44 protein-coding genes and 3 pseudogenes (2 of these 47 cut by a window edge) are annotated in these 57,671 nt (G+C 57.9%); 34 read left to right on the forward strand and 13 right to left on the reverse strand.

The features are described from left to right. Together QLG03_RS04310 and QLG03_RS04315 are read left to right on the forward strand one after the other, a co-directional pair. Positions 1 to 753, forward strand: partial view of a YcjX family protein gene (locus QLG03_RS04310; RefSeq protein ID WP_032452561.1) — the 3' portion only. It extends 645 nt beyond the left edge of the window; the window shows 753 of its 1,398 coding nt (coding positions 646–1,398); its start codon lies beyond the left edge, outside the window; it ends in the stop codon at positions 751 to 753. After that, positions 750 to 1,811 (forward strand): YcjF family protein, encoded by a 1,062-nt coding sequence (locus QLG03_RS04315; RefSeq protein WP_023289359.1) that lies wholly within the window; start codon positions 750 to 752, stop codon positions 1,809 to 1,811. The genes QLG03_RS04310 and QLG03_RS04315 overlap by 4 nt, the downstream gene beginning before the upstream one ends. A gap of 99 nt (positions 1,812 to 1,910) precedes the next feature. On the opposite strand, the gene QLG03_RS04320 is transcribed toward QLG03_RS04315, so the two are convergent. Beyond that, entirely contained in the window at positions 1,911 to 2,780 is an 870-nt protein-coding gene (locus QLG03_RS04320; RefSeq protein ID WP_223825673.1) for a LysR substrate-binding domain-containing protein, read from the reverse strand. 143 nt (positions 2,781 to 2,923) lie between these two features. Here QLG03_RS04320 and QLG03_RS04325 point away from each other — a divergent pair, with 143 nt between their 5' ends. The 3 genes from QLG03_RS04325 to QLG03_RS04335 all read left to right on the forward strand — a co-directional run bounded on the left by QLG03_RS04325 (position 2,924) and on the right by QLG03_RS04335 (position 7,105). Continuing rightward, positions 2,924 to 4,237 (forward strand): 6-phospho-beta-glucosidase, encoded by a 1,314-nt coding sequence (locus tag QLG03_RS04325; protein ID WP_186977519.1) that lies wholly within the window; start codon positions 2,924 to 2,926, stop codon positions 4,235 to 4,237. Positions 4,238 to 4,409: 172 nt separating this feature from the next. Continuing rightward, on the forward strand, positions 4,410 to 5,951 hold the full coding sequence (gene tyrR, locus QLG03_RS04330; protein WP_023289362.1) for a transcriptional regulator TyrR: 1,542 nt from the start codon (positions 4,410 to 4,412) through the stop codon (positions 5,949 to 5,951). Between the two features lie 101 nt (positions 5,952 to 6,052). Then, positions 6,053 to 7,105, forward strand: coding sequence for an AbrB family transcriptional regulator (locus QLG03_RS04335; RefSeq protein ID WP_023289363.1), 1,053 nt, complete (start codon positions 6,053 to 6,055; stop codon positions 7,103 to 7,105). Positions 7,106 to 7,175: 70 nt separating this feature from the next. Here the strand turns inward: QLG03_RS04335 and tpx are convergent, their stop codons facing one another. Continuing rightward, positions 7,176 to 7,682: a thiol peroxidase gene (gene tpx, locus QLG03_RS04340; RefSeq protein ID WP_008805229.1), complete on the reverse strand. Its 507-nt coding sequence runs from the start codon at positions 7,680 to 7,682 to the stop codon at positions 7,176 to 7,178. A gap of 102 nt (positions 7,683 to 7,784) precedes the next feature. Between tpx and ycjG the strand changes: the two genes are divergently transcribed. Next, positions 7,785 to 8,750: an L-Ala-D/L-Glu epimerase gene (gene ycjG / locus QLG03_RS04345; RefSeq protein WP_048297345.1), complete on the forward strand. Its 966-nt coding sequence runs from the start codon at positions 7,785 to 7,787 to the stop codon at positions 8,748 to 8,750. Here ycjG and mpaA read toward each other — a convergent pair. After that, positions 8,747 to 9,454: a murein tripeptide amidase MpaA gene (gene mpaA, locus QLG03_RS04350; protein ID WP_032452569.1), complete on the reverse strand. Its 708-nt coding sequence runs from the start codon at positions 9,452 to 9,454 to the stop codon at positions 8,747 to 8,749. The genes ycjG and mpaA overlap by 4 nt on opposite strands. Before the next feature lie 72 nt (positions 9,455 to 9,526). Between mpaA and QLG03_RS04355 the strand changes: the two are divergent. The 5 genes and pseudogenes from QLG03_RS04355 (at position 9,527) to QLG03_RS04375 (ending at position 14,675) form a co-directional block, all read left to right on the forward strand. Next, positions 9,527 to 9,645: pseudogene (locus QLG03_RS04355) on the forward strand (hypothetical protein). Continuing rightward, on the forward strand, positions 9,642 to 11,258 hold the full coding sequence (locus QLG03_RS04360; protein WP_023289366.1) for a peptide ABC transporter substrate-binding protein: 1,617 nt from the start codon (positions 9,642 to 9,644) through the stop codon (positions 11,256 to 11,258). Before QLG03_RS04355 ends, QLG03_RS04360 begins: the two are co-directional and overlap by 4 nt. 415 nt (positions 11,259 to 11,673) lie before the next feature. Further along, entirely contained in the window at positions 11,674 to 12,684 is a 1,011-nt protein-coding gene (locus tag QLG03_RS04365; RefSeq protein ID WP_227665980.1) for a hypothetical protein, read from the forward strand. An 87-nt stretch (positions 12,685 to 12,771) separates the two neighbouring features. Further along, positions 12,772 to 13,728, forward strand: a pseudogene (locus QLG03_RS04370) (MFS transporter); the annotation flags it as partial. Between the two features lie 77 nt (positions 13,729 to 13,805). Then, a complete protein-coding gene (locus QLG03_RS04375) occupies positions 13,806 to 14,675 on the forward strand; it encodes an aldo/keto reductase (protein ID WP_023289371.1) in 870 nt (289 codons plus the stop codon). A 24-nt stretch (positions 14,676 to 14,699) separates the two neighbouring features. Here the strand turns inward: QLG03_RS04375 and QLG03_RS04380 are convergent, their stop codons facing one another. The 7 genes from QLG03_RS04380 to QLG03_RS04410 are packed head-to-tail and all read right to left on the reverse strand — an operon-like array spanning position 14,700 to position 26,080. Beyond that, positions 14,700 to 16,898 carry a glycoside hydrolase family 2 TIM barrel-domain containing protein gene (locus QLG03_RS04380; protein ID WP_044522487.1) on the reverse strand — a complete coding sequence of 733 codons (2,199 nt, stop codon included), beginning with the start codon at positions 16,896 to 16,898 and terminating at the stop codon, positions 14,700 to 14,702. Beyond that, positions 16,888 to 19,578, reverse strand: a complete 2,691-nt coding sequence (locus QLG03_RS04385) for a response regulator (RefSeq protein ID WP_255987353.1) — start codon at positions 19,576 to 19,578, stop codon at positions 16,888 to 16,890. The genes QLG03_RS04380 and QLG03_RS04385 overlap by 11 nt, the downstream gene beginning before the upstream one ends. A 2-nt stretch (positions 19,579 to 19,580) precedes the next feature. Next, a complete protein-coding gene (locus QLG03_RS04390) occupies positions 19,581 to 20,015 on the reverse strand; it encodes a hypothetical protein (RefSeq protein ID WP_023289374.1) in 435 nt (144 codons plus the stop codon). Next, complete coding sequence (locus QLG03_RS04395) at positions 20,012 to 21,406, reverse strand: DUF3131 domain-containing protein (protein ID WP_255987356.1); 1,395 nt, start codon at positions 21,404 to 21,406, stop codon at positions 20,012 to 20,014. Before QLG03_RS04395 ends, QLG03_RS04390 begins: the two co-directional genes overlap by 4 nt. After that, positions 21,391 to 22,938 carry a DUF3131 domain-containing protein gene (locus QLG03_RS04400; protein WP_233672870.1) on the reverse strand — a complete coding sequence of 516 codons (1,548 nt, stop codon included), beginning with the start codon at positions 22,936 to 22,938 and terminating at the stop codon, positions 21,391 to 21,393. Before QLG03_RS04400 ends, QLG03_RS04395 begins: the two co-directional genes overlap by 16 nt. Continuing rightward, positions 22,935 to 24,266, reverse strand: a complete 1,332-nt coding sequence (locus QLG03_RS04405; protein ID WP_255987359.1) for a DUF3131 domain-containing protein — start codon at positions 24,264 to 24,266, stop codon at positions 22,935 to 22,937. The genes QLG03_RS04400 and QLG03_RS04405 overlap by 4 nt, the downstream gene beginning before the upstream one ends. Continuing rightward, complete coding sequence (locus QLG03_RS04410) at positions 24,263 to 26,080, reverse strand: glycosyltransferase (RefSeq protein WP_282473601.1); 1,818 nt, start codon at positions 26,078 to 26,080, stop codon at positions 24,263 to 24,265. The genes QLG03_RS04405 and QLG03_RS04410 overlap by 4 nt, the downstream gene beginning before the upstream one ends. A gap of 276 nt (positions 26,081 to 26,356) precedes the next feature. Between QLG03_RS04410 and opgC the strand changes: the two genes are divergently transcribed. From opgC to QLG03_RS04435, 5 genes are read left to right on the forward strand one after another with little or no spacing between them, the layout of a single operon-like run. Further along, positions 26,357 to 27,574: an OpgC domain-containing protein gene (gene opgC, locus QLG03_RS04415; RefSeq protein WP_023289379.1), complete on the forward strand. Its 1,218-nt coding sequence runs from the start codon at positions 26,357 to 26,359 to the stop codon at positions 27,572 to 27,574. A gap of 10 nt (positions 27,575 to 27,584) precedes the next feature. Next, positions 27,585 to 28,484: a hypothetical protein gene (locus QLG03_RS04420; protein WP_023289380.1), complete on the forward strand. Its 900-nt coding sequence runs from the start codon at positions 27,585 to 27,587 to the stop codon at positions 28,482 to 28,484. A gap of 8 nt (positions 28,485 to 28,492) precedes the next feature. Continuing rightward, positions 28,493 to 29,707, forward strand: a complete 1,215-nt coding sequence (locus QLG03_RS04425; RefSeq protein WP_023289381.1) for a SpoIIE family protein phosphatase — start codon at positions 28,493 to 28,495, stop codon at positions 29,705 to 29,707. Continuing rightward, on the forward strand, positions 29,697 to 30,035 hold the full coding sequence (locus QLG03_RS04430; protein WP_023289382.1) for an STAS domain-containing protein: 339 nt from the start codon (positions 29,697 to 29,699) through the stop codon (positions 30,033 to 30,035). The genes QLG03_RS04425 and QLG03_RS04430 overlap by 11 nt, the downstream gene beginning before the upstream one ends. A gap of 19 nt (positions 30,036 to 30,054) precedes the next feature. Continuing rightward, the gene (locus tag QLG03_RS04435; protein WP_117136826.1) at positions 30,055 to 30,522 is read left to right on the forward strand and encodes an ATP-binding protein; all 468 of its coding nucleotides are present in this window, start codon (positions 30,055 to 30,057) and stop codon (positions 30,520 to 30,522) included. 45 nt (positions 30,523 to 30,567) lie between these two features. Here QLG03_RS04435 and QLG03_RS04440 read toward each other — a convergent pair whose 3' ends face one another. Both QLG03_RS04440 and QLG03_RS04445 read right to left on the reverse strand, forming a co-directional pair. Next, positions 30,568 to 30,756 (reverse strand): hypothetical protein, encoded by a 189-nt coding sequence (locus QLG03_RS04440; RefSeq protein ID WP_023289384.1) that lies wholly within the window; start codon positions 30,754 to 30,756, stop codon positions 30,568 to 30,570. 302 nt (positions 30,757 to 31,058) lie between these two features. Then, on the reverse strand, positions 31,059 to 31,973 hold the full coding sequence (locus QLG03_RS04445; protein WP_032452581.1) for a LysR family transcriptional regulator: 915 nt from the start codon (positions 31,971 to 31,973) through the stop codon (positions 31,059 to 31,061). 108 nt (positions 31,974 to 32,081) lie between these two features. Between QLG03_RS04445 and QLG03_RS04450 the strand changes: the two genes are divergently transcribed. Further along, positions 32,082 to 32,843, forward strand: a complete 762-nt coding sequence (locus QLG03_RS04450; protein WP_023289386.1) for an SDR family oxidoreductase — start codon at positions 32,082 to 32,084, stop codon at positions 32,841 to 32,843. 142 nt (positions 32,844 to 32,985) lie between these two features. Here QLG03_RS04450 and QLG03_RS04455 read toward each other — a convergent pair whose 3' ends face one another. Then, a complete protein-coding gene (locus QLG03_RS04455; RefSeq protein ID WP_023289387.1) occupies positions 32,986 to 33,552 on the reverse strand; it encodes a DJ-1/PfpI family protein in 567 nt (188 codons plus the stop codon). Between the two features lie 600 nt (positions 33,553 to 34,152). Here QLG03_RS04455 and tssB point away from each other — a divergent pair. The 17 genes and pseudogenes from tssB to tssF form a co-directional block, all read left to right on the forward strand. Further along, the gene (gene tssB / locus QLG03_RS04460; RefSeq protein WP_117128287.1) at positions 34,153 to 34,644 is read left to right on the forward strand and encodes a type VI secretion system contractile sheath small subunit; all 492 of its coding nucleotides are present in this window, start codon (positions 34,153 to 34,155) and stop codon (positions 34,642 to 34,644) included. A gap of 42 nt (positions 34,645 to 34,686) precedes the next feature. Beyond that, on the forward strand, positions 34,687 to 36,231 hold the full coding sequence (gene tssC / locus QLG03_RS04465) for a type VI secretion system contractile sheath large subunit (RefSeq protein ID WP_072420331.1): 1,545 nt from the start codon (positions 34,687 to 34,689) through the stop codon (positions 36,229 to 36,231). Between the two features lie 9 nt (positions 36,232 to 36,240). Continuing rightward, positions 36,241 to 37,584 carry a type VI secretion system baseplate subunit TssK gene (gene tssK, locus QLG03_RS04470; protein ID WP_072420330.1) on the forward strand — a complete coding sequence of 448 codons (1,344 nt, stop codon included), beginning with the start codon at positions 36,241 to 36,243 and terminating at the stop codon, positions 37,582 to 37,584. Then, positions 37,581 to 38,270, forward strand: coding sequence for a type VI secretion system protein TssL, short form (gene tssL / locus QLG03_RS04475; protein WP_255987367.1), 690 nt, complete (start codon positions 37,581 to 37,583; stop codon positions 38,268 to 38,270). Before tssK ends, tssL begins: the two co-directional genes overlap by 4 nt. After that, on the forward strand, positions 38,267 to 39,973 hold the full coding sequence (locus tag QLG03_RS04480; protein ID WP_255987369.1) for an OmpA family protein: 1,707 nt from the start codon (positions 38,267 to 38,269) through the stop codon (positions 39,971 to 39,973). The genes tssL and QLG03_RS04480 overlap by 4 nt, the downstream gene beginning before the upstream one ends. Before the next feature lie 4 nt (positions 39,974 to 39,977). Then, a complete protein-coding gene (gene hcp, locus QLG03_RS04485) occupies positions 39,978 to 40,469 on the forward strand; it encodes a type VI secretion system effector Hcp (protein WP_023289393.1) in 492 nt (163 codons plus the stop codon). 265 nt (positions 40,470 to 40,734) lie between these two features. Beyond that, positions 40,735 to 43,389, forward strand: a complete 2,655-nt coding sequence (gene tssH, locus QLG03_RS04490) for a type VI secretion system ATPase TssH (protein WP_255987371.1) — start codon at positions 40,735 to 40,737, stop codon at positions 43,387 to 43,389. 1 nt (position 43,390) lies between these two features. After that, complete coding sequence (gene vgrG, locus QLG03_RS04495) at positions 43,391 to 45,901, forward strand: type VI secretion system Vgr family protein (protein ID WP_255987984.1); 2,511 nt, start codon at positions 43,391 to 43,393, stop codon at positions 45,899 to 45,901. After that, positions 45,894 to 47,108, forward strand: coding sequence for a hypothetical protein (locus QLG03_RS04500; RefSeq protein WP_065812982.1), 1,215 nt, complete (start codon positions 45,894 to 45,896; stop codon positions 47,106 to 47,108). The genes vgrG (QLG03_RS04495) and QLG03_RS04500 overlap by 8 nt, the downstream gene beginning before the upstream one ends. Then, on the forward strand, positions 47,109 to 47,495 hold the full coding sequence (locus QLG03_RS04505; protein WP_131096282.1) for a hypothetical protein: 387 nt from the start codon (positions 47,109 to 47,111) through the stop codon (positions 47,493 to 47,495). Between the two features lie 64 nt (positions 47,496 to 47,559). Beyond that, a pseudogene (vgrG, locus tag QLG03_RS04510) lies at positions 47,560 to 48,155 on the forward strand (type VI secretion system tip protein VgrG); the annotation flags it as partial. A 20-nt stretch (positions 48,156 to 48,175) separates the two neighbouring features. Further along, complete coding sequence (locus tag QLG03_RS04515) at positions 48,176 to 49,384, forward strand: hypothetical protein (RefSeq protein ID WP_065812979.1); 1,209 nt, start codon at positions 48,176 to 48,178, stop codon at positions 49,382 to 49,384. Further along, a complete protein-coding gene (locus tag QLG03_RS04520) occupies positions 49,381 to 52,839 on the forward strand; it encodes an ImcF-related family protein (RefSeq protein ID WP_255987377.1) in 3,459 nt (1,152 codons plus the stop codon). The genes QLG03_RS04515 and QLG03_RS04520 overlap by 4 nt, the downstream gene beginning before the upstream one ends. Beyond that, on the forward strand, positions 52,836 to 54,434 hold the full coding sequence (tssA, locus tag QLG03_RS04525; RefSeq protein ID WP_180263350.1) for a type VI secretion system protein TssA: 1,599 nt from the start codon (positions 52,836 to 52,838) through the stop codon (positions 54,432 to 54,434). The genes QLG03_RS04520 and tssA overlap by 4 nt, the downstream gene beginning before the upstream one ends. Positions 54,435 to 54,464: 30 nt before the next feature. Continuing rightward, positions 54,465 to 55,520 carry a polymorphic toxin type 44 domain-containing protein gene (locus QLG03_RS04530; protein ID WP_180263351.1) on the forward strand — a complete coding sequence of 352 codons (1,056 nt, stop codon included), beginning with the start codon at positions 54,465 to 54,467 and terminating at the stop codon, positions 55,518 to 55,520. Further along, positions 55,517 to 55,987 (forward strand): hypothetical protein, encoded by a 471-nt coding sequence (locus QLG03_RS04535; RefSeq protein ID WP_077269270.1) that lies wholly within the window; start codon positions 55,517 to 55,519, stop codon positions 55,985 to 55,987. Before QLG03_RS04530 ends, QLG03_RS04535 begins: the two co-directional genes overlap by 4 nt. Positions 55,988 to 56,063: 76 nt before the next feature. Continuing rightward, positions 56,064 to 57,671 carry the 5' portion of a type VI secretion system baseplate subunit TssF gene (gene tssF, locus QLG03_RS04540; RefSeq protein ID WP_255987382.1) on the forward strand. It continues 147 nt past the right edge of the window, so 1,608 of the gene's 1,755 nt are visible here — the first part of the coding sequence; the start codon lies at positions 56,064 to 56,066; its stop codon lies off the right edge, out of view.

A 57,671-nucleotide genomic window follows, 5' to 3' on the forward strand; every position in this document is an offset into this window, starting at 1 on the left:
TTTGTCCTGCCCGGCGAAATGGCCGGCGCGCCGGCGCTACAGTTTTTCCCATGGCCTGACGTCGATGCCGTCGGCGAAGCCAAGCTGGCGCAGGCCGATAAACACAGCAACGCCGGCATGCTGCGCGAACGCTACAAGTACTACTGCGAAAAGGTGGTGAAGGGGTTCTACAAAGAGCACTTCCTGCGCTTCGACCGGCAGATTGTGCTGGTGGACTGCCTGCAGCCGCTCAACAGCGGGCCGCAGGCGTTTAACGATATGCGCCTGGCGCTGACCCAGCTGATGCAAAGCTTCCATTACGGGCAGCGCACCCTGTTCCGCCGGCTGTTTTCGCCGGTCATCGACAAGCTGCTGTTCGCCGCCACCAAAGCCGACCACGTCACGGTGGATCAGCACAGCAATATGGTGTCGCTCCTGCAGCAGCTGATCCAGGACGCGTGGCAGAATGCCGCCTTCGAGGGGATCAGTATGGATTGCCTGGGGCTGGCGTCCATTCAGGCGACCCAGAGCGGGCTGATTGAGCTGAACGGCGAGAAAATCCCCGCCCTGCGCGGCAATCGGCTGAGCGACGGCCAGCCGTTGACTATCTATCCCGGCGAGGTGCCGGCGCGCCTGCCGGGGCAGGCCTTCTGGCAGCAGCAGGGATTTCAGTTTGAAAACTTTCGTCCGCAGGTCATGGATGTCGATCGGCCCTTGCCGCACATTCGCCTCGACGCGGCGCTGGAATTTTTGATTGGAGATAAACTGCGATGAGCGAACCGTTAAAACCGCGGATTGATTTTGATGGCCCGCTGCAGGCGGAAAAAACGCCGCCGCTGAAAAGCGCCCGCGCCTTCGACCGACGGGAAGCCGACAACTTCGCGCCGGCGCTTCTGGTGACCGGCGAAGAGGAAGAGGGGGCGGCAGAGGCGGTGGTGGAATCGGTGCTGCGGCCGAAACGCAGTCTGTGGCGGCGGATGGTCAGCGCTGGCCTGGCGATCTTCGGCGTCAGCGTCGTGGCGCAAGGGGTACAGTGGACCGCCAACGCCTGGCAGACGCAGGACTGGATTGCGCTGGGCGGCTGCGCTGCCGGGGCGCTGATCGTCGGCGCCGGCGTCGGATCGGTGGCCACCGAGTGGCGCCGCCTGTGGCGACTGCGCCAGCGCGCCCACGAACGCGATGAAGCCCGCGATATGCTGCACAGTCACGCGGTCGGCAAAGCGAAATCCTTTTGTGAGAAGCTGGCGCAGCAGGCGGGTCTGGATCAGTCGCATCCGGCGCTGCAGCGCTGGTATGCCGCCATCCACGAAACGCAAAGCGACCGGGAAGTGGTCAGCCTCTATGCCCAGCTGGTGCAGCCGGTGCTCGATGCCCAGGCGCGGCGGGAAATCAGCCGTTCGGCGGCGGAGTCGACGCTGATGATCGCCGTCAGTCCGCTGGCGCTGGTGGATATGGCGTTTATCGCCTGGCGCAATCTGCGGCTGATCAACCGAATTGCCACCCTGTACGGCATTGAGCTGGGGTATTACAGCCGCCTGCGTCTGTTTCGCCTGGTGCTGCTGAATATCGCTTTCGCCGGCGCCAGCGAACTGGTGCGCGAGGTGGGCATGGACTGGATGTCGCAGGATCTGGCGGCCCGGCTGTCGGCGCGCGCCGCGCAGGGCATCGGCGCCGGTCTGCTTACCGCCCGCCTTGGTATCAAGGCGATGGAGCTGTGCCGCCCGCTGCCGTGGATCGCCGATGATAAACCGCGGCTCGGCGATTTTCGTCGCGAGCTGATTGGCCAGCTGAAAGAGACCCTGCAGAAAAGCAAAACCAGTCCGGAGAAGTAACCTCCGCTCAGAGACATCGCCGGGCGGCGGTTTGGCCTTGCCCGGCCTGCGAGGTCGAGTCCAGGCTTGCGCACCTGCCGCGCCGCGGGCAATGTCCGGTCATACGCATTCCGCCGCCAGCCACTCGCTGAAGGCGCGAAAGCGCGGGCGCGAGCGGTTCTCCTGCGGACAAATCAGATCATAGCCAAAGGGAGATTCCGCCTCGTCTTCGGACAAGGCTACCAGTCTCCCGGTGGCGAGCAGCGGCTGGATCAGCGTTTTACGCCCCATCACGACCCCGAGTCCATTCAACGCCATCTCAATGGCCAGCGAGTGGTTGTTCACCGCGTAATACCGGCCGTCAAAGGGTAACGCCTGTCCGCTTTGCTGGCACCACAGGCGCCATTCGGCAAACTGATCCTGCACGTCGGTGGATTCGCAGGCATGGATCCAGACGATCGCCGCCGCGTCACCGCCGCTCAGCGGGCGATACTGCCGGCGATACTCCGGAGAGCAGACCGGCAGCAAACTTTCCGCCATCAACCGTTGTTGATAAAGATCGGGATAGCGCGTGGCGCCGTAATAAATCGCGAGGTCCACCCGCTCCTCGTTAAAATCCATCACCCCGGCGCGGACGCGAAACTGTAGATTTAGTCCCGGCCACTGGGCCTGGAAGCGGGGCAGACGCGGCATCAGCCAAAGATGGGCCAGGGTCGGCGCAATACCAATATGCAGCGTGCCGCGCAGATCCTGTTCGCGAATATCCTCAATTTCATCGTTAATCGCCCGCAGCGAATGGCTCAACGTCGTCAGCAGGCGTTTGCCTTCCTCCGTCAGTGCCAGTTTACGCGTCATGCGAATAAACAGGCGAAATCCGATATGCATCTCCAGCTTGCGGATCCGATGGCTGACCGCCCCCTGGGTCAGGTTCATTTCATGCGCGGCGAGGGTAAAACTCAAATGGCGGGCGGTCACTTCAAAGGTCTGCAGCAGCGCAAGGATGCTTTGTTGTTCAAGCACAGGTTGTCTCCCTTATGCATTAATTTGCTTCATGCATAGACCGATTTAATTCGTTTGTTACGCCAGTTTGGCCGGTTTTAAATAGTTATATCGTAACTAAACCGAGGTATACCATGTCAGGACTCAAAATTGTGGTGATTGGCGGCGGCTCCAGCTACACCCCGGAACTGATTGAAGGTTTGCTTAACCGCTATCACGAGATGCCGGTCGCTTCGCTATGGTTGGTGGACATTGAAGAGGGCAGAGAGAAAGTCGAGATCATCGCCGGACTGGCGCGGCGAATGATCGCCAAAGCCGGGCTGATCATCGAGGTGGTGGCTACCCTGGATCGGGAGAGCGCCCTGCGCGATGCCGATTTCGTCTGCTCGCAGTTTCGCGCCGGCTGCCTTGACGCCCGCATCAGCGATGAACGTATTTCCCTCAAGTATGGCCTGATCGGCCAGGAGACCAACGGCCTAGGGGGCTTCGCCAATGCCTGCCGTACCATTCCCATCGCCCTGGCGATTGCTGCCGATATGGAACGACTCTGCCCTGACGCCTGGCTGCTGAACTTTACCAACCCGTCGGGGATGGTGACCGAAGCGATCCTGCGCCACAGTCGCATCAAAGCCGTCGGCCTGTGTAATGTGCCGGTGATTATGCAAAAAGGGGTGACCACCCTGCTGCAATGCGCTGACGAAAAGGAGGTAGTGATGCAGGTCGCCGGTCTGAACCACTTTATCTTCGTGCGCCAGATCCTGCACAAAGGAAAAGAGTGGCTGCCGGAGGTCATCGCCGAGATCAATGCCGGTCGGGATCCGCTGGTGCCGCGCAACATTCCGCCGTTCCGTTGGCCGTCGCATCTCCTGCAGGGCTTAGGCATGATCCCCTGCGCCTATCTGCGTTATTACTACATGAAGGACGATCTGCTGCGTCAGGAGCTGGCGGAGGCGGGCGGCGAAGGGACCCGTGGCGAAGTGGTTAAGCAACTGGAAAAAACCTTGTTTGAACAGTACAGCGACCCGCACCTCGCGGTTAAACCGAAGGCGCTGGAGGGCCGTGGCGGTCAGTACTATTCCGAGGCGGCCTGCGAGCTGATGAATGCCATCTACAACGACAAGCGCATTATCATGCACGTCAACACGCGCAACAACGGCGCCATCAATGGCCTGCCGGATGACTGTGCGGTGGAGGTCAGCTCGCTGATCACCGCTTCCGGTCCGCTGCCCCTCAACGTGGCGCCGTTCCCTGACGATACCCTGCGTTTGCTGCAGCTGATGAAATCTTTCGAACAGCTGACCATCGAGGCCGCCATCACCGGCAACCGCCATACGGCGTGGCGCGCGCTGGTGCTGAATCCGCTGATTGTCAGCGGCGAGAAGCTCGAACAAGCGTTGGATGACGTGATCGGCCATAACCGCCAGTGGCTGCCTGCCTTCCATGCTTAACCCCCAATTAACCGGCCGGACGGCCGGTTAATTGACCACTGACCGCCTGACTTTACGGCGCAACGCCCATTTTTCCGCCATGCTGTCAATAATTGTTGACAGTTAGCTTCCCGAAAGTCCATTCCTGGCCTATTATTCTCCGGTCATTGGCACTTTTAGGGTGAACACTCCCATGCGTCTTGAAGTCTTTTGTGAAGACCGCCTCGGTCTGACTCGTGAATTGCTCGATTTGCTGGTGCTGCGCGGCATTGATCTGCGTGGTATCGATATTGACCCTATTGGCCGTATCTACCTCAATTTTGCCGAACTGGAGTTCGCCACCTTCAGCAGCCTGATGGCGGAGATCCGCCGTATCGCCGGCGTGACAGACGTGCGCACCGTGCCGTGGATGCCATCCGAGCGTGAACATCTGGCGCTGAGCGCGCTGCTGGTGGCGATGCCGGAGCCGGTGCTGTCGCTGGATACCAAAGGCAGGGTCGAACTGGCCAACCCCGCCAGCTGCCTGCTGTTTGGCCAAAGCCAGGCGAAGCTGCGCAACCATCCGGTGGCGCAACTGATCGACGATTTTAACGTCCAGCGCTGGCTGGAAAGCAGCCCGCAGGAGACGCTGGCGGAGCATGTGGTGGTGAATGGGCAGAACTACCTGCTGGAAGTGACCCCGGTTTATCTGGAAGGGGAGCATAACGAGCGAGTGCTGACCGGCGCGGTGGCGATGCTGCGCTCAACCGTGCGCATGGGACGCCAGCTGCAGACCATGACCAGCCAGGACACCAGCGCCTTCAGCCAGATCCTCGCGGTGGGGCCGAAAATGCGCCACGTGGTGGAGCAAGCGCGTAAGCTGGCGATGCTCAGCGCGCCGCTGCTGATTGTCGGCGACACCGGCACGGGTAAAGATCTGCTGGCGCACGCCTGCCATCTGGCCAGTCCGCGGGCGGGCAAACCCTATCTGGCGCTCAACTGCGGCTCCATTCCTGAGGACGCCGTTGAGAGCGAGCTGTTCGGTGACGCGCTGCAGGGCAAAAAAGGCTTCTTCGAGCAAGCTAACGGCGGCTCGGTGCTGCTGGATGAAATTGGCGAGATGTCGCCGCGAATGCAGACCAAGCTGCTGCGCTTCCTCAACGACGGCACCTTCCGCCGCGTTGGCGAGGATCATGAAGTGCACGTCGATGTGCGGGTGATCTGCGCGACGCAGAAAAACCTGGTCGAGCTGGTGCAGAAAGGGCTGTTCCGGGAAGATCTTTACTATCGCCTCAATGTCCTGACGCTGTATCTGCCGCCGCTGCGCGACTGCCCGCAGGACATTATGCCGCTGACCGAGCTGTTCGTGGCGCGCTTTGCCGATGAGCAGGGGATCCCCCGACCGAAGCTCTCCGCCGATCTCAGTACGGTGCTTACCCGCTACAGCTGGCCCGGCAACGTCCGCCAGCTGAAGAATGCCGTTTATCGCGCGCTAACCCAGCTGGAAGGATTCGAGCTGCGTCCGCAGGATATTTTGCTGCCGGACCACGACGTCGCCTCGCTGCCGGTGGGCGAGGAGGCCATGGAAGGATCGCTGGACGATATTACCCGCCGCTTTGAGCGCTCGGTATTGACCCAGCTCTATCGCAGCTACCCCAGCACCCGTAAGCTGGCGAAGCGGCTGGGGGTGTCGCATACCGCCATCGCCAATAAGCTGCGCGAATATGGTTTGAGTCAGAAAAAGGGCGACGAATAATCGCTGAACGCCGGCGACGCTCGTCGCCGGTATCCCGGCCTGCAAAGCGGGCTAAACCTGTATATACTGGTTTTTTAATCCTTTTTCCGGGGTGGTGCATATTGGCGTCGCGTCGCGCGATCGGGCAATGGCTGACATTGCTGCTGCTCTCAATTCTCTTTTCCTCGCTGCTGTTACGCATTCATCTGCCGGCAGCGCTGCTGCTGGGGCCGCTGATTGCCGGTCTCATTTTGAGCCTGCGCGGGGTGAAGCTGAGGATCCCCCGCGCCTGTTATCTGGCGGCGCAGGCTATCGTCGGCTGTATGATCGCCCGCGCCATTAACCCCTCCGTTTTTGGCGTGCTGTTCAACAACTGGGCGCTGGTGCTGGCGATCCTGTTAACGACCCTGGCGATCAGCGGCCTCACCGGCTGGCTGCTGGTCCGCTACAGCGCGCTGCCGGGCGCCACCGGCGCCTGGGGAAGCTCTCCCGGCGGGGCGTCGGCAATGGTAGTGATGGCTCAGGAGTACGGGGCTGATGTACGCCTGGTGGCGCTGATGCAGTATCTGCGAGTGCTGTTTGTCGTCGGCGCGGCGGCGCTGGTGGTGCGCTATGCCCTGGGCAACGAGGCGCAAACAATGAGCCAGGCTATCGTCTGGTTTCCACCGTTGACCCTTCATTTCCCTTTAACGCTGCTGCTGACAGCGGCGGGCTGCTGGCTGGGCGTGCGGCTGCGCATTCCTTCCGGCGCCATGCTGCTGCCGATGCTGCTCGGCGCGCTGGCCCAGGGGGGCGGCTGGGTGATGCTGGAGCTGCCGGAGTGGCTGCTGGCGATGGCCTACGCGGTGCTGGGCTGGACGGTGGGACTGCAGTTTAACAAGGCGGTGTTTCTGTTGGCCCTGAAGACGCTGCCGCAGATTATCGCCTCCATTCTTGGGCTGATCCTGATGTGCGCCCTGATGGCACTCGGCCTGACCCACATTCTGCAGATGGATTTCATGACCGCCTATCTGGCCACCAGCCCTGGCGGACTCGACACGGTGGCGATTATCGCCGCCGGCACCCGGGCGGATATGTCGTTTATTATGGCGCTTCAGACGCTGCGGCTGTTTACCATCCTGCTGACCGGCCCGGCGATGGCGCGGGCTATTTCCCGCTATGCGCCGCGGCAATAAAAAGCCCCCGCAGAGCGAGGGCTGAGTACATAGCATGTCCGCAGGCGCGATGCCCCCGGGCAGTCTGTTATCAGGCTTTCAGGGCGGCCAGCGCGGCGTCGTAGTCCGGCTCTTCGGTGATTTCGTTCACCAGCTGGCTGTAGACAACCTGATCGTTTTCATCGATAACGACCACCGCGCGAGCGGCCAGGCCCGCCAGCGGACCGGCGGCGATGGCGACGCCGTAGTCAGCGAGGAACGAGGCGCCGCGCAGCGTGGAAAGGGTCACCACGTTGCTCAGGCCTTCCGCGCCGCAGAAGCGGGACTGGGCGAACGGCAGGTCAGCGGAAATGCACAGCACCACGGTGTTGTCCAGTTCAGCGGCCAGCTGGTTGAATTTACGCACTGATGCGGCGCACACGCCGGTATCAATGCTCGGGAAAATATTCAGTACTTTACGTTTGCCGGCGTACTGGCTCAGCGCGACGTCAGAGAGATCTTTGGCGACCAGCGTAAACGGCTGCGCTTTAGCGCCTGCCTGCGGAATGGTGCCCTGAACAGAAACGGGGTTGCCCTGGAAATGCACGGTTTGTGACATGGTTATCTTCCTGTTTACATATAGTTAACGTCGCGAGTAGTGTATGACATCCGCCAGCTACACGGCAAACCCTATTTAACATTTACCAGAGAGGACAAGGGAATGCGCAACGTGCGAGTGTATGAGGAAGCCTGGCCGCTCCACACCCCCTTTGTGATCGCCCGCGGCAGCCGCAGCGAGGCAAAAGTGGTGGTGGTGGAACTGGAAGAGGACGGTGTGAAAGGGGTGGGGGAATGCACCCCGTATCCCCGCTATGGCGAGAGCATCGCTTCGGTCATGGCCCAGGTGATGGCGATCGGCGAACAGCTGGAGGCGGGACTTACCCGCGAACAGCTGCAGCGGCTGCTGCCGGCAGGCGCCGCGCGCAATGCCATTGACTGCGCCCTGTGGGATCTGCAGGCGCGGCGCGAAGGCAAAACCTTGCCCCAGCTGCTGGGGGTGACGTTGCCAAACCGGGTGATCACCGCCCAGACGGTGGTCATTGGCACGGCGGATCAGATGGCGGCCAGCGCCGCGGCGCTGTGGCAGAAGGGCGCTCAGCTGTTGAAGGTGAAGCTCGACGACCGGCTGATCAGCGAGCGGTTAATCGCTATCCGTCAGGCGGCGCCGGAGGCTACGCTGATTGTCGACGCCAATGAATCCTGGCACAGCGAGGGGCTGGCGGCGCGCTGCCAGCTGCTGGCGGACCTCGGCGTGGCGATGCTTGAGCAGCCGCTCCCTGCCGACGCCGATGCGGCGCTGGAAAATTTCGTCCATCCGCTGCCGATTTGCGCCGACGAGAGCTGCCATACCCGGGAGAGCCTGCCCAGGCTGCGCGGACGCTATGAGATGGTCAATATCAAACTGGACAAAACGGGCGGCCTGACCGAAGCGCTGGCCCTCGCCGAGGAGGCAGAACGACAGGGCTTTGGACGGATGCTGGGCTGTATGCTCTGCACCTCGCGCGGGATCGCCGCCGCGCTACCCCTGGCGCCGCTGGCGCGCTTCGCCGACCTCGACGGCCCGACATGGCTGGCGGTGGACGTCGAGCCGGCGCTGCGGTTCAGCACCGGCGTGCTTCATCTTTAAGCCTGCCAGCGCAGCAGGTCGGTCATCGCCGGCAGGTAACGCTCGGTTGCCTCGTCGGCGGAGACCGGCGGGAACTCAGCGGTAATGCAGGGGAGTCCGATATCAGCGCACCAGCTGCCAAAGGAACCTGGGGTGTCGTAGCCCACGCTGCCGACCAGCGGTAGTGAGAAGGCGTCGGCCAGCCAGTGTCCCAGCGGGCTGTGTCCCGGGTCTTCGATGCAGGCCAGCGGATCGTGAAAGGAGACCACCCACGCCGGATGGATCTGATGGATCAACTGACACAGGGCCTGGGTCTCTCGCTCCGAGCCCGGCTGTTCGCCGGTCAATAACACCACGTCTCGTTCCGTCGCCGCGCTGTTCCAGCGGTACACCGTTTCCCCTTGTCTCCAGTTAGCGGCCGGAAAGTTACGGTTGAGGTCAACGCCGCGGGCGTTGGCGCGCAGCCCGAGCTGACAGCCGTCAGGATTGACCGTCAGCACCACGTGGTGGCGGCGCAGCTCCGGCTTCAGGGTGCGCAGGGCGCAGGAGAGGGTCACAATCGACGAATTCTCATCGCCGTGGGTGCCGGCAATAATCAGGCCGCTGCGGCTGTCGGCCATCGGCGCAGGAAACCACAGCAGCGGCGCGCCCAGTTCCGAGCTGCCGTACTGCCGGGTCCCCGGCGGAAAGTCGCCGCGCTGCGGGCGAGGACGTGAAATAGACATAGGGCTTCCTGTGTGTCGTTATTATGTAGTGTTGGCGAAAAGCGTGTTGGAATCAAACCCATTCCCTGAGGCGTGAAATCCGACGGCACATCAATTTTCTATCATATGTTGTTTGCAATTTCAGGTGATGAAACAAATAATTATCGCTCTGTTGGCGGTGTTTTTTTCTCATTTTAAAGGGGATCTTATGAAGTATCCTGTCGCTTTGACATGCGGCGCGCTGTGGTTAGCCAGCGTATCTTCTCTGGCCTGGGCGGCGGACGTACCGCCGGGCACGGTACTGGCGGAAAACCAGCTGTTAGTGCGCCATATCAAAGATGAACCCGCCTCGTTAGATCCCGCTAAAGCGGTGGGCCTGCCGGAAATCCAGGTGATCCGCGATCTGTTTGAAGGTTTAGTCAATCAGGATGCGAAAGGCAACCTGATCCCGGGCGTGGCGACCCGCTGGCAGAGCAACGATAACCGCGTCTGGACCTTTACCCTGCGCGATAATGCCCGCTGGTCCGACGGCACGCCGGTCACCGCTGAGGACTTCGTCTATAGCTGGCGGCGTCTGGTGGACCCGAAAACCACCTCGCCGTTTGCCTGGTTTGCCGCGCTGGCGGGGATCGCCAACGCGCAGAACATCATTGACGGCAAAGCCGCGCCGGAGACCCTGGGGGTCACCGCCGTCGACGCCCACACCCTGCGGGTGCAGCTGGATAAGCCGCTGCCGTGGTTCAGCAACCTGACCGCCAGCTTTGCCTTCTACCCGGTACAAAAGGCGAACGTCGACAGCGGGGCAAACTGGACGCGGCCCGGCAGCCTGGTGGGCAATGGCGCCTATGTTCTGAAAGATCGCGTCGTGAATGAAAAGCTGGTAGTGGTGCCCAACACCCACTACTGGGATAACGCCAAAACGGTGATCCAGCAGGTCACCTTTGTGCCGATCAACCAGGAGTCCGCCGCCACCAAACGCTATCTGGCCGGCGATATCGATATCACCGAATCTTTCCCGAAAAATATGTATCAGAAGCTGCTGAAGGATATTCCGGGGCAGGTGTATACCCCGCCGCAGCTGGGCACCTACTATTACGCCTTTAATACCCAAAAAGGGCCGACGGCGGACGAGCGGGTGCGACTGGCGCTGAGTATGACCATCGATCGCCGGGTGATGGCGGAGAAGGTGCTGGGGACCGGGGAAAAACCGGCCTGGCGCTTTACCCCGGACGTAACGGCGGGCTTCACGCCGCAGCCGTCGCAGTTTGAGAGCATGAGTCAGGCCGAGCTTAACGCTCAGGCGAAAGCCCTGTTGGCTGCCGCCGGCTATGGCCCGAATCGCCCGCTGAAGCTGACGCTGCTGTATAACACCTCTGAGAACCACCAGAAGATTGCCATCGCGGTGGCGTCGATGTGGAAGAAGAACCTCGGCGTGGAAGTGAAGCTGCAGAATCAGGAGTGGAAAACCTATATCGACAGCCGCAACACCGGCAATTTCGATGTGATCCGCGCCTCGTGGGTAGGGGATTACAACGAGCCGTCCACCTTCCTGTCGCTGCTGACCTCCACCCATAGCGGAAATATCTCCCGCTTTAACGATCCGGCATACGACAAAATCCTCGCCCAGGCGGCGGTGGAAAACTCAGCCAAAGCGCGTAACGACGATTACAACGCGGCGGAGAAGATCATTATGGTCAAAGCGCCGATTGCGCCGATCTATCAGTACACCAACGGTCGGCTGATTAAGCCGTGGCTGAAAGGCTACCCGATCACCAACCCGGAAGATGTGGCCTATAGCCGTACCATGTATATCGTGAAGCACTGATCGGTACTGGTTTCCTGATTACGCCACGTAACCACGTATAAACCCAGAACTGGCGCGGCTTGCGGCGCCAGTTATTTATTAATAAGTTAATCAGCCAATTGAGAATTTGGTGCTTTAAGCTTTGCCAGAACTTAAAATTTATATCGTCATTTCCTATAATGATGAACCAGAACTAAATAATATTCGATGTTCGAAATATATAAAAAAGCTGTCCTTTGCATATTATATGTTCAGTAACTGGTTGCACCGAAGATCGACTTAAGTGAAAATACCAGTTTTCTGTAATCCTGAATTACTAACAATGTACATTGATTTCATATGTCCGGTATGTTCGGTAGCACCATAGAATAGACGAGGGGAAACTATTTCTGTTATAACTGTCTGAAATAATCTTTGTTAAAGAAGGAAATTAATGATGGCAAACATACTTCGCTCAATACCTATGCTATTAGTGATTGGTTTTAATCTATTGCTGGCCATCCTGTTTAGTTTGATCTATGCCAGGAAGCATCCCGAAACTGATCTATTCATCATCATAACATTTACTGGTATGTTATTAATTTCCACATATATTATAAATTTCTACTCTGTTCCGACCTTTGCAACTAGTGAGAAAAAGAAAATAAAAGGTGTCTTTCCCGGACGAAGAGGTAAGCTAAAAAGAATTATTACAGACTCGATGGTACTAATCCTGGTTTTTTTTGTATCAGGCTCAATAGTATTTTCAGGGAGTGATTTGAATTATGGTCTTACTCTCTTAGCCATTTCAACAGGCTATTTTACTTTCTTGTTTGTTAATTATTATTTTTTGTGTATGTCAAGAGTAAAAGAAAAGATAGTCAAAATAATAAATAAAATCCTTTTTATTGTGTTCTCGATTATATTGTTTTTTTCTAAGATGATTGCAAATGGTTTTGTTAAAGAGTTTTTTGATGTTGATATCGCTAAAGTTCCTTATATTAGTTGGTCATTCTCGATTCTGTTTGCCATTCCATTTTTTTTGATTACTTCCCACGTGGGGGGGATGATTTTAGAAAGTACAACAGATTTATTCAGGATAAGAAAAATTAAAGTGCCTTCGATGATTCATTATTCGATACTTTGTTTATCTTGCGTTTTTTTTAGCATTAGTTATATTTCTTATTTGGGTAGCGCAGGTTGGTTATTTAATGCTGTGACCAAAAAGATTTATTCTTATGATACCAGGAGCTCTTTTCAATGCAATAATAAGTACTGGACGATTCCAGAGTTAGGGAAAGATGCGAGGTATCTCGCTGAAACATCTGATAGTTACCGTGTTATCTATATTAGAGGGAATAAAATTAATGTGGAAGTGGTAAAATGTGGAAAAAAAGAAGGATATATCCGTTTTCCCATTGAAAATGCTAACGATATATTAAAAAAGCCGGTTCCACAGGGAGGCTGACTCACGTAAGGCTGCGAATATTGAGTCTTGATTTAGTGCGGATAGAGGTACATCTTGCCACAGTTCTAAACACGATCCAGGTTAGCGCTCACGGCGCTGATGGCGGTCTCGGGAATGATGATTGCCCTGGCGTCCAGCTATCCAGTTTATATGCTGGGCAGGGCGCTCATTGGGATCGTCATCGGCGGCTTCTGGTCTATGTCGGCCGCAACGGCCATTCGCCTGGTGCCGCAACGTCAGGTCCCCCGCGCATTGGCCATCTTTAACGGCGGCAACGCGCTGGCCACCGTTGTGGCAGCGCCGCTGGGCAGCTACCTGGGGGCCACCGTCGGCTGGCGCGGCGCCTTTTTATGTCTCGTCCCGCTGGCGATGGTGGCCTTCGTCTGGCAATGCGTTAGCCTGCCGTCGATGAAAAGCCAGCGCGCACCACAGCCGCAGGGAACCGTGCTGGGTTTGTTCCGCCGCTCGACGGTATTCCTTGGATTGCTGGCCTGCGGGCTGTTTTTTATGGGGCAGTTTACCTTATTTACCTATGTGCGACCGTTTCTGGAGACCGTGACCCGAGTCAGTTCCTCTGGTCTGTCCCTGATATTGCTGGCGATGGGTACCGCCGGTTTTGTCGGCACGCTGCTTATTTCAAGCGCTCTGAACGCCCGGTTTTATCCGACGCTGGTGGCTATCCCTTTGGTCATGGCCGCGATTGCCGGAACGCTTCTGCTGGCCGGATACCACCCGGGATCAGTCGCCGTACTGTTAAGCTTGTGGGGCCTGCTGGCGACGGCCGCGCCCACCGGCTGGTGGATGTGGATTGCGCGGACGCTGCCCGAGGATGCGGAGGCGGGCGGTGGTCTGATGGTCGCCGTGATCCAGCTATCGATTGCCCTCGGGTCAACGGCAGGCGGCCTGGTGTTTGATATCCTGGGATGGCGCAGCAATTTTGCACTGAGCGGTCTGTTACTGCTGGCGGCGGCAGGGGCGACTTTTCTGCTCTCTGCCAAAATCAGCTCATCTCAGCGCACGCCGATTAATGAGCTGGATGCATAAGTCAAATCACAAATGACAGGGTAATCACGGCGACGTTTATGGCCTACCATGATGGTTAAACAAGATGAGGGCTGACCATGGAATATTGCGTATTAAGTAACAACCGTAAAATGCCGATGCTGGGTTTTGGCGTTTTTAAGGTGACCGATAAAGCAGAGTGTAAGCGGTCGGTGCTGAACGCCATTCGCACCGGCTACCGCCTCATCGATACCGCCGCCGTCTACGATAATGAAGATGCGGTGGGGGAAGCCGTTCGCGAAGCCATCGCCGAAGGTCTGTGTACCCGCGAGGCGCTGTTTATTACCTCCAAACTGTGGGTTCAGGACATGGCCAACGCCGGAATGGCGAAAGCCGGGATTGCCGCGTCCTTAAAAAAATCCGGGCTGGAATACTTCGATCTATATCTGTTGCATCAGGCGATGGGCGATTATTTCAGCGCCTGGCGCGCGCTGGAGGAGGCTTATGAAGCCGGTACCCTGAAAGCGATCGGTGTGTCCAATTTCTATGCCCATGTTTTAGCTAACTTCTGCGAAACCGTCAGAATCAGGCCGATGGTGAATCAGGTCGAACTGCATCCTTATTTCGCCCAGCCCGCGGCGCTGGAAACCATGAAGCACTATCACGTTCAGCCGGAAGCCTGGGCGCCGTTAGGCGGTGGCAGACATAATCCGTATGAAGAGGCCATGCTGCAGGAGATTGCCGATGCCCACCAAAAAACCGTTGCTCAGGTGGTCCTGCGCTGGAACGTGCAGCGAGGCGTCACGGTCATTCCTAAATCCACCCGCCAGGAGCGTATTGAAGAGAACTTTGCCATCTGGGATTTCTCGCTCACCGCGCGCGAAATGGCGCAAATTAGCGATCTGGATTTAGGTTACGTTGGCGAAGCAGTGAAACACTTTAACCCTGAATTCGTTCGCGGCTGTCTGGGGGTGAAAATCCACGACTGATCGTGGCTCAGCGTGAAGCCTGCTTCATTTAGCTGCCTGCGCCGCGGCGACGGGTTCGGTATGCTGGTTAGCGCCCACGCGTGTGCCGCGACGGTTGTCGATGCGGTAGTCGACCGTCACGGGCTGCGGGCCGGCGGGGGTGACGGTCAGCTCCCTGATCATCTGGCCGGCGTCCGGCGGCAGGGTCCGGGTGGTTTCCCCCTGAGCGAGCATCTGGCCATTTTGCCTGACCTGCCAGGTCAGGCGACAATCCTCGCAGGTCGTCCAGGTATCGTTAATCGCCCACAGGCGCACCGTCGCCGGGCTGCCCTGACGCCAGCTGGCGGTCACCGGCTCGATGGATGGCAGGATCGGCTGATAGGCGCGCTGCAGGGCATAGTAACCCGCCTTCGGCTGGCGCAGATAATCCACCACCCCCCAGTTGATGGAGGGCCATGTCTCGACAAACATAAAGTGGAACAGGGCGGTCACCGGCTGATAACGTTGGCGGCGATAGCTCTCCGCTGCCAGCGCCACCAGCCTGGCCTGATACGCCTGGGTGTTTTCAATCATCTCCTGAATAGTGTTGCCTCGTGGAATACCGGCAAATTTAAAGGTCTGGAAAGGCTGAAAATTATGGTACTTCCATCGCACCCAGCCGGGGTCGTCGGCGGCGGTGGTTTTCGGCCACAGCAGACGGGCCGGGATAATGGTCTTCAGGGTGGAGAGGCGGGGCAGCGCCTGGGCGCCAAACTCGGAAATAATCCCGGTTTTCGCCGGGGAGAGCAGGTCGCGCAGGGTGCCGAAATACCAGCCCGCCCAGTAGTGCTCTTCAACAGCGGAAAAGCGATGCACGATGCGGGAGGTATCTTCCGCCAGCGCATCGCCCACCCGCTGCGTCAGGGTCTGGTTTAAGGTTTTACGCCAGTCGGGGAAGCGTTTCTCCATCCACGGCGAGTTCCACGGCGGCTCGTTGTGACCGCCCCAGACAATAATCGCCGGCGAATTACCGAACTGGTCCATCATCGCCCGGGTCTGGCGCACCGCGTTATCGGCAAAGGCGACGCTGTCATCATAACCCCACTGCAGCGGAACATCCTGCCAGATCATCAGCCCCATCTCATCGGCCACCTCATACAGCGCACGGCCCGCCACGTGGCCATGAACGCGGATGGCGTTGGCGTTCATGGCCGTGACTAGCCTGAAATCCCGGCGATATTTTTTCCGCGTCATGGTGCTCAGCCACGGCGAGCCAATATAGTTGCTGCCCTTGATGAACAGCCGTTTGTCATTGATGCGCCAGCCCTGATTGTCCGCCAGCGCTTCCACCTTACGTAATCCGGTGCGGGTGACGGCGGAATCCATGATCCCCCGGTTATCCGCGAGGGTGGCGCGCACCCGGTAGAGGTTAGGTTTGCCAGCACCCACGGGCCACCAGAGCTTTGCCGAGGGCATGGGCAGCGAGACGCGCAGGACGCCTGCGGTGTTCTCCAGGGTGACCGCGAAGGCCTGTTGAAAACGCGGGCCGGAAAAATTGTCCGGGGTGGCCGTCAGGCGCAGCGTGACGGGGCCGGGGGTCACGGCGCGATAGCGGATTTCGGCACGCAGAATGGGCTGCTCCAGCCCCTGTCGCCAGTCCGGACGCAGGATCACCTCGTCGAGGGTGACGCCGCGGCTCAGATGGAGCTTCACCGGCGCCCAGATCCCCCCGGAATTGGCATCCTGCCCCTGAACCGACCAGGCGCCGCCCGGGCGGGTATCGTGCTGGTTCAGGATCCCTTTCATCAGCGTTTTGTGCAGCGGCCAGATCGTTTGCGGGTCTTCATAGGGGCTGTCGACCCGCACGGCGAGCTGATTATGGCGGCGAACGACCCCGGTGATGTCCACCGGGAAGCGCTGAAAATACCCTTCGTGCCGGGCCAGCGTCTTGCCGTTGAGCGCCACCTCGGCAAAGTAATCGACGCCGTCAAACACCAGGGTGGCCATGGCGTCCGGCGTCAGGCCATGCAGGGTAAACTGATGGCGATACCACAGGGCGCCCTGATGATCGTATCCGGCGCTGTACCAGTTTGCCGGTACCCGCAGCGTGCGCCAGTCGCCATCCGAAGCCTGCGCGCCGTCGAAGGCGCTGTCGTTGGCGTCATGCACCCGCCATTGTCCGGCCAGTGACCAGGTCACCGGCGCTGAGCCGGCGTGCGCCAGCGGCAGGCAAACCACCAGCAGCAGAAGACGTCTAGCGATCACGGGGAGCCTCCTGCATTCTGCGGCGCAGCCACAGGCGGCAACCCGCGATCGCCTCGGCCAGCGTGTTTTGCAGGTCGCCCGGCACGCTCTGGTCGGGCGAGGCTGCCTGGCTCTCCAGTTGCTGGAGCACCCCGGAAAGGCGCTGAAAGCCAAGGGTGGCCGCCTCGCCGCGCAGTTTGTGGGCGGCGCGACGCCACGTCTCCCGGTCATTAGCGTTAATGGCGTGGGTAAGGGCGGCGGCGGCAGCGTCAAGCCCAGCAGCGAAGAGCCCCAGCAGCTCCTCGACCAGCTCAGGATCGCCGGCGCACTGTTTCAGCAGGCGGGCCTCGTCCGGCAGGCCTTCCTCTTCCTTCGGACCGCTATCTTCCGCCGCGCCGACGCGGGCGATGGCCTCCCGTAGCGCCTCCTGGCTCACCGGTTTGGCGATATAGCCGTCAAAGCCCATCGCCAGACAGCGCTCTCTATCGCCCTGCATCGCGTGGGCGGTCATAGCCATCGCGGGCTGGTGCTCCCGGCCGAGCGCCTGCGTCTCTTCGCGCAGCAGGCGGATGGCGGTTTCACCGTCCATCTCCGGCATTTGCAGATCGATCAGCAGGAGATCCCAGCAGTCGGCGCGCCAGCGCGCCAGCGCCTCCCGGCCGTTGTTCACCACTTCGCAGCGGTGGCCAAGCTGTTCCAACAGCCGTCTGGCGACCTTCTGATTAACCAGATTGTCCTCGGCCAGCAGAATATGCAGCCCGGCCTGCTCCCTGACCGGTTCCGCAACGGGGGCTGGCGCTGTCGCCACCACCGGCGTGGGAACCAGAATGCCGGCGATAACCTGATGCAGTTCGCGCTGCGCCACCGGTTTATGCAGATAGTGAGCAATGCCGATGCGCTTGAGCATATTGGCGTCAAAATGGCGGCTCATGGAGCTGAGCATAATAATCTGGCTTTGCCGGGCCTCGGGCAGGGCGGAAAGCTCCAGCGCCAGGGATACGCCGTCCATATCCGGCATCTGCGCGTCCAGCAGGATCAGCGGCCAGGGCGGCCCTTCGGCGGCCCGGCGTAGCGCCTCGCCGGCGTTGTCCACGCAGCTTGGCATCAGCCCCATCTGGCGAAGCATGGCGTCGAGCAGGCGCAGGTTGGTGCTGTTGTCGTCAACCACCAGCACCCGCTGGTGGTTAAAGTGGCCCAGCGGGGCGCTGTCGGCGGCGGCGTGCAGCGCTGCCAGCGGCAGGGTGAAGGCAAATTCGCTGCCCGCCCCGGGCTGGCTCTCCACCGTCAGCTCGCCGCCCATCAGGCTGACCAGGCGGGCCGAAATGGTTAACCCCAGACCGGTGCCGCCGTAGCGGCGGGTGGTGGAGCTATCGGCCTGGCTGAAAGCCTCGAAGATCGCCTTTTGCTTCTCCGGGGCGATGCCGATGCCGGTATCGCGAATGCGAAAGCGCCAGCGGTTTTCGTCGCCGGCCGGCGCTATCGCCAGCAGAACCTCCCCCTGATGCGTGAACTTCAGCGCATTACCCAACAGGTTGGTCAGGATTTGCCGCAGCCGGGGGCCATCGACGATCAGCACCTCGGGCACCGCTGGGGAGATATCCACCAGCAGCTCAATGCCCTTTTCGCTGGCGGCAGGCATATGCGGGCGGATCAGCGACTGAACAAAGGGGCGGATCTCCAGCGGCTCTTCGTCCACCTGCATCTTGCCCGACTCAATGCGTGAGAAATCAAGAATGTCGTTAATAATGTGCAGCAGCGACTGGGCTGAGCTCATCACCAGCGAAAGGTACTCCCGCTGCTCCGCGGTCAGCGGCGTGTCGAGGCAGAGCTGCGTCATGCCGAGAATGCCGTTCATCGGGGTGCGGATTTCGTGGCTCATATTGGCGAGGAAGGCGCTTTTCGCTTCGTTCGCCTCGCGGGCTTCCTTCGCCGCCTCAATGGCCAGCAGCTCTGCGGCTTTGCGCCGGGTAATATCCTGCAAGGTGCCGATCACCCGCTCTGCCTGCTGCTGCATATTGAGGGTGACGATCTGCCCCGAGAGCAGCATCCAGCGCCAGCCCTGCGTGGGGTGCTGGACGCGAAGTTCACATTCAAAAACCGGCATATGCTCGTTTTGCGAGGCGATCATCGCCTGTTGCAGGGTGGCGCGATCGTCCTCGTGGACCAGATTGAGCATAAAACGCAGTGGAAAGCGCCACTGCGCCCGTGACTGGCCGACCATCGCCAGCAGAGTGTCATTGACCTGCAGGCTGTCGCCGGAGACCTGCCAGTCCCAGATGCCGATCTGGATCGACTCCGCGGTGAATAAAAAGTCGTCGTGAAGCTGGTGACGCGAGCGTCGGGCCTCGTCAAGCTCGGTGATGTCGGTATGCAGGCTGACAATCCCGCCATCCGCCAGCCGCTGATGCTGAACGTAAATCCGGCGGTTGCCCGACTGACGGACCTCGCAGTGGTTCGTCTGGCGGCAGTTGCGGATTATCGCCTCGCGCAGCGTCTGTTGCCGGCCTGGGTCGATGTTATATCCGGCATCGATAAACTTCTCCGCCAGGCTCTCAAGAGAGGCGCCGACGGCGAGCCAGGGCGCGATCGTTGGATAAAACAGCGCCACCTTATCATTCCAGGCCTGCAGTCGTTCACGCTCATCGTAGATCATCACCGCCGAGGGCAGGAGGTTGAGGTCGGTACGGTTAGCGGCATGCATGATTACTGGCCAGCGGTTTGATAGTGGAGCTCCGCCTGGCGGCGCAGATACTCAAGCCCAGGGGCGATGGCCATTGCCCATGCGGTGAGGATCTCCTCATCGCACAGCGGATCGCTGGCGCGGACGGTTTTGAGCATCGCTTCCCGCCAGAGGGCAAAAAAACGCGGCGGCAGACGCAGGCCTTCCTCGCTCTGCGCCCGCGCCAGCCGTTCCAGGAAATCGGGTACAAAGAGGTCGCCGTTGACCGCCAGCATGGCGAAAAAGCTTTTAAAGATCATCTGCTGGCCCTCTTCGCCGGAGCGTTGTGAGAAGTGCTGCTCGGTTTCAGCAGACATATGGATAAAAGTAGTGTAGAAGGCCTCGAAGAAGCGCTGTTTGTCGTGCTCCGGTACGACGCGATTCAGGCTGGCTTCAAAGAGATCGCGATAAAACTTCATGGTGCGCTCCTCATGACCCGTTCGCCCGGCAGGCAGCGGCGGGGCGGGTTAAATTCGTCCGTCGCGCGGCGGGAAAAATAGCTGTTGTCATCCGCGAGGCCGTTTTTGAACAACGGCCCGGCGTTGTGTTTGTAAAACAGCGCCTCCAGCACCATGGCGTTGGTGGAGAGGGTGAGGGTGGCGTTGACGTCGCCGGTGGCCTCGACCCGACCTTCAAACCAGCCGCGCTGCGGGTCGTTAAGATGGGTAGTGACCGCCATCAGCGCATCGGTATACTCGGTTTCCCACAGCGTCCACAGGACAAAGACCGCTTTGGTGGTCACCTGCGCCAGCCGGGGGTAGTATTTCCCGTCGTCCCCGAGCGTATTCCAGGCGTAGCCATTTCCCCAGACGGTGTCTTCCACGTGCCAGGGCGCCTGGGTAAGCGAAAAATCGGCCCGGGCGGTGAGCACCTTATCCTGCGTCCAGCGCGTTTTCTGGCTGAGCCATATCCCTTCCGCCCGGGCGCGCATGGCTTTTTGTACCTCTTCCGACACGCCAGGCGGCTGCCAGCCGAACTCCAGTCCCGGCAGCATGGCGGGCAAAGTGGAGAGCACCACGGGCTGCCAGGTGGTTCGCGGGTCGCGGTCGTCAACGGCGAGGCGGCGCTGATAAATAATCACATGGCGCGCCGGGGGAGAGAGAGCCTTACCGGCCGGAAATCCCCACAGGCGGAACGCGCTGGCGGCGTATTCACTGTCTCCCAGCCGGAGCTCCTCGCGGATCGTCCGCTGCCCGTTCTGCAGTGAGGCGGACCACAGCTCACCGTCTTTATCGATCACCGGACAGAAGTTCCAGCGCAGGATAATTTTATCAATGTACTCGCCATACTGCGGCGCGCGTTCGGCGGTGAGCCGCAGGGCGAGCATCAGTCGCGCCATATCTTTCGCTGACCAGCCGCTGCCCGCCGGTTTGCCGCTGAAGTCGACAGGGGTCGCCGTCTGAGTGGAGTATAGCCTGCCCGGCGAACCGCCGTCGGTCAGCGTCAGTCGATTGAGGGTGCCGAGCAGGGGCGTCAGGCGGGCGTCGAATTCCGCTTCCTTTACCAGCCCCAGCTCTCTGGCGGCGAGCAGGGCGATAAGGGTGTCGCCCATCTGCCATAGCGTCGCGCGGGGCTGTTTGTCGCTGCCGTTGACCAGGCCGGTATGCGGCTGGGTATTGTTCTCGACGTACCTCCAGGCGATCTGCGCCCACGTCCGCTCCTGCGGCGTCAGGCTGCTGATACGGGCGGTGGTGTGCCAGCCGCCTTTAGTCAGCCAGCGCCACCCCGTGCCTTCGCGACCAAACAGCGCCAGGGCGATAAGCAGCAGGACGACGGCGACGGCCAGACAGCGGGCTAGGGTTTTAAGCATTGCGCGGTCACCGGCGGAAGTTTAACGGGCTCGTCAGCCTTGCAGGCGGCGCACTGGCAGGCCTGGCAGGCGGGTTGGGTGCGCTGCGTGGTCCCGGTCTGCTCGCACCATGTTTTGACGGCCGGGGTGTTGCTCAGGAACGGGCGATTGCGCGGGCCGTTATTCGGTTCAAAGAGATCCACCAGCTTCTTGTCCCACAGCGACGGGGCGAAATTGCGGTTTTTCGGATTGTCGCTGGAAAACTGCAGCAGTTTGCCCTCTTTTTTAAACAGCAGCGCTTCCAGCATGATGCCGTTATTGTTGGCGGTAAATTCATTGATTGGCCCGTCGCCATTCTCATACAGCCCCTCGTAATAGCCTTTACCCGCTTCGTTCGCGTTTTCAATGGCGTCCAGCAGACGATCGGTATAGGGCGAGTTCCACAGCACCCACATCCCCATCGCCGCTTTGAGCGACACGGCGGCGCTGTTCGGTACGAACTGGCCTTTGTCGGTTATGGTGTTCCAGTTAAAACCATCGCTGAACACCGTGTCATAGACAAAGTACGGGGATTTATCGAGCTGATGCTCGGAGCGGGCGGTGAGGATCCCGGTGATGGCGTAGCGATTCTCCTGGGCCTGATAGACCCGGTCGGCAAAGTTTTTCATCCATGGATGGGAGTACTCGCGCGGGCTGTTGTTCCGGTCAGCAGGATTATCAAAGCCAAACTCCATGCCATACAGCACGTAAGATTCACTGACCACATAGTTATGCTGGCTGGTTTGCCGCGGGTCGCGCGAATCATAGGGGACCAGCACGCAGTAAATCTCCGCCAGCTCGTAGGGCTGCGGCCGGCTGGCCTGACAGGTGTTAAATCCCCACAGTTGAAAGCCCGCCGCGCCGTACTCCTCGTAGCCCAGGCGGCCTTCCTGAACGTATTTTGGCTGGCCGTTTTCCAGATACGCCCCGTACAGCGTGCCGCAGGGATCGACCACATGGCTGAAATCCCACCCCAGCACCACGTTATCGATGCCGTTGCTGTATTCCGGATAGCGCTCCTTGATCACCTTCAGCCAGATCAGCATTCTGCCGATATCCAGCGCCGAATAGCCGATTTCGCCCGGCTTGTTCTGGTAGTTCACCTTCTGTCCACTCACGGTGTTATAGGCTTTGTTGGGCAATTCGTTACGGAATAAATCGAGCTTATTCAGCGTGGCGAGAAACTTCAGCATCCGACGGTCGAACTCCGCCTTATCAATAATCCCCAGCTCACGGGCCGCGGTCATCGCGGCCAGATAGGAGGCGCTGTCCCACATGGTGGTGGAGGGGTATTTGTTCACCGCATTGACCAGCCCGGTGGTGGGCTGAAAGTTGGCGACGAAATATTGCCAGGCGTTTCTGGCGATAGTCATCTCCCTCGACGTCAGCTCCCCGCTGCGCGGGGCGTATTCCGTAGCCGGCAGACCGGTCGCGGCCTGCGCGCCGGAGAGCGAGAGCCACAGCGCCATGAGTCCGGCCAGCAGGGGAAAACGGGATAAATAGATCAGCTTCATGGCGTTGCTCCTGCTGAGGACGAGGGGAGAGGGGCAGGGCTCAGGCAGGCCAGACACAGCATCTGCCCCCGGGAAATGTAGGCCAGGCTTTCCAGCACGATCGCGTTGGTATCGCCGTCAATAACGTCGTTGACGCTGCGGTTGAGATTTAACCCGCGCTGCCAGCCCCTGCCCGGGACCTGCAGCGTCTGGACCTGCTGGCGCAGCGCTTCGCTCCAGCTATTACGGAACAGGGCGTACCAGGCAAAGGCGGTGCGGGTGGAGGTGATCGCCGATTGCTCCGGGGCGGCGCTGCGCGGGACGAAGGCGCTCTGCGGCTGCCGGTCCGCCAGCGCGCTGGCATAATCCGGCGCGGGCTCGGCGTAGTCGGTGCTGACCGGCGGCTTGCTGACCCTCAGGCTATGACGGCGCTGCTGGATTTGCATGATGCGCCAGGCGATCTCCGCGCTCTGCGCGTCAAAGCCCAGCTCAAGCCCGGTGAGCAGGTACGGCAGGCTGATCAGCGAAGGCTGCCGACCCCAGGGCGTGCGCAGCCCCTCGTCGGGCACCATGATGCCGTCGATATCGATCATCTGCTGCCCCTGCGGCGGGTTGGTCACCGCCAGCCCCGCGGCGCTGTCGATCAGCCGCAGCGTATGGCTGGCGTACAGCCGGTAGCCAAAGCTGTCCCGCGGTTCATCCGCCGCCAGCGCCCAGTGGTGCAGCGGCGCCGCGGCCTGGCTGGCGGGGCTGTTGCTGATGAGCGCGCCGACCCGCCACTGATTAAACAGATCCCGCACCGCGGCGGCGTGCTGAGGATAGCGCCAGAGCAGCGTTTGCAGGGCGGTGAGCAGGCGTCCCATACCGATGGCGGAGGAGTCCGGGCTGCCGAGGATCTGCAGCGTGTCGGCATGGTACTGAGCGGCGGGCAATTCCTGGGCGTTGAGGGGCAGTTGACCGAGCGTAAACAGGGCGGCGGCAATGCGCTCATCACCTTCGGCGGCGGTCACAATATGCAGCTGCTCTGCGGCGACCACGGCGAAAAGATAGCTGCCGACGCTCCACAGGCTAAGCCAGGGTTCGCCATCGTGTGCGTTGGCCAGACCGTTTGGCTGAGTATTATTCACATAATACTGCCAGGCCACTCGCGCCCAGATCGCCTCGTCAAAGGTCAACTCGCGCGGGGCAGGGAGCGGCGGAAAATCCTGGCTCAACGTCATCCCACCGCTGCTCTCGACGCGCGCGGGCATCTGTTTTTCCACCCACACGACAATCGCAAAACCCAGCAGGAAGCCAATGAGGATGGTGAGGTAGCTGCGGGCGGGGAGCAGGGCATCGCGGATCCTCATCGACTTGCCTCCTGCTCTTCGGGGGGCGTCCATATGGCGGCGAAGATCAGCGGCAGCATGGCGGCAATATTCACCGCGCCCCAGAAAATGTTGATGACGTACCCGGAGGGGTCGTCAACCTGCCCGCGCGCCACCTGGATGCCGCCCCATAGCAGCCCCGTCAGGGTGAGTATAACGATGGCAATTTGCGGCTTGACGAGATAGAGAAAACGGCCCGTCTGTCGCTCTTTTGGCGTGACGTGAAATTTGATCTGTTCCCCGCGCAAAACGGTGTTTAGCGCCCGCAGATTCATCGAGAAAAAGGAGAGGTAAGAGGCCCGGCCGTCCCAGGCCGAAATACCCCAGGTGCCGAACATAAAGGCCAGTTCGGAGACGATAAAAAAGGGTAAAAAGTGCAGATAGAAAGGGGTAGACCACGCCGACACCGGGGGAATGCCGGTGAAGAGATAAATAATGGGTGAAATCAGGAACACGGTATTCCATACGCAGGCCAGATAGGACCAGAAGGTGGTCGCGTACATCAGCGTTTGCGGCAGCGAGAGTTTAAAGCGGCGGCGGCTGAAAATGTTGTCATGGAACAGGATATCCAGCGAACCGGCGGCGTACTTAAAGCGCTGGATCATCCACGTCAGCATATCCTGCGGCGAGAGCATTTTCGACTCGATCCGCGGGTGCATTACCGAGCGCCAGCGGCGGGCAGCGTCGCCGTGCAGCAGGATGGAGGTATAAATATCTTCCGAGACGTGGAACTTATAGGGCGTCAGTTCAGTATCGAAGGCCACGTGGGGGCGCATGGCCTCCTGCAGCGCTTCCCGCGTTGCCGGGTCGCGAATATCCCGCGTATGACGCGCGATCTCGGCGTCAACGCTCCAGACGTAGCTGCGCAGCGCGGCCTGCATCACCGCTTCCCGCCGGTGAACGGAGGCGGCGCCACAGCAGAATGCGGCATTAGCCCAGTTGCGGCGCCGTAAAATCACGTCGTAAAACATGCGCGGATCGTTGAAAAACGGATCGCGACCAATGGTCACCGGACCGACGATTTTCTGCGCCAGCCAGCCCACGCCGTAGCCTGCGCCGCCCGCTTTACGCCGGAGCCAGCGCGCCAGATCCTCCCCCTCCGGGAGATCGAAAAACCATTGCGGGGTCTGCACCCAGGCGACGTCCGGATCGCGAAAATAGCCGAGCGTATTGCTCAGCAGGGTCGGGAAAACGCGGGTATCGGCATCACAGATGATCAGAAAGTCGCCATCGGTATGTTCCAGCCCGTTGCACAAGTTACCGGCCTTATAGCCGATATTGCTCTGACGGGTGATATAGTTCGCCCCCTCCTGCTCGCAGACCGCCTTCATCTCCGGGCGACGCCCGTCGTCAAGAACATGCACCTTATAGTCGAGCGGACCGGGATAGGTCATCCGCATAGCGTCACGGATCGACAGCCTGACCAGCTCCACGTCTTCGGAGTAGGTGGCGATAAACAGATCGACTTTAATCGGCCTCGACTCCACCGCTTCATCCGCTCGCAGACAGTCGTTAATCTCCGTCGGGGGGACGCCTGGCGGAGGATCTTTTTCCTGCCATAAATTAATGGTGAACAGGACTGTGCCAATCCACGCCAGGGTTTCCGCCAGCGCCAGCGGAACGGCATACCATAGGGCGTCGGTATTTAAAGACGCGGTCCAGCGCCAGTAAATATAATTGGCGCCGAGAACCAGGGCGGCCACGGCTAATACCTGCCAGATCATCCTCACCCAGCGCGGGGTGCTGAGCGGCTCAGGCGGTCGACGATGTTCAAAACGGGAAAAATAAAAATCCATAGCAAGGATATCCTGATTCCGCGCTGAGTTTGAATGACTGGTCTGTTATTGATTGGCGGCGTTCTGCAGAACGCACAGGGGCTTATAAATAACAGTAAAGTGAGTGTAGATGGTGGCGTAAAAATTTCAACAGCGCGAAATGATAGTCACCGGGATGACTTAACATAGTGTGATGTACGCAGGCGGAATTTATAAAATGAGCATTGCAAGATAGCGCATTCTACACTATCTAAATAATTTGTAATAAATGTTGCAGGGTAGACGACGGGATCCCTCATGAGCCAGGTTGTTTCAGCGATTTCGCAAAAAGAAACTGATAAATCAACGGCCTGGCGTTACTCTCTGACCGGGGATCGCGACCTGCGTATCGACTTTATGCGCGGTATTGCTCTCGTGATGATGGTGGTGGCGCATACGGAAGTGATGTCGATATTTAATATTTTCAGCTGGGAACGATTTGGTTTGACCACCGGTGCCGAGGGCTTTGTGATCCTGTCCGGCTTCATGTTAGGGATGCTAAATCGTGTCAGATTACAAAAGGCAGTATTACTGACGGTGAGCTGGGGGCTTTATCTTCGCGCCTGGAAAATATATCAGGTTAATATTATTATTATTGTCTCTTTTCTTTTGCTGAGATATTTACCTCATATTAATGTCTATGAAGTCACTCATTTTACCGACCGCTTTTCCGGGACCAGTTGGTCGCTTTATCCGCTAACCCCACAAATAAAAGAGACGTGGTTTAACATTATCCTTTATCTGCAGATTGGCCCGCATCAGACGCAGATCCTCGGTCTCTATATTTTTTTGTTATTGCTCAGCCCGCTGTTTCTCGGCATGCTGCAAAAGGGTCACGTCTACCCATTACTGGGCGTCTCGCTGCTGATCTACGGCTGCTGGCAACGCTGGCCGGTACGGGTGACGCCCTGCGAATTTGAATTCGCCTTTCCCCTGATGGCCTGGCAATTTATCTTTGTGCTGGGAATGTGCTGCGGCTGGTACAAAGCGGAACTGATCTCTTTCGCCCGCACGCCGCCCGGCAAAGTCGCCGTCGCGGCGCTGGTGTGCATCGCGCTTATCCTTGCGTTTGTCGCCCAGAATCATACCAATCCTTTTATGCCGCCCGCGCTGCTGATGCACGTGATCCCACCGGCGGAATTTAACGCCTTTTACCATACCTGGGCGGCGAAAAACGGCCTCGGGCCGGTACGGATCCTTAATGATATCAGTCTGATGGTCACTATTTATCTGCTGTTGACCTGGTGCTGGCGCCCCCTGAACTGGCTGGCAGGCTGGTTCCTGATCCCGCTCGGGCAGCGTTCGCTCTACACCTTTATTTTGCATGTTTACATCGTGCTCGCCGTAAGCCAACTGGTCACCTTCGATCTGTGGCGCCAGGCGTGGATAGTGAACACCTTGATCCATGCCGCCGCGCTGGGCGTACTGTGGTTGATGGCCAAATACCGCGTCGCCGCACGCTGGATACCTAACTAAGGAAGGGCAAATGCGGGAGAAATATATGCTGGCCTGTGCGCTATGGTGCGCCATCGCAGGTGCCGAAGGAGCAGAGAAGAACGACGCACAACCGCTGCGTGATAAAAGTGGTGAACCGGTGCAGGCCGGGGTGTTTACCAGCCGCTGGGGACGGCTTTTTTCCGGGAATGACAAGGTGTTTTCCGGAGCGCTGAGCTTTAGTTCGGGTTTAAAAGAGCAGTGGATGACCGTCCCCAACAGCTCAGACAGCGCAGAACAGAAGAAAAAATATAATCAGACGCTGAACCTCAGCCTGCAATACTCGCCTTACAGCTTCTGGTTCGCCAACGTGACATCCCGTTTACCGGTGACCGATACCAGCCGCTATACCGCCGATTTTCGCTATAGTTTTGGCTACGACGACTGGCATGCCAACACCGTCAGCCTGGTTTACAGTAACTATGGCGATAACCACTTCTGGACCTCGGGCAGCAAGCGTCACACCTATTTTGAGCAGGGGGCGATTACCCTGGCGTATAAATTTTCGCTGCCGAAGCCCATGGAGCATGCGCTATTGATTAACAAAGGCGATGCCATTATCTGCCAGGTAGGCTACAGCTGGGTGCCGCGCTATTACGATCTGGAGAGCGATGACATCCGCAAAAACAAAAATGTGCTGCTCGGCGGCTGCGGATATACCTTTAAGCAGCATTTTTTTGTGCGCGCTACCGCGTTCTGGTATCCGGACAGTAGCCAGCAGCAGCCGTGGAATGGCGACTACAGTTACAGTTTCGGCTACGCGGGCTATACGCCAGGATCGTTCTCTGTGCAGTATGCCAACTATGCCGGTACCCGCTATCCGGGGCACGACAGCGGCAGCGGCAAGTTTCGTGAAGGCACGATCAGCCTTATCTGGTTCTTGCCGATTTAGGAGGCGCGATGTCGGCACAGCACGTCCTGATTGTTGAAGATTCGCTGGTTTATCGTCGGCTGCTAAGCCGGATGTTGACGCAGTGGGGCTATATCGTCAGTGAGGCGGAAAACGGCGTCGCCGCGCTGGCGATCCTCGAAAACCAGCCCGTCAGCCTGGTGATAAGCGACTGGGAGATGCCAGAGATGAATGGCCTGACGCTGTGCCGGGAAGTTCGCCGTCGCCAGTTTGGTCACTACGTTTATCTGATATTGCTTACCGCCCGCGAAGACCCTGGCGATTTAACGCAGGGGTTTGAGGCCGGGGCCGATGATTTTCTCAGCAAACCGGTGGAGCAGAGCGAACTGCGGGCGCGGCTGCACGCCGGGTCGCGGATCCTCTCCCTTGAGGCTGACCTCGCCGCGCGCAATGCGCGGCTGAGCGAAGCGCTGCGACAGATTGAACAGGATCTGGAGCTGGCGGCGCGCATTCAGCAGTCGGTTCTCCCGACTCATCAGCTGCGTCATCAGGGATTTTTCTCCGACTGGATTTTCCTGCCCTCGGCCTGGGTGTCGGGGGATATTTTTAACGTCTTCCCGTTGGGCGATCGGCTCGGATTTTACTGCGTGGATGTCTCCGGACACGGCGTGGGGGCGGCGATGATGTCGCTCGCCGTCGCCCGCCAGTTTCTGCATGGCAGGGCCGTTGAGCGCTTTCTTTTTACGGCAGACAACCAGCCGGCGTCGCCTGCCGAAGTGGTGGCGATCCTTAATGGTCGTTTTTGCAGTGACGAAACAGAGATTGTCAGCTATTTCACCCTGATCTATGGCGTCATCGACCTGAAGACCGGCGCGGGCAAACTCTGTCAGGCCGGGCATCCCACGCCTTTTATCGTGAGCCCGGACGCAGCCGTCCGTCCGGTCGGCAGCGGCGGGGCGCCGGTGGGGTTGATAGACCATCTCTCGTGGGCAGATGTCAGTTTCTCACTGGCGCCGGGAGAGCGGCTGTGCCTGTTCAGCGACGGCATCACCGAATGTGAAAACCGGAGCGGTGAACAGTTTGGCGAGGCGCGTTTACAAGCGTGGCTGCAGGACAGCGTGACGCAGCCGCTGCCCGCGCTGCTGCCGGGGTTTGCCCGGCACCTGATCCGCTGGCGCAGTGGCGACGGGCAGGAGACTCAGGCGATGGCCGATGATGTTTCACTCTTGATTATTGAACGTACAGGGGACAGTGATGAAAATTGAAACCGAACGGCAGGCCTCGGTGACGATCCTGACGCCGGCGGTGCGTCGGCTGGATGCGTCCGTCGCGGTAGCCTTTAAAGCGGCAATCGCCCAGGAGATAGGCGAAGATCGCACCGATCTGATTGTTGATTTCAGTAAAATCGATTTTATCGACAGCAGCGGTTTGGGAACGCTGGTTTCGCTGATGAAAATGATGAATGGTAAAGGAGAAATGACACTGTGCGCGCTGAACCCCGGCATCCGCAATATGTTTACCCTGACCAGGATGGATCGTATTTTTCGTATTTGCGAGGATCGCACTTCAGCCCTTGCGCAGTTCAATCCGTGATGCGCCCGTGAATAACGTCATGCTGTTTCCTGCCCAACTCAGCTCGCTTTCACCGCTGGCGGCGTGGCTGACTCAACAATTGGCGCCGCTGCCCGTCGGGGAGGAGTGGCGCTTCGCGCTCGATCTTGCCGCCTGTGAGACGGCCACCAATATCATTCGCTATGCGCTGCATGAGGATCGGCAACGCGTTTTTCGTGTCGAATTTATCGCGGCGGAGGACCGGGTGACGCTGCGCTTTATTGATGCAGGAGAGGGCTTTCCGGCCGAGCGCCTGACGCTGGCGCGTAGCGATGAGCGCTTCGATGTCGATCCGTTAGCGGAAAGCGGCCGAGGTTTGCGGCTCATTCTGCGCGCGGTGGACTATTTTAATGTGGAAAGCCGCGCCGGGGAGAATGTGACGACCCTGATAAAAGCGTTGCCGGATGCCGGCCTTCGCCATTCCACCGACGGTGCGTCAGGTGAAGGACCAGAGGTTGCCCCCAGGTGAATCACCGGGGGGATTTTCCCGCCCGCGTTCACCCGCTTCATCGTCTTATGGCTGTGCCTGAGCGGTGGACAGCGCGCCCAGGTGATAAGGGCGAATAGTATCTAAGGTCATCATGGCCGATTTGCAGAAAATGCATTTCGCACCAAAGGGATTTTTTTCCGTCACGTCAAACTGGGACGTTCTGTACTGGGAGCCATGGCAGCATGGGCATCTAAAATGGATATGTTCAATCATAATGTAAACCTTGTATGGGTAATGTTCTGTTGAAAAGACAATGGTCGTTTTCAGGGAAATTAACGCGGCTGATTTTTGTTAGTGGTAAGCCGGGTATTGGGTCAGACGGAGGGCTTTTTTAACGAGCCAACAGGGATCTGACAGGGCCTGTTTACAGAAAAAGCAAAATACTAACGGGACTGCTCAAAGGAAGGTGGTATCAGGGATAACGCCTGGAGATGAGAACACGTGCTTCGATAATAATTTTTCGTCTGGTAAATCGACTTAATGATTAACGCACGAGCCGCAAATAATAGCAAACGTTATTTTAGCCTTCCGGATGCCTGCTGCGCCAGGGGCGCCTTCATCAGCGCCGTCACCCAGTCGATAAATACCTGTACCCGGGCAGAGAGTTGCCGGCTGCTGGGATAGAGCAGGGAGAGCGGCAGCGGCGCAGGGCGAAAATCAGCCAGCACCTCCGTTAACCCACCGGATGCCAGATCGGCCTCAAGGCGGGACAAGGGTGCCTGATACAGGCCAAAGCCCAGCCTGGCCGCTTCGGCGCCGACGTCGGCATCGGAAGTCAGCAGCCGACAGGGCAAACTGACCTCGGTCTGGCGGCCATCCAGGGTAAAACTGAGCGGCAAGGTACGGTGCGTGCGCGATGAAACAAAACCGATCGTCACGTGTCCCGCCAGCTCGTCAATCGTATGCGGGGTACCGTACCGGGCGAGGTAGGCCGGGCTGGCGCAGGTGATCTCCTGCAGCATGGCGAGCGGCCGGCAAATCATCTCGCTATCGGGAAGATGGCCGCCGCGAATGACGCAATCTACCCCTTCGCGGACCAGATCGACGTCGCGCTCGCTTTCGCCAATCTGCAAGGTAATGGCCGGATAGCGGGCGAGAAACTGCGGTAGCGCGGGAAGCAGCAGGGTTCGCGCCAGATTGCCCGCCACGTCCACCCGAAGGGTGCCGGAGATGCTCCCTCCGGCGCTGCGGTTGGCCTCCTCCAGGGCCGCCAGGATGGAGACGCAGCGCTGATAATACAGCGACCCCTCCGCCGTCGGCTGCACGTGCCGGGTGGTGCGCTGCAGCAGGCGCGCCCCAAGGCTGGCCTCCAGCGCCTTAATGGCTGCGGTCGCCACCGGCCGGGAAAAACCCAGATCCGCGGCGGCAGCGCTGAACGAACCCCGTTCGACGATACGCACGAACAGGGTCAGGGTATCCAGTTTATCCATGACATTGTTCCAGCTGGCAAAACAATCCTGTCGCACCATGCGGTCTTATCGTCGGCATTCAGAGGCCTATAATCGCTCATGTTTTCAGCAGAGATAAAAGGGGAAAACATGAACAATAGCGCAAAAATCGCCCTGGTGACAGGCGGCAGCCGTGGCCTGGGCCGCGCGACCGTTGAAGCGCTGGCTCAGCGCGGCGTGAATGTGGTATTGACCTACAACGCGCATTTCGCCGAGGCGACCGATGTGGTCGCGTGGGTTGAAGCCCAGGGCTCGCGGGCGATCGCGCTGCCCTTCAGCGCCGGCGAAACCGACACCTTTGACGGGTTTGTCAGCACCTTTCAGGCGGCCCTGGCGGAGCTGGGGGCCGATCGGTTTCATTACCTGGTCAATAATGCCGGCAATGCCAGCGGCATGGGGTTTCTGAACGCTACCGAAGCGGAGTTCGATGCGCTTTATCGCATCCATGTGAAGGGTGTTTTTTTCCTCAGCCAAAAATTATTGCCGCTGCTGGCCGATGGCGGGCGAATTGTGAATATCTCGTCCGGACTGACCCGTATCGTGATGGCGAATCGGGCGCCCTATGCAGTCATGAAGTCTGCGGTGGAAACCCTGACCCGTTATATGGCGTTTGAGCTGGGCGGCCGCGGGATCACGGTGAACTGCGTGGCGCCGGGCGCCATCGCCACGGATTTCAGCGGCGGGGTGGTGCGGGATAACCCGCAGGTCGCTCAGGCGGTGGCGAACATGACGGCGCTTGGCCGACCGGGGGTGCCAGAGGATATCGGGCCGATGATCGCCTCGCTGTTATCCGATGATCATCGCTGGGTTAATGCCCAGCGCATTGAAGTTTCCGGGGGAATGCGCATCTGAGGCGAGGAGACAATCCGGCCAGCGTTTCGCTGAGCTGAATCAGGTTTGGCGGCAGCGGAAACGGCCGTTCGAAAACCGCCGGGCCGGTAACAAAGAGAGCGTCAGCGCGGCGATAGTCGTTCACTTAGTCAGAGAAAATGCGTTACTCCGCCAGCAGGGCGGCGAATTTCGCCAGCCACTGCGGGTGCGCCGGCCAGGCGGGGGCGGTGACCAGATTGCCGTCAACATGCGCCTGATCGATACCGATATCGGCATAATGCCCGCCGCTCAGGCGCACCTCCGGGGCGCAGGCCGGATAGGCGCTGCAGGTCCGCCCCTGCAGAATCCCGGCGGCGGCCAGCAGCTGTGGCCCGTGGCAGACGGCGGCGATAGGTTTACGCGCGGCGTCGAACGCCTGGACCAGTTTAATGACCTGTTCGTTCAGACGCAGATACTCTGGCGCGCGGCCGCCGGGGATCAGTAGCGCGTCGTAATCCTCAGCCTTCACCGCGGCAAAATCGGCGTTCAGAGTGAAGCGGTGCCCCGGCTTTTCGCTGTAGGTCTGGGCTCCGTCAAAATCATGGATCGCCGTCATCACATAGTCGCCGGCGGCTTTATCCGGGCAGACGGCATCGACCTGGTGGCCAATCATCTGCAGTGCCTGAAAAGGGACCATCGTTTCGTAATCTTCGGCGTAATCGCCGACCAGCATCAGGATCTTCTTGCTCATTATTTTTACTCGTTGTGGGAGAAAGGTGTCATAGATATAGCCTGGCGATCCGCAGAATGCGACCTCCTCAGGATGCCGAAGACGGTGGCGTGCGCATCTTGTAACCGGGTTCATATTTTTTTGGTAACGACAACTTTTTTCGCCATCGCGCTGTGGTCAGTCGCCCAGAAAAATAGGCTCTTCAGCCACTGACGACTGTCTGCGGAGGAACATATCGCTGGGTCCGCGGTCATTCCTCGTCACGTTCGCTGACCGGTTAGTGCAAACCAGTTGCTGGGAAAAAGGTTGCTCTTGAATGTTTTGCCGCGCGGGTGACGATAAATTGCGTTGCGAGGGGATGATTTAATTCCAGGTGCTGTTATCGCTATGTTTATTCTTATATTTTTCTTTGGTGCGTAATTTATTTTGATTATTGTTTTAGGTTTTGTATTTATTTATTAAATATTTATCCTGGCGCTAAGAAAAAATAAAATCATTCACCTTGTGAGTATATTCAATAAATCTTCTTGTTAAGTTGATCGATAATCTATTTTTGTTTTATTATCCTCAGGCTTTTACCGACAACTCTTCAATAATTATTCGCTGAGGAAAGGAACTGCTATGGCTGATACGTTCCAGAATGAAGTGCCTAAGGCTCGCATTAATCTCAAATTATCTCTCCACACCGGCGGCGTGCAAAAAAAGGTTGAGCTGCCATTAAAGCTACTTACCATTGGCGATTTTAGTCACGGTAAAGAAAACCGGCCATTATCGGAAAGAGAAAAAATTAACGTCAATAAAAATAACTTTAACAGCGTACTTTCGGAATTTAGCCCGGAGGTGAATCTCTCGGTACCGAATACGCTGGCTGGCAATGGCGAAGAGGAGAACGTCAGACTGCGTTTTACCGATATCAACGATTTTGAACCGGAGCAGGTTGCCCGGCAAATTCCACAACTCCGCGCCATGCTGGCGATGCGTAATTTATTACGCGATCTCAAATCCAATCTGCTCGATAACGCCACTTTCAGAAAAGAGCTTGAGGCAATTCTGAAAGATCCGGCGCTGTCACAGGAATTACGCGACGAAATGAGTGCGCTTGCTCCGAAATAATGGCGGGGCAAGTCTGTTAATGGAATAACCGGGAAAATGCTAATGTCTGTTACCACAGAAAACAGCCCTGTTCAGGGGCAAACCGCGCTGCAGGAAAACACGGCGAGTGAGGGCGTTTACGCGTCGCTGTTTGAAAAAATCAATCTCGCCCCGGCCTCTCGCCTCGGGGATATCAACGACTTTCTGGACGATGCCGCGCTCTCCGAGGCGCCGGCGGCGGAGCGTCTGACCGCGGCGATGCAGGTGTTTATGGAGCGCATCCGCCAGTCCGGCCAGCGGGTGGAAAAGCTCGATAAAACGCTGATTGACCACCATATCGCTGAACTGGATTTCCAGATAAGCCGCCAGCTGGACGCAGTGATGCACCATCCGGAGTTTCAGCAGGTCGAATCCCTGTGGCGCGGCCTCAAACAGCTGGTGGACAACACCGACTACCGCCAGAACGTGAAAACCGAGATCCTCGACGTCTCAAAGGACGATCTGCGTCAGGACTTTGAGGATGCGCCGGAGCTGATTCAGAGCGGCCTTTACTGGCACACCTACACCGCGGAGTACGACACCCCCGGCGGCGAGCCGATCGGCTCGCTGATCTCGGCCTATGAGTTCGATGCCAGCGCGCAGGACGTGGCGCTGCTGCGCAATATCTCCCGGGTTTCCGCTGCCGCCCACATGCCGTTTATCGGCGCCGTCGGCCCGGCTTTCTTCCTGAAAGAGACCATGGAAGAGGTCGCCGCCATCAAAGATATCGGTAACTACTTCGAACGTGCGGAATATATTCGCTGGAAAGCGTTTCGGGAAACCGACGACGCCCGCTACATCGGCCTGGTCATGCCGCGCGTGCTGGGTCGTCTGCCGTATGGTCCGGACACCGTGCCGGTGCGCAGCTTCAACTATGTCGAGCAGGTGAAGGGGCCGGACCACGAAAAGTATCTCTGGACCAGCGCGGCGTTCTCTTTCGCTTCCAATATGGTGAAGAGCTTTGTCAATAACGGCTGGTGCGTGCAGATCCGCGGCCCGCAGGCCGGCGGCGCGGTGAAAGATCTGCCCATCCATCTGTACGATCTGGGCACCGGCAATCAGGTGAAGATCCCTTCCGAGGTGATGATCCCGGAAACGCGGGAGTTTGAGTTCGCCAGCCTGGGCTTCATTCCACTGTCGTACTACAAAAATCGCGATTACGCCTGCTTCTTCTCGGCCAACTCCGCGCAAAAACCGGCGCTGTACGATACCGCCGACGCTACCGCCAACAGCCGCATCAACGCGCGTCTGCCTTATATCTTCCTGCTGTCGCGCATCGCGCACTACCTGAAGATGATCCAGCGCGAAAATATCGGCACCACCAAGGACCGGCGTCTGCTGGAGCTGGAGCTGAACACCTGGGTGCGGAGCCTGGTCACTGAAATGACCGATCCGGGCGACGAGCTGCAGGCCTCCCATCCGCTGCGCGATGCCAGCGTGGTGGTGGAAGATATCGAGGACAACCCGGGCTTCTTCCGCGTGAAGCTGTACGCCGTGCCGCACTTCCAGGTCGAGGGGCTGGACGTCAATCTGTCGCTGGTCAGCCAGATGCCGAAGGCGAAGGCGTAGGGTCGGACGATGATGAAAACCGAACGTCCGTTATGGGGCCGGGGCATTATGGTGTCGCCCCAGCATTTTCAACAGCAGGCTGCGTATGCCGCCTGGGCTGCGGAAGCGATTGCCCGGATGGGCCTCAACCACCCCTGGGGAGTGGTTGAGGCGACCTTCGAACCAGAGATGCTCAAACTGGGCCGCCTGCAGGCTCACAGGCTGCAGGTCCGGTTCCAGGATGGCACGATGATTGATACGGACAATGCCGATGCGCTGCCGCCGGCTTTGTCGCTGGAGGGCGAATCTCGCACGGGAGTGGTGATGCTGGCGCTGCCTCTGATGAAGGCCAATGGCGGCAACTGCCTGAAGCCTGATGATGTGGCCGACAGGCCGGTGCGCTTCCGGCAGCGCTGGCGCGATGTCCGCAACCAGTTCGGGGATGATACCCGGCAGATTGCCGTCATGCAGCCGGAGCTGTCCCTCCGTTTCGCCCATCAGGATAACAGCGATTACCTGACCTGTCCGGTGGTACGCCTGCTGCGGGATTCGCAGGGGGCCTGGCTCATCGACGAGACGTTTCTCCCGCCGCTGCTGCAGATTCAGGGCAGCCGCTGGCTGGCGACGCAGCTTGAACTGCTGCTTACTCAGCTCCGGGCTCGTCTGACGCGCCTGATGGCCATGCGTCGCGAGAGCAATGAACGGATGGCTGATTTTGCCGTGGCCGATGTCTCTCTGTTCTGGTTGCTGAACGCGCTGAACAGCGCTGAGCCGGTGCTGGGGTATTTTCTGCGTTACCGGCAAAGCCCGCCGGAACGCCTCTATCCGGAGCTGGCGCGCCTGGCTGGCAGCCTGCTGACCTTTTCGCTGACCCATCAGGCGAATGCCGTCCCGATCTATCAACATGACCAGCTGAACGCGGTTTTTCCGCCGCTGTTTGATTTACTCAGCGACCTGCTGGAGGCGAGCCTGCCGTCGCGGGTGGTAGCGATTGCCCTGGAGCATGATGCCCGGCTGCACTTCTGGCAGGCGCGTCTGCACGATGCCCGGCTGCGGGAAGGGGCGGATTACTATCTGTCGGTTCGTTCGTCGGTACCGGTCGCTCAGCTGCAGGAACAGTTTCCGCGGCAGTGCAAAGTGGGCAGTCCGGATCATGTCAAAGCCATCGTCAACTCCTCGCGGACAGGGGTGCCCCTGACGCCATTGCGTCATGTGCCGGCGGCGATCCCGCTGCGTCTGGAAAACCAGTATTTCAGCCTCGATGTGTCCCATCCTCTGGCGACGGAAATGCTGCAGAGCGGTACCTGTATGTTCTACGTCCCGGGGATGCTCGGCGAGCCTGAACTTGAACTTTTTGCGGTGCTACGAACGTGAATGAACGTCAACGCGGCAACGCCGCGTCCATTGATATCGATGCGCTGCTGCAAAACACCTGGCTGCAGGTTATCAGCCTGCGCCATGGCCCGCAGTTCCGCGATGAGGAGGGGTACAGGCTATGGCAGCGGTGTATTGCTGATGTCGAGCGCGTGCAAACTGAGCTGAAGGCGAGCGGGCTTGATGACGTCAGCTGTCAGCATATTCTCACCGCCCAGTGCGCGCTGCTCGATGAAGTCGTGAAAGGGCGCGGCGTGGAGGATGATGCCTGCCTGCAGTGGTATGACATTCCGCTGCAGGGGCTTTTTCTCGGCACCATGGACGCCGGCGACACTCTGTGCGAGCGGATGCGCGAGGTTCTGCATGATCCGACGCCCGACCTGGCTGTGGTCACCTGTTTTCAGCGGGTGATGCTGCTGGGTTTTGTTGGCAGCTTTCGCTCCCTCCACGACCCGGAGCGCCTGAAGCTGGTCAACGCGCTCAGTGAACATGTCCCGCCTTTCCGTTGTCCGCAGGGCGCTCCGGTGCTGATAGAGAGCCGCGCCGGACTGGGGATAAGCGGCTGGTTGGCCTCCTGGCCGGTACGTGCAGGGCTGAGCGTGGCGGTGATCGTGGCTCTGTGGTGGGGATTGAACCACTGGCTCGATCATCTGCTGCTGACCCTGCTGCCGGGGGAGGTGAAATGAGCCCCGCCCAGCAGCGCGGGCTGGCGCTGTGGGCAGGCTTGCTGAGCGCGCTGGTGTGCCTGCTATTTTTGCCGGTTCCCCGCTGGGGGGCGTGGCTCATTCTGCTGGTTACGCTGGCCCTGATTATCGTGATCTGGCGTATTGCCCGTCGTGGTGCCGAACGTCACGTCTCGTCAACCCTGCACGAACTTCCGACGATCGCTTATCGCCAGCCGGTAGTCCTCGTTTGCGGCGATCTGCCGTGTGTCTGGCCGCAGCCGTCCCCGGTGCGGGTCGTCAAACAGGGCTGCTGGATCCGGGTGGAAAAAACGGAGGAGCTGCCGCAGGTTGCGCGCCAGATATTGAGCCAGCGACCGGAGTGGGGGCCTCAGCTGTCGGTGCTGCTCTGCGTCTGCCCGCAGCGGCACGCGCAAAGCGACGCGCTGACCAGCGCCCTGCTGGCCCTGCGCTGGCAAATCAGCCAGCTGCGTCAGCAGACGGGGTATGCCGTACCGCTGGCGCTGCAGGGGCAGGTGGGCAGCGCGATGAACCCCAGTCTGCTCTGGCAGGCGGCGATCCCGGGTGAGGCGGTGAAAGTCTGGCAGCCCTCCTGCGCCCCCTGTTCTGTGTCGACCTGGTTGAGCGTCGGCGGTGCGGCGGCGCTGCAGCAGCAGGTGTTAATGAACAGCCTGATGGGCTGGTTCGAACGGCACGTCCTTGCCGTGTTAACGGAGGAGAATGCCGACCTGCCACCCCTGACCCCAGCGGCCGTACTTTGGGGGATCGGACCCACCCATGCCGGGAGCCTGGCGTCGTCGGCATGGACGAGGTGGTTATCCCGGCATACCGGCCTGACGCGGGTAGCTGGCTGGCAGCCAGGCGAGACCGACACCCCGGATGCGTCATCCTTGCCGGATTTCATCCTGTCACAGTTACCGGCGGGACGGGGACTCACGCCATGGGGCAGGGCCGGGCGCGCGGCGCTCGCTATTTTCACTCTTGCGGCTGTCGCCGCGCTGCTCAGCAGTGGCTGGAATAATCGACAACTGCTGCAGCGCGTGGGCGCAGATATTGCCCGTTATGAGCGGATCGCGATGGATGATTATGGGGCAAAAGCCAGCGCCGTCAGGGTGCTGCGTGAAGATGCCGCGCTGCTGGATAGCTGGGCGCGTAACGGCGTCCCGCTGCGCCTGAGTCTTGGCTTATATCGCGGGGAGCGGATTCGCCTGCCGTTGCTGGAGGCTATTCGCCGCTACGTGCCGCCGCCACCGCCCCCCAGGCCGGTGCAGCGCGTCGCGCCGCACGTCATCCGCCTTGACAGCATGTCGCTGTTCGATACCGGGAAATGGGTACTGAAACCCGGTTCGACAAAGCGGCTTGTCCACTCGCTGGTGGACATTAAGGCCAGGCCCGGGTGGCTTATCGTGGTGGCCGGCCACACCGACAGCGTCGGTGAGGAAAAAGCCAACCAGCTATTGTCGCTGAAACGCGCGGAATCGGTCCGCGACTGGATGCGCGATACCGGCGACGTGCCGGACAGCTGCTTTGCCGTTCAGGGCTATGGCGAAAGCCGCCCAATTGCAACAAACGACACGCCGGAAGGCCGGGCGCTGAACCGACGTGTCGAAATCAGTCTGGTGCCGCAGGTCGACGCCTGCCGGTTACCGGACAAACCTTCTGCGTCATCCCAGGATGATGGCGCTTCACTACACAATGGAGAGTAATTCCATGGCAATTCCTGTTTATCTTTGGCTGAAAGACGACGGCGGCGCGGACATTAAAGGGTCTGTCGACGTTCAGGATCGTGAAGGCAGTATCGAAGTGGTGGCCCAGGAGCATAACCTGTACATCCCGACCGATAACAACACCGGCAAACTGACCGGCACGCGGATCCATACGCCTTTCCTGTTCACCAAGGAGATCGACTCCTCCAGCCCCTACCTGTACAAGGCGGTGACCACCGGTCAGACCCTGAAATCCGCCGAGTTCAAGTGGTACCGGATCAACGATGCTGGCCAGGAAGTGGAGTATTTCAACACCACGCTTGAGAACGTCAAGGTGGTGAAAGTGAATCCCCTGATGCACGACATCAAAGACCCTGCCTACGAGAAGCACAACCATCTGGAACAGATCGAGCTGCGCTACGAGAAGATCATCTGGACCTATAAAGACGGCAACATCATTCATTCCGATAGCTGGAACGAACGCGCTACCGCGTAATTGCCCGTCATTCTTCGCGCCGGAGGCGCGTTGGCGGCGTTCGCTCACCCCGGTCGCATCGTTATCTATGCGACCGGGGAGTAAGGAGGGCCATCGCCTGATGCGGACAGCGTTTCTCTGTCCGCCGTTTTTTGCTGAATGCCTGAGATGCGGGTACTCAGCAAAGAAAAACACAATCTGCCTGCCTGACCCTGTGCGCTATGGGTTCCTGTTGGGGAACAGCGACGGGCGGTAGCGTGTCCGGAACCAATAAAGAGAGGATCTCATGGAAAATCCAGCCAGCCTGTTACGCCGTCTTAATCCCTGCTGTGCCCGCGCGATGGAGGGGGCGGCCTCGCTGTGCCAGTCCCGGGCGCACGCTGAGATCCTGCCCGAGCACTGGCTGCTCAAGCTGCTGGAACAGGGGGAAGGCGATCTGACGGTGCTGGCGCGGCGCTACGAATGGGATATGGATGCGCTATGGCAGGATCTGCTTAGCTGGCTGGATAAACAGCCGCGCTCGGTACGTCATCGTCCTCAGCTATCTGGCGCTATCCTGAAGCTGATGCAGGAGGCCTGGCTGATTGCCTCGCTCAGCGGCGAAGCGCAGATCCGCAGTGTTCACCTGTTGATGGCGCTGGTAGCAAAACAGAATCTGATCCAGTGCGATGGCCTGTGGCCGCTGTTAACCCTGGGCCAGAGCCAGCTGGAACGCCTGCGCCCCCTGCTGGATACCCAGTCCGACGAACGTCCGCAAGCGCAGCAGGAGACTGCGCTGGCGCAGCGTCATGGCGGGGACGTGGAGTTTGTGGGGCGTCCTGCGGGCGGGGTACCGAACGCGGATGGTCCCAACCCGGCGCTGCAGAACGCCCTCGACAAATTTACTCTCGACGTCACTGCCAAAGCCAGAGACGGGCAGATTGACCCGGTGTTCGGACGTGACACGGAAATCCGCCAGATGGTGGATATTCTCTCCCGGCGTCGTAAAAACAACCCGATCCTCGTCGGTGAACCGGGTGTGGGCAAGACCGCCCTGGTGGAAGGCCTGGCGCTGCGCATTGCTGAAGGCAACGTCCCCGACGCGCTGAAGCCGGTGTCGGTGCGCACCCTGGACCTCGGATTGCTGCAGGCCGGCGCCGGGGTAAAAGGCGAGTTCGAGCAGCGGCTGAAAAATATCATTGAGGCGGTGCAGCAGTCGCCTGGGCCGGTGCTGCTGTTTATCGACGAGGCGCACACGATTATCGGCGCGGGCAATCAGGCCGGCGGGGCGGATGCCGCCAACCTGTTGAAGCCGGCGCTGGCCCGGGGGGAACTACGGACCATCGCCGCCACCACCTGGCGTGAATACAAGCAGTACTTCGAGCGCGATGCCGCGCTGGATCGCCGCTTTCAGATGGTCAAGGTGGATGAGCCGGACGACGACACCGCCTGCCTGATGCTGCGCGGCCTGAAGCCCCGGTATGCCCACCACCACGGGGTGCATATCACGGATGACGCGGTGCGTGCCGCCGTGACGCTGTCACGACGCTATCTCACCGGCCGCCAGCTGCCGGACAAGGCGGTGGATTTACTCGACACCGCCTCCGCCCGCCTGCGCATGAGCCTTGATACCGTGCCAGAGCCGCTGACCCGCCTGAAGGCGCAGCTCACCGCGCTGGCGATGGAGAAGCAGGCGCTGCTGGAGGATATCGCGCTGGGCAACAGCGCCCACGGCGAACGGCTGGCGTTCATTGCGCAGGAGGAGAACCGCCTTATCCTGGCGCTGGATACCCTCGAAACCCAATATGGTCAGGAGCTGCAGCTGACGGAGGCGCTGCGGGCATGTCGTCGCGATATCTCCCGCCAGGGGGAAATCAACGACCTGCAAAACGCGCTTACTGCCGCCCAGCACGGCAATCCGCTACTCGGGCTGGATGTCGACGTCCGCACCGTGGCGACGGTGATTGCCGACTGGACCGGCGTGCCGCTCTCCTCGCTAATGAAGGATGAGCAGACGGAGCTGCTGAGCCTGGAACAGAGTCTCGGCAAACGGGTGGTTGGCCAGGAGGCGGCCCTGAGCGCTATTGCCCGGCGCCTGCGCGCCGCGAAAACCGGCCTGACGCCAGAGAACGGTCCGCAGGGGGTGTTCCTGCTGGTCGGGCCGAGCGGCACCGGCAAAACGGAAACGGCGCTCGCCCTCGCCGATGCGCTGTTCGGCGGCGAGAAAGCGCTGATCACCATCAATCTCTCCGAGTACCAGGAACCGCACACCGTCAGCCAGCTGAAGGGTTCTCCGCCGGGCTACGTCGGCTACGGCCAGGGCGGGATCCTGACCGAGGCGGTGCGCAAACGCCCCTACAGCGTGGTGCTGCTCGATGAGGTGGAAAAGGCCCATCGCGATGTGATGAACCTGTTCTACCAGGTCTTCGATCGGGGGGTAATGCGCGACGGCGAGGGGCGTGAAATCGACTTCCGCAACACCGTGATCCTGATGACCGCCAACCTTGGCAGTGACCTGCTAATGCAGCTGCTGGATGAACAGCCTGAAGCCAGCGAATCAGACCTGCACGAGCTGCTGCGCCCGGTGCTGCGCGGTCACTTCCAGCCTGCGCTGCTGGCCCGCTTCCAGACGGTGATTTACCGTCCGCTGCCGGCGGCAGCGCTGCGCGCCATTGTCGGCATGAAGCTCGGGCAGGTGAGTCAGCGTCTGGCTTGCCATTACGGGATGACCACCACCCTCAGCGAGAGCCTGTTCGACGCGCTGACCGAGGCCTGCCTGCTGCCGGACACCGGCGCCCGCAACGTCGACATTCTGCTCAATCAGCAGATCCTGCCGGCGCTGAGTCAGCAGCTATTGAGCCATATGGCGGCCGGGCATAAACCGAACCATGTGACGCTGGGGTATCACGAAGAAGAAGGCATCGTGATGGCGTTTGACGAGGGGGCAATCGCCGATGAGTAGCCTGAAATCGTTGTTGTTCAGCCACAACCACCATCTGCTTTCGGTGAAGGGATGTGAAGCCGGGCTTGATGTGCTGGCGTTTGAGGGCGATGAAGCCCTGAGCCAGCCGTTCCGCTATCGTATCGAATTCACCAGCGCAGACCATTCCATCAGAAAAGAGATGATGCTGATGAAGGCAGCCTCCCTCACGCTGCAGGCGCCGGTAGCTCAGGGCTTCGGCATCAATGTTCAGCAACCCGTGCGGGTGATCCAGGGCGTGGTGACGGGGTTCGAACGGCTCGGCACCTCCAGGGATGAAACGCACTACGCGCTGACCCTCCAGCCGCGCCTGGCGCTGCTTAACCGCTCGCACCAGAACGCCATTTATCAGGACCAGTCCGTTCCGCAGATTGTGGAAAAAATCCTCCGCGAGCGCCACGGCCTGCGCGGTCAGGATTTTCTGTTCTCGCTGACAAAAACGTATCCGCGACGCGAGCAGGTGATGCAGTACGGCGAGGATGACCTGCGCTTTATCACCCGTCTGCTGGGTGAGGTGGGGATCTGGTTTCGCTTTACCGCCGACACGCGGCTGCACATCGACGTCGCTGAGTTCTGCGACAGTCAGCAGGGCTATGAGAAGGGGCTGACGTTGCCTTCGGTCCCGCCGTCCGGGCAGCAGTCGGCCGGGGTGGACGCGGTGTGGGGGATGGCATGCCGCCACCGCGTCGTGGAGCAGCAGGTCAGTACCCGCGACTACAACTACCGCGAGGCGACGGCGGACATGAGCGCGCAGGTGGATGTCACCCGCGGGGAGACCACTACCTTCGGTGAGGCTTACCACTGGGGAGATAACTACCTGACCGCGGGAAATGTCCATGACCGCCATCCGGCGCCGGAGTCCGGGGCGTTTTACGCCCGGCTTCGTCATGAGCGTTATCTGAACGGCCAGACCCGGATGCAGGCCACCACCAGCTGCCCGACGCTCTGCCCGGGTCAGGTGCTGAAGGTGACCGGCGGAGAGGAGGTGGCCGGAGAGTTTGCTGATGGTGTGCTTATCACGGCGATGCACAGCCACGCCCGGCGCGATGCCGACTTTGCGGTGGAGTTTGCCGGCATACCGGACAGCCCGGACGTCGGCTACCGGCCCGATCCCGGTGCGCGCCCGGTGATGGCCGGGACGCTGCCGGCCCGCGTGACCAGTACCCGGGAAAACGACACCTACGGGCATATCGACAAACACGGGCGCTACCGGGTGAATATGCTGTTTGACCGGGCGCGCTGGGAAACCGGGTTCGAGAGCCTGTGGGTCCGCCAGTCGCGGCCGTATGCCGGAGACACTTACGGCCTGCACCTGCCGCTGCTGGCGGGGACGGAGGTGGCGATTGGCTTTGAGGACGGTAACCCGGACCGGCCGTATATCGCGGGCGTGCTCCACGATTCGGCGCACGGCGATCACGTCACCATCCGCAATGACAAACGTAACGTCCTGCGCACCCCGGCCAACAACAAAATCCGCCTCGACGATGAGCGTGGGAAAGAGCATATCAAGGTGTCGACGGAGTATGGCGGCAAGAGCCAGCTGAATCTGGGGCACCTGGTGAACAGCGACAGGCAGCCGCGCGGCGAAGGCTTTGAGCTGAGAACCGACAGTTGGGGGGCCATCCGGGCGCAGAAAGGGATATTTATCAGCGCTGACGGGCAGGCGAAGGCCCAGGGGCAGGTGCTGGATATGGAGCCGGCGGTCAGCAATCTGGCCGAAGCCCGGGAGCAGATGATGTCCATCTCCGGTGACGCGCAGAAGGCGACCGCTAACCCTGCCGATCTCCAGGCGCAAATCACTCTGCTGGAACAGCAACTGACGGATCTCAAAAAATCAGTACTGCTCCTCAGCGCGCCGGATGGAATAGCGCTGACCAGCGGACAACATCTGCAGGTCTCAGCCGGCCAGAACCTGATCGCCACAGCTGGTAAAAATGCAGACGTTAGCGTGGTGAAAAATCTGTTCATCGGGGTGGGCAGTGCGCTGAGCGTGTTTGTGCGAAAGCTTGGGATCAGGCTGATAGCGAACCAGGGACCGGTACAGATGCAGGCGCAGAATGACCTGATGGCGCTGCTTGCCCGGAAGGAAATCAGCATTGTCAGCACGGAGGATGAAATCAAAATTATTGCGAAGAAGAAGCTGACGGTAAATGGCGGGGGCAGTTACATTACTCTGGATGTTAATGCCATTGAATCAGCGACGGCTGGTGAGTACAGAACAAGGGCCGGGTATTACGCGAGACAGACGAGAGCACAGCATAAGCCTGACATTACACCTTTAGCTAATGCGATAAATGACGGCAGCCATAATATTCGCTACCTGTGTACAGATGATAATGGGATGCCGATGCTGAATACTCCTTACAGGGCCTTTCTGGCTGATGGCTCGGTATTAGAGGGTGTCAGTGATGGCGAGGGGTATACGACGCTGTTTACTTCTGCACAGATACAGGATGTTCTGCTGCATATGATCCCGGAGGCCATCAATGCCTAAATATAATGTTTATACAAAGATTGAATCGAATGTTTCAGCAGTCGACCTTTTTTACGATCTGAATGTTTACAAAACTGATGCCAGTAATAAAAAACATATACTACTGTCAGTGGCGCAACAACCAGTAACATCAAATTATCAAACTCAGTCCCATGAAACGAATGACACAGAGGATGGGTTGTCTGTAATCTACATAATGGAAATGAACTTATATCGTAAGCACGGTGGTAAGTTGTTTTCTGTGCTTTCCTCGCCTGTGAAAAAGATGTACACACTTGGTGAAATGGCATCAGGGCAAGCATATTCTAAAAATAAGCGTGAAAATGTTTGTTATTTTGAGACAAAAGCACAGACAAAACCGGTTAATGATAAGGGTGAGGATAATATACATACTGTGCAGATTACCTGTCAGGAAAGAGTGTTTATTGCAAAAGAGTATCCTGTGGGTAGTCCTGATGATCCATTTGACAGAAGTAAATTTGAAACTCAAGTTTCATCAAGAATAAATTACAGTAGTTTTCCTGATCAGGGAAGGACAAGTTTATGTGGGCCAGCCTCCTTCTTTTACTGCTTGCAAATGGACAGGCCGGATGTATATAAACAAGCTGCAATTGATCTATGGATGCAAGGAAAAACGAAGATAGGAACTTTAGATATAACTCCTGGCGATGGATGTAAACATCCAAAGGGCAGTTTTTATTTTGGCGGTAGTGAGAGAATTTCAGGTTTGGATTGGATAACACTTGCCAGTTTGAGAGACTCTGAAAACTCAATTATGAGTTATGATGATATAGACGATGAAGTCGCCGGGATTACAATGTGGGGAAAGATTACCGAGTGGTTTGAAAAGAGTGGCTATGTAAAAGTTTATAGCAATGTTGGCTTAAGTCGGTGCAGTATTGAGGATGTTGCGCGGCTCAGTGAATATGCTGATAATGGATTTAAAGTTCTTTGTCTAATTTCTGCTGGGATGCTGTTTGATTTTGGCTCTGACGATACTTCCTCAAAAAACCATTGGGTTGTTTGGGCCGGTGCTTTAAAAAATGCTAATGGGAAAGCTATAACAAAAAACTCACCGCCTGATGAGATTGTTAATTTGAAATTATTCTCATGGGGGGCGGTAAAAAATCAAATTAAGTTAAACAAAGATTTGGAATATGTCCGCAAGCACATTTTTGGAGGGGTGGTGTTTAAACCATTGAACTGAATGAAATATTTTATCTGTGTTTTGATTTTTATTGTAGCTGGTTGCTCTGGTACTTACCCAACAATCCTGCCCGAAAAAAAAGATCTTAAAGTTGCAATAGTTAATCACAAGTACCAAGATGTCATTGAAATAAAAGGTGGGGCTGTTAATGAATCCAGCGTGTCGGTGAGTATAATCCCGAACGACTCAGGGTTAGCATGGAGTCCGGAAGACATAAAATATAGGCTTGGTGGAGAGGATGGAGTAAAAAAAGATTTTCATCGCATCATCATATCTGGGATCCCGAAAAAATCAGGTGATTATCGCGTAACTATTTCTGGATTTACTCTTGGCACAATGTATTCCGGTAAAGATTTTTATAAGCAATATACGATAAAGATCAAGTAGTAACTGACTTAATGCATGTTTGTTCTTCTAGAGCATTATTTCTCTGCCGATGTGAAGGAATACTATGAGCAGTAACCCTCCGATCAAATTCAGCCACAACCATCACCTGCTGATGGTGAAAGGATTTGAAGCCGGGCTTGATTTGCTGGCGTTTGAGGGCGATGACGCCCTGAGTCAGCTGTTTCGCTACCGTATCGAATTCACCAGCGCAGACCATGCCATCAGCAAAGAGATGATGCTGATGAAGGCTGCCTCCCTGACGCTGCAGGCGCCGATGGCACAGGGCTTCGGCATTGATGTTCAGCAAGCCGTGCGGGTGATCCAGGGCGTGGTGACGGGGTTTGAACGGCTCAGTACCTCCGGGGATGAAACGCACTACGCGCTGACGCTCCAGCCGCTGCTTAACCGCTCACACCAGAACGCCATTTTCCAGGACCAGTCCGTTCCGCAAATTGTGGAAAAAATCCTCCGCGAGCGCCACGGCCTGCGCGGTCAGGATTTTCTATTCTCATTGACAAAAACGTATCCGCGCCGTGAGCAGGTGATGCAGTACGGTGAGGATGACCTGTGCTTTATAACCCGGCTGCTGGGTGAGGTAGGGATCTGGTTTCGCTTTACCACCGGCACGCGGCTTACATCGACGTCGCTGAGTTCTGCGACACTGTAATATAAGAAAACAGATGCCATATACACTTAAAAATTTGCCAAGACGCTATCCCAGAACTAAGCCTCTGAATTTCTCTCGTTGGCTTATTGCTCTGGTTGTCATGTTTTTGGTCAGCATTATCTTATTGTATATTTGGGGGAATTATCTTGAAAGTCTGTATTTTTGGAAATTAGCATTAGGTTTTCCTGTTGCTTTATGGAGTGTCTTGCTTTCTTCTCGTCTGCTTCTTGGGTCTTTACAGGATAGTAAAGCAAACGCTTTTGACAAACAGCGAGAACAGTGGATTCTGCGGGAAACCCGTAAGGCACGGCGTGCACTGCAGGTGCTGAATGCAACATTTATTACCGGCCACCCATCAGTTGCTCAGAAAGATACAGCTATTGCTATGCAAAACAACGAAAGCATTATTGTTTCACAGGTTGACCGGGATGGTAATGAAAGCTCCAGAATGAGCCAAATTACTTCCAGCCCGCAGGATTCTCTGAAATTCGTAATAACAAATATTTTTTCGCAGTTGATAGCCGAAATTCCTTTTACACAAATTCCTGATAAATATCCATTAGTAGTATTTTTTGATGTAACAACATCGCTGCCTCTGAAAAGTATTCGCCAATACTGGGATGCGGCTTGGCAAAGCAATAATATTAATATTCCAGTTGAATACGGCGAAGGGAATGGACTTAGCATAATTGAACACTGGTTGAACGTACGTACTAAAGATAAAGCAATGTTATTGATTATAGGGCTCCAGTTTAATCCGGTCATTTCTGACAACACCGCAGAAGCCGGGGTAGCTCTTCTTCTTGGTAACCGCCTGACGCAGGATGTATTCGAACCCCAAGCGTTATTACACCGGCCAGATGCTGCTCGATCAGGTGAACTGAGCGAGGGGATGGGCATGGCCGCCTGGAACGTCCCGCTAAAAGAAAATATGGTGAAAAATTTATGGCTCGCTGGAATGGCAGGTGAGCAACGTGCAGAAGCGATTGGATGTCAGAATGCACATCCTGCGCAGTGCGTAAAAGATGAGGATGTCATTTCACTCGATATATCTATGGGGAATGCTGGAGCCGCTGCACCCTGGCTGGCTATTGCTGCCGCCACTGAAATTGCCCGACAAACACAATCGCCACAGATGATCATATGCGGAGATACCACTCAGAATGTACTGTGGAGCACGCTTATTACTCCGATAGCTTCAAGACAGGAGATGGATCCGTGAAGTTACTTTTAGCACCGAAAACTACGGAAGGTCGCTATCTTTCTGTTGTATTCATTCTCTTTTTACTCTTGGCTGCAATGACATTTATCGTCTGGAAACATCCTGACATGGCCGGACTTGAGGACGATAATCAGCAGCAGATTTACTGGCTTATTGGTGGGTGTTGCATTACGGGATGTATATTTATCATGTCAGTTGTGCTCCTCTGGACAGCGCTCAGTGCCGGTAAAAAGGAGTTTGAGGCTCTCCTGGATGTCACCTGTGGTGATGATAATGAGAGAAAAAATGAGAGTGAAAACATCTCTGTTTCTCCGGCAGTGGTGATGTGTGCCAGGATACGTGACCATCTGCGAACCCGAATTGGAATTCACTGGCGGCGCAAAGTCCGCCTGCTTCTGGTCACTGGCGATGAGTCGGCAATCGAACAACTGGTTCCCGGCCTACAACGGCAGCACTGGCTTGAAGGCAACCGCACCGTACTGATTTACGGCGGCAGCCTTGCATCGGAGCCTGACCGAGAAAAATACATCGCGCTACGCAAGCTGCGCCGCGGCCGTCCTCTGGACGGGATTGTGCGGGTGATGCCGTCGTCTCTCACCCTGACGCCGCAGATAAGCGAAAACGACCTGCGCGGGCTGGAAAAAATTAGCGAACTGCTGGGCTATGCCGCCCCGGTTTGGCTGTGGAAACTGTGCGGCAGTGAGTGGTCGCAGGCTGACCGCGCGGTGCAGGCGGTAGGGGTTAGCTTCCCGTTACGCGCTACCGAGGACGATGTCGCCCGTCAGCTTGCGCAAATGCTGCCCATGCTGCGGGAGAAGGGGATGCGCCAGATCGCGGAGGAGACCCGCCACGACTTCCTGCTGCGTCTGGGGCAGCAGTTTCTCGACGGGGGGATCGCGCAATGGCGCTGGCAGCTGGCGCCATGGCTGACCGCCTCGCGACAGCGGTTTGCGCTGCGAGGCCTGATGTTTAGCCTGCCGGCGCCTCGTAGCGCAGATCCTTATCAGGAGGCTGATGCCTCGCCTGCGGGCCAGCCTCATCTCCTGACGCTGCCCGCCACCTGGCAGGGAATCGTCGATGACTGCCGCCGTTTACGCGGGCATCACGTGGGAATGGCGTGGGAGCGGGGCCTGGCGTGCGGTCTGATGGCCATCCTCGGCCTGTGGGCGGCGGGACTGCTGCTCTCCTTTACCCTTAATTACAGCCAGATTGTTTCGGTAGCGGGAAAAGCCCGTGACCTGGTGACCCACCCCTCTGTTTCTGACTATCAACTGACGGCCCTCCATGCCCTGCGCAATGAGGCCGGCCGTCTCGTGCACGATGGGCAGAAGGGAGCGCCCTGGTATCGGCGCTTTGGTCTGGACCATCATCAGCAACTATTAGACGCCGTCCTGCCCTGGTACGGCGTGGCAAACAACCGCCTGATACGTGACCCGGCCAATGTCGCGCTGCGGCAGGCGCTCAGCGCGCTGGTCAACTCCGCACCCAATAGCGACCAGCGAGCCCGGCTGGCGAAACCGGGCTATGACCAGCTGAAAGCCTGGCTGATGATGGCTCGTCCGGATAAAGCCGATGGCGCCTTTTTCGCGCAGACCATGAAAACGGTCCAGCCAACGCGAAAGGGGATCTCGACCGGACTGTGGCAAAGTCTGGCGCCGGATCTGTGGGCCTTTTATCTCTCCCTGCTGCCCGAGCGGCCAGAGTGGAAGATCATCCCGGATGCACAACGTGTCAGTCAGAGCCGTCAGGTTCTGTTGCAGCAGATAGGTCGCCGCAATGCCGAAAGCACCTTGTATGAGAACATGCTCAAATCCGTGCGTCGTAATTTTGCCGATGTATCGCTGGAAGACATGACCAGTGGCACCGATGCGCGCCGCCTGTTTACCACCGATGAAGTGGTCCCGGGGATGTTTACCCGCCAGGCATGGGAAGGCGGCATTCAGCAGGCCATTGATAAGGCAGCCAGCTCGCGCCGGGAGGAAATCGACTGGGTGCTGAGCGATTCGCGCAAAACGGTGTCGACAGACCTGTCGCCGGAGGCGCTGAAAGCGCGTTTGACCCGACGCTACTTCACCGATTTCGCTGGCAGCTGGCTGAATTTTCTCAACAGTCTACGACTTAATCCGGCGACCAATATCGCCGATGTTACCGACCAGCTCACGCTGATAAGCGATGTCCGCCAGTCGCCGCTGATTGCCCTGATGAATACCCTTGCCTGGCAGGGGCAGGCGGGGCAACAAAGGGAGGGGCTGTCGGACAGCCTTATTAAATCGGCCAAAGATCTGGTGGGCGGAAAAGACAAGCCGGTCATCGACCAGTCGGCAGCCGGGCCGCAGGGGCCTCTGGATGACACGTTCGGCCCACTGCTCCAGCTAATGGGGAAAAACACGGGCAACAACGTCATGTCGGCCGACAGCACCCTGAGCCTGCAAACCTATCTGACCCGCATCACCCGCGTGCGCCTGCGTCTGCAGCAGGTTGCGAATGCCTCCGATCCGCAGGAGATGATGCAGACCCTGGCGCAGACCGTCCTCCAGGGGAAAAGCGTCGACCTGACCGACACGCAACAATATGGCAGTCTGATTTCGGCAAGCCTTGGCGAAGAGTGGAGTGGCTTCGGTAACACTCTGTTTGTGCAGCCGCTGACTCAGGCCTGGGAAACCGTGCTTCTGCCGTCGGCGGCCAGTCTGAATGATAAATGGCGCCGATCGGTAGTCGCCAGCTGGCACACCGCTTTTGACGGCCGCTTTCCGTTTGCCGCCAGCAAAAGCGACGCCTCTCTGCCGATGCTGGCTGAGTTTGTGCGCAAAGACAGCGGGCGAATCGAACGTTTTCTTACGACGGAGCTGAACGGTGTTCTGCATAAAGAAGGTAGTCAGTGGGTGCCGGATAAGGTCAACAGTCACGGCCTGGTCTTTAATCCAGCCTTTCTGCGCGCCATCAACCAGCTAAGCCAGCTGTCCGACATTCTTTTCACCGATGGCAGCCAGGGCATCAGCTTCGAATTGCAGGCCAGGCCTGTTGCACAGGTCGTGGAGACACAGCTGACGATAGACGGCCAAAAGCTGCGCTATTTCAATCAGATGGCCGACTGGCAGACTTTCCGCTGGCCGGGGGAAACGTATAAACCCGGCGCTCTGCTGACCTGGACCACCGTCAATGCGGGCACGCGCCTGTTTGGTGACTACAGCGGAACCTGGGGTTTTATTCGCTGGCTGGAGCAGGGTAAACGCCAGCAGCTCGAACGCAGCCAGTGGATGATGAGCTTCACCGCTCCGGATGGCCGCACCCTGCAGTGGGTACTGCGCTCCCAGCTTGGGAGCGGCCCGCTGGTGCTTCTGGCGCTGCGCGGATTGACCCTGCCGGATCAGATTTTCACTGTCGATGCGGCTGAGAGCGCACAGGCCCTGACGGCGGGGGTAGGGAATAGTGACATGGATGAGATGGAAAAATGAGTATTTTACAAAATCTGGTTGCCGCCAGTCAGTTGGATGAAAGCGTACTGCGCCAGCAGGCCCGGTCACGCCAGGAAAACTGGCAGTCATGGCTTGCGCCAATCAGTGATAGCCAGCCCACCGGCAGCGAGCCGGGCTATGACGATGATTTTCAGCGTATCCGCGAGGAGGTCAATAAGATCGCCGGTGTCGATACGGGACTGATTTGCCAGCTGGCTGGACAGTTACTGGCAACAACAAAAGATATCCGGATTGTCACCTATTACTGCTGGGCCCGTTTACACCAGGACGGGGAAGCTGGCTTGGCCGATGGGCTGGAGCTGCTGGCAGGATTGCTGCAACAATATGGCATGCAGCTTCATCCGCAGCGCGACCGTAGCCGCAAAGCAGCCCTCGAGTGGTTGGGCGGTACACGTATGTTGGACAGTCTTTCACTTTTTCCAGAAGTTGTCCGGGAGGACGCAAGGCGGTCCATCGGCGCGCTGCTTCTCATTGATGATTGTCTGACGTCAGAACCCGAAACATCACGGCCAGATCTGCAAGCGCTCTGGGGCGCACTGGAGTCGCGCCTGATAAAGAGCGGGGGAGTCGAAGCGGTGGTGCCTCAGAACGTCGGAAATCAGGGGCTGGATCAAACTGCTTCCCGCACGGCTGAATATGAAGCGCCAGTTCTCAGCAACATCTCTTCCGGTCAGGATCTGCTGGCCCAGGCGCGAGCCCTGACCGCATATCTGCGTGTTCAACCCGATGGCTGGCTTGCCGCGCATCGGCTAATGAAAAGCCTTCGTCATGACACCCTGACAATCATCCCAGCGCCTGATGCTGATGGAAAAACGCGTATCGAGCCTCCCAGAGCAGATCAGCGTGCCATGCTCAAGCGACTGTATCTTCAACAGAGCTGGTCGGAGATACTGGAACAGGCAGACAGCAACTTCTCACGTGGCGCTAATCATCTCTGGCTTGACCTGCAATGGTATATCCATCAGGCGCTGATGAAGTCGGGTCAGGATGTGCTGGCCGATATTATCATTGCCGATCTGAAAGGATTGCTGCGCCGTCTGACCGGGCTTGAAACACTGGCTTTTAACGATGGCACGCCGTTTGCCGATGAGGTCACGCTGAGCTGGATAAATCAGAATGTACTCGACGATATGTCCATCTGGCGGGATGAGCCAGTATCGGCTGCCAGCGGCGCTGATAACGACATTCTGGCCCTCGAACCTGAAGCACTTGAGAAGGCTGACACAGACGGTCTCGATGCTGCACTCCACTGGCTTCAGACTCGCCCGGGCACGGAATCCATTAAAGATAAATGGCTGTTGCGCCTGCTGATGGCCCGCGTGGCCGAACAGAAGGGGAAGAATGACCTCGCGCTCTATCTGCTGCAAGAACTTGACGATACGGCAGGATCTATCACCCTCACGCAGTGGATCCCAGCCCTGTTATTCGAGATTAAATCGCGACGGCTCAGGCTGCTGCGCATGAAAGCCACTCGCAGCGAGAGTGAAAAGTTACGGTTGCAACCGGAGATGGATCAGTTGCTGGCGCGGCTGATTGCGCTCGATCCAGCCAGTAGCGCGGTGCTTTGCGGCTAACTGAACGGAAACTGACGCCAAGGAGAACCTATGACAACTAAAGGATTTTATCTGGTGCAGGGAGACAGAACGACCTGTGGCGGAAGAATAACAACGGGCGCTGAAGATCACACTCTGTTTGATAAACCTGTTGCCCGGGAGCAGGACAGCGTCACTTGCGGAAAGCACCCGGGTCGATACAAGATTGCCGGTGGCATCGACAACGATACCATTCACGGCCGGCGAATGGCTGGAAGCCTCGACAGCTGTAGTACTTGCCCCTGTAAGGCGAAGTTTATTCCATCAATGATAAATGATACTTATGAGAAAGGAGGTGAGTGCATAACTACTTTATTTTCACTCGATGGGCTTAAGGCATCTTTACAGGATCCCGATAAGAATCCTCATTCAGAAAATAAGACTGAACGGCAATGTACTCACACAGATGGGGCGATTAAAGTTGCAGAATATATACTAAGTGAAATCAAGGCGAATGTCAGAAGCGATACGGCAGAAACAATACGATATTTAATTGACGAAGATTATCTAATAAAAAGGCTTACTGAATGGAATAAACTTCCTTTTTATGCAAAGCTGGGTCCGCCCCCTAAAAGGGATTTACTTTCTGCAATGGCTATTTGGTATCAGACCGTGAAAACAGGTTCAATCTGGGATCATAAACCGAAGATTCGCGATCGGTTTTCATCCGTTGCAGTAGCACGACCACTTCCCAGGAAAGGAAAATCATCAAAGTCTTATTACCATAAATTCAAACAGTATGATTATTTTTATGATGTGTGGTCAAACATACATTATGGTTATGTTGGACTTAGTGTCGGCTTTTCTGAAGCAATTCTCCTGAAAGGATCTACTTGGGAACAAAACATGACGCCAGGTGCAATGGGGGATGATACCCTGGATGATATTACTAGCATGAAAATAGGGTTTAATCTTTTTCATGAACATGGGAAATTTGCAGAGACGTTGACGGCAGATAATATTCTTTGCGTTTTAGAAAAAACACCTGATGCGCGCCTTCCACACTCAAGAGAAAATCATTGGTGCTGGAATACAGATAATCCAGAAAAAAGTGACGAATCATTTTGAAAAAAATAAAAACGTTAACAGCTATTGCATTATTTATGGCAGTGTCATTCATTGTTGTTCATTTTATTCCGATAAGGCCAGTCGTAGTTATTATAAATAACACCAATGAAACTATATTCGTGTATGCAGGTGAGAGTATATATAATGTCGAACCTGAGCCTGACGAAGTCGCGCGTATAGTACGATCAAAGCCTGAAATTATAGCGCCTGGAAAAAGAGTTAAAATTAAAGTTTCTTTTATATCTCTGTTTAGGAAAGATGCAGCACTCGATATTGGTTGGAGGATTGGCGGTCAATACGAATATAACGCTGCAGGTGGCGGCGGTCAAAATTTTATTCTTTCCACAAAAGAGGGCGTGTGCTACGCGTCGATTTATATAAAAGATGATTTTGTTAAAGGCATGATTAAAAATAGTCCTGGCAATAAATGTTTTAAAAAAATAAAGGCATTTAATTATAAATATTAATTCAGGTGTTATAAAGATTATTTTTTTAGTAGACAATTTCAAAATCTGATAACTGAAAGGAAATCAATATAAATATATGGACGATTTAACCCTGCGTTATTACGACGCTGAAATGCGCTACCTGCTGGAAGCGGGTGAAGAGTTTGCCCGCGCTCATCCTGAGCAGGCGGCAATGCTCAATCTTGACAAAGCGGGCGCCCGCGACCCCTTTGTCGAGCGTCTGTTTGAAGGTTTTGCCTTCCTGATGGGCCGCATGCGCCAGAAGCTCGATGACGATCTGCCCGAACTCACCGAAGGCGTGGTCAGTCTGCTGTGGCCACATTATTTACGTACCATTCCTTCCCTGTCGGTCGTGGAATTCACCCCCGACTGGCAGGAAATGAAAGAGCCGATGACGATGGCCAAAGGCTTTGAAGTGCTTTCCCGGCCGATCGGTGAAAAGGGCACGCGCTGTCGGTACACCACCACCAAAGCGATCGCTCTGCAGCCGTTGTCCCTGGAGCGCGCTCAGCTCACCACCGATACGGATGGCCGGTCGGTGATCACGCTGCGCTTTAACTGCAGCAGCCTGACGGACTGGCGCCGGATCGATCTCAGCCATATCCCGCTCTACTGCAACGCCGATGCGCCGCTGGCCTGCGCCATGCACGAGGCCTTTACCCTCAAGGTGGCCAGGATGTGGCTGCGCGTACCCGGTGAGGAGGACAGAAAGCCGCTGGACGGGTATTTCAGCGCGCTGGGATTTGGCGAGGATGACGGCCTCTGGCCCGAAGATGGCCGCAGTTTTCGCGGCTACCAGCTGCTGCTGGAGTATTTTACCTTCCGTGAAAAGTTCATGTTCATCGACCTGCGCGGGCTGGAGACGGTGGCTTTCCCGGCCGGGATGGCGTGGTTTGAGATCGACGTCGTGCTGGCGGAACGCTGGGAACATGACTTCCGCTTCAGCGAAAAGCAGCTGCGCCTGCACTGCGTACCGGCGATCAACCTGTTCCCGCTGGAGTCCGATCCGCTGACCATCAATTCCCTGCAGACAGAATACCTGCTGCGCCCACTGCGCGTGCAGGACGGCCACACTGAAATTTACACCGTCGATTCCGTGATCTCCTCGAGCCAACAGGCTTACGCGCCGTTCTCAAGCTTTCGTCACAAAGGCGGCATGATGCGTCATGACGCGCCTGATTATTACTATCATACCCGGGTGCGCCGTGGCCCCTCCGGGTTGCATAACACCTGGCTTATCGTCGGTGGGGAAGCCCTTGACAATCATACCGTACCGGAAGATGAAAGCCTGTCGCTCACCCTCACCGGAACCAACGGCCAGCTTCCGCGTCGTGCGCTGCAGAGCACCGTGCTCGATACGGTGATGAAACCCACCTCGGCCAGCGTCGCGGTTCGTAACCTCTGCGCGCCGACGCTCCCGTGCTATCCCCCTGCCCAGGATCGTTTTCACTGGCGGGTGCTGAGCCATTTGGGCAGCAGTTTTCTTTCCCTGATGGACAACGCTGAAGTCCTGCGCGGCACCCTGGCGCTGTATGAATGGACCGACAGCGAGATGAATCGTCGGCGTCTGGAAGCCATCCTCGAGGTGAAGCACCGCGCAACAGAGCGCTTTGCACAGGGCCATCTGGTGCGCGGCGTGCAGATTGAAGTCACCCTCGACAGCCACGGCTTTGCCGGACGAGGC

It is taken from the genome of Klebsiella sp. V115_8, from assembly GCF_029967715.1.
Classification (GTDB): Bacteria; Pseudomonadota; Gammaproteobacteria; order Enterobacterales; family Enterobacteriaceae; genus Klebsiella; species Klebsiella quasipneumoniae.

What these genes read in the sequence shown, in the direction of transcription:
- QLG03_RS04315 (WP_023289359.1), top strand. Translation starts at nt 750, where the DNA reads ATGAGCGAACCGTTAAAACCGCGGATTGATTTTGATGGCCCGCTGCAG.
- QLG03_RS04325 (WP_186977519.1), top strand. Translation starts at nt 2,924, where the DNA reads ATGTCAGGACTCAAAATTGTGGTGATTGGCGGCGGCTCCAGCTACACC.
- tyrR (WP_023289362.1), top strand. Translation starts at nt 4,410, where the DNA reads ATGCGTCTTGAAGTCTTTTGTGAAGACCGCCTCGGTCTGACTCGTGAA.
- tpx (WP_008805229.1), bottom strand. Translation starts at nt 7,682, where the DNA reads ATGTCACAAACCGTGCATTTCCAGGGCAACCCCGTTTCTGTTCAGGGC.
- ycjG (WP_048297345.1), top strand. Translation starts at nt 7,785, where the DNA reads ATGCGCAACGTGCGAGTGTATGAGGAAGCCTGGCCGCTCCACACCCCC.
- mpaA (WP_032452569.1), bottom strand. Translation starts at nt 9,454, where the DNA reads ATGTCTATTTCACGTCCTCGCCCGCAGCGCGGCGACTTTCCGCCGGGG.
- QLG03_RS04360 (WP_023289366.1), top strand. Translation starts at nt 9,642, where the DNA reads ATGAAGTATCCTGTCGCTTTGACATGCGGCGCGCTGTGGTTAGCCAGC.
- QLG03_RS04365 (WP_227665980.1), top strand. Translation starts at nt 11,674, where the DNA reads ATGGCAAACATACTTCGCTCAATACCTATGCTATTAGTGATTGGTTTT.
- QLG03_RS04375 (WP_023289371.1), top strand. Translation starts at nt 13,806, where the DNA reads ATGGAATATTGCGTATTAAGTAACAACCGTAAAATGCCGATGCTGGGT.
- QLG03_RS04385 (WP_255987353.1), bottom strand. Translation starts at nt 19,578, where the DNA reads ATGCATGCCGCTAACCGTACCGACCTCAACCTCCTGCCCTCGGCGGTG.
- QLG03_RS04390 (WP_023289374.1), bottom strand. Translation starts at nt 20,015, where the DNA reads ATGAAGTTTTATCGCGATCTCTTTGAAGCCAGCCTGAATCGCGTCGTA.
- QLG03_RS04395 (WP_255987356.1), bottom strand. Translation starts at nt 21,406, where the DNA reads ATGCTTAAAACCCTAGCCCGCTGTCTGGCCGTCGCCGTCGTCCTGCTG.
- QLG03_RS04400 (WP_233672870.1), bottom strand. Translation starts at nt 22,938, where the DNA reads ATGAAGCTGATCTATTTATCCCGTTTTCCCCTGCTGGCCGGACTCATG.
- QLG03_RS04405 (WP_255987359.1), bottom strand. Translation starts at nt 24,266, where the DNA reads ATGAGGATCCGCGATGCCCTGCTCCCCGCCCGCAGCTACCTCACCATC.
- QLG03_RS04410 (WP_282473601.1), bottom strand. Translation starts at nt 26,080, where the DNA reads ATGGATTTTTATTTTTCCCGTTTTGAACATCGTCGACCGCCTGAGCCG.
- opgC (WP_023289379.1), top strand. Translation starts at nt 26,357, where the DNA reads ATGAGCCAGGTTGTTTCAGCGATTTCGCAAAAAGAAACTGATAAATCA.
- QLG03_RS04420 (WP_023289380.1), top strand. Translation starts at nt 27,585, where the DNA reads ATGCGGGAGAAATATATGCTGGCCTGTGCGCTATGGTGCGCCATCGCA.
- QLG03_RS04425 (WP_023289381.1), top strand. Translation starts at nt 28,493, where the DNA reads ATGTCGGCACAGCACGTCCTGATTGTTGAAGATTCGCTGGTTTATCGT.
- QLG03_RS04430 (WP_023289382.1), top strand. Translation starts at nt 29,697, where the DNA reads ATGAAAATTGAAACCGAACGGCAGGCCTCGGTGACGATCCTGACGCCG.
- QLG03_RS04435 (WP_117136826.1), top strand. Translation starts at nt 30,055, where the DNA reads ATGCTGTTTCCTGCCCAACTCAGCTCGCTTTCACCGCTGGCGGCGTGG.
- QLG03_RS04440 (WP_023289384.1), bottom strand. Translation starts at nt 30,756, where the DNA reads ATGATTGAACATATCCATTTTAGATGCCCATGCTGCCATGGCTCCCAG.
- QLG03_RS04445 (WP_032452581.1), bottom strand. Translation starts at nt 31,973, where the DNA reads ATGGATAAACTGGATACCCTGACCCTGTTCGTGCGTATCGTCGAACGG.
- QLG03_RS04450 (WP_023289386.1), top strand. Translation starts at nt 32,082, where the DNA reads ATGAACAATAGCGCAAAAATCGCCCTGGTGACAGGCGGCAGCCGTGGC.
- QLG03_RS04455 (WP_023289387.1), bottom strand. Translation starts at nt 33,552, where the DNA reads ATGAGCAAGAAGATCCTGATGCTGGTCGGCGATTACGCCGAAGATTAC.
- tssB (WP_117128287.1), top strand. Translation starts at nt 34,153, where the DNA reads ATGGCTGATACGTTCCAGAATGAAGTGCCTAAGGCTCGCATTAATCTC.
- tssC (WP_072420331.1), top strand. Translation starts at nt 34,687, where the DNA reads ATGTCTGTTACCACAGAAAACAGCCCTGTTCAGGGGCAAACCGCGCTG.
- tssK (WP_072420330.1), top strand. Translation starts at nt 36,241, where the DNA reads ATGATGAAAACCGAACGTCCGTTATGGGGCCGGGGCATTATGGTGTCG.
- QLG03_RS04480 (WP_255987369.1), top strand. Translation starts at nt 38,267, where the DNA reads ATGAGCCCCGCCCAGCAGCGCGGGCTGGCGCTGTGGGCAGGCTTGCTG.
- hcp (WP_023289393.1), top strand. Translation starts at nt 39,978, where the DNA reads ATGGCAATTCCTGTTTATCTTTGGCTGAAAGACGACGGCGGCGCGGAC.
- tssH (WP_255987371.1), top strand. Translation starts at nt 40,735, where the DNA reads ATGGAAAATCCAGCCAGCCTGTTACGCCGTCTTAATCCCTGCTGTGCC.
- QLG03_RS04500 (WP_065812982.1), top strand. Translation starts at nt 45,894, where the DNA reads ATGCCTAAATATAATGTTTATACAAAGATTGAATCGAATGTTTCAGCA.
- QLG03_RS04505 (WP_131096282.1), top strand. Translation starts at nt 47,109, where the DNA reads ATGAAATATTTTATCTGTGTTTTGATTTTTATTGTAGCTGGTTGCTCT.
- QLG03_RS04515 (WP_065812979.1), top strand. Translation starts at nt 48,176, where the DNA reads ATGCCATATACACTTAAAAATTTGCCAAGACGCTATCCCAGAACTAAG.
- tssA (WP_180263350.1), top strand. Translation starts at nt 52,836, where the DNA reads ATGAGTATTTTACAAAATCTGGTTGCCGCCAGTCAGTTGGATGAAAGC.
- QLG03_RS04530 (WP_180263351.1), top strand. Translation starts at nt 54,465, where the DNA reads ATGACAACTAAAGGATTTTATCTGGTGCAGGGAGACAGAACGACCTGT.